Below are 57,012 nucleotides of genomic sequence, written 5' to 3'. Positions count from 1 at the left end.
AGTTGCTTTCCGTTCCGGCGCAGCTTTCCGCGGGGAAGGCTAAGAGCCGGCGCCAAAACGAAGGTTGGCGCCTGCGCCCATAAGCGAAGCGTTGGGCGGCAAAGTTCTTCCTGCGCCCTTAACGTAGTGGTGGACTGCACCTATTTGCAGGGTCTCTCCGCTCTTCTTTTCCACAGGGTCCGCGCCTCCACGACAAGCAATCGTGCAAATCATGTTCGATTCAATTGTTCCTTTATATAGTTCTGTGCGCTGGAGCCGGACGTGGACGACATGGGAATAATCATTGTCCACAGCGTGAAGTTTTATAATTTCCTAAGCCAAAATAAAAAGCGGGCCCTTGAAGGTCCCGCTCAACCGGATTACCGGCTGCCTTTGATATATGGTTTTCCGTTCGCTTTCGGACCGGTCGCTTTACCGATAAAGCCGGCAAGGGCGAGGATCGTGACTACATACGGAAGGGCATGGAGATAACCCGTCGGAATTTCCTTGATAAGCGGAATGCTCGGTCCGACGACCGCGAGTGCCTGCGCGAAGCCGAAGAAGATGGCAGCACCCATCGCGCCGATCGGATGCCACTTGCCGAAGATCATTGCGGCAAGGGCCATGAAGCCCTGACCGTTGATTGTCGCATGTCCGAAATCCCGCGTCATTGTCTGGGAATAAATTGCCCCGCCGATTCCGGCCAGCGCTCCCGAAATAATGACTGCGATGTAGCGGATCTTGTTGACGTTCACACCCATCGTGTCAGCCGCCATCGGGTGTTCCCCGACCGCGCGGAGACGAAGCCCGAACGGAGTCTTGTAAATCACATACCAGGTAATGATCGCAGCCACAACCGCCAGGATGCTCGAGCCGTAGATGCCCTTGAAAAACAGCGGTCCGATCACCGGGATGTCTGACAGAAACGGCATGTCAAAGTTCGGGATCGCTTTCTTGATGAAGTCGGTCTGCCCCTTTTCAAAAATCATCTTTGTCAGGAAAAGGGCGATGGCGAGTCCGAGCATGTTGATGGCGACACCCGAGACGACCTGGTCGGCCCGGAATGAAATCGATGCGACCGCATGCAGGATTGCAAAGATACCTGATACGATCATTGCCGCGATCAGCGCGATCCATGGGGTCCATGACCCGAACGTATCAAAGAAGAACAGATTAAACAGGATGCCGATAAAAGCGCCCATGACCATGAGGCCTTCAAGTGCGATGTTGACGACACCCGAACGTTCAGAAAAGACTCCGCCCAGAGCCGTGAAAATCAGTGGCGCTGCATAGGCGATGGACACCGGCACCATGAAATAAAGGATATCGAGGAAGCCCATGTCACTTCTCCTCCTTTTTCTTGGAGATCTTGGTCAGGAAGAGACGGATTGCGTAACCGCAAGCCACGAAGAAAATGACGAGTGCGATGACGATCTGGACAACCTCTTCCGGAATCTGGGCGGCGTTCGGCATATTGAGCGCGCCGTATTTCAGCGAACCGAACAGGACCGCTCCGAAGATGACGCCCAGAGGCGTATTCGCTCCAAGGAGCGCAACCGCGATTCCGTCAAAGCCGATGCCGGTGAATCCGCCGCGCGTATACATATTGCCGAAGGTTCCGAGACCTTCCATTGCGCCGGCGAGACCGGCGAACGCGCCCGAAATGACCATCGACAAAATGATGTTCTTGCCGATTTTCATACCTGCATATTCGGAAGCATTCTCGTTGAAGCCGACCGCCTTCAGTTCGAAACCGGTCGTTGTTTTTTCAAGGATGAACCACATGACGGCCACCATCAGCAACGCGACGATGATTCCGTAATGCAGCCGCGAGTAATCTGTCAGAGAGGAAAGGAACTCGGAACGCAGGGAAGCCGATTCCATGATCCTGTCGGTCTTGTCTCCTCCGCCTGACCATGTTTTTATAAGTGCGTTGACGACGTGCAGCGCGATGTAGTTCATCATGATCGTCACGATAACTTCGTGGATTTTCATCTTCGCTTTAAGAAGCCCCGGCAGGAATGCCCATAGCGCTCCTGCTGCAGCACCCGCCAGGATGGAGAGCGGCAGATGGATGAATTTCGGGAGGTCGAAGGCAGCACCCACATATACTGCTGCAAACCAGCCGACAATCAGCTGTCCCTCAACCCCGATATTGAAAAGGCCTGTGCGGAAAGCAAAGGCTACCGCAAGCCCGGCAAGAATATATGGTGTGATCTGGCGGATGGTCTCCCCGATGGCATACGAGTCACCGAAAATCCCTTGCCAAAGCGCGATATACCCCGCAACCGGATCATAGCCGCTGACCAGCATGACGATCGCTCCGACCAGCAGGCCGAGTATGACGGCGATGGCCGGCACGAGGAGATTGATCATTCTATTGGACATGATTGTTGACACCTTCTTCTGACTGCACGACAGCCGCTTCTTTCGAGTGACCGGCCATCAGCAGGCCAAGTTGCTGTTCATCCGTTTCCGATGGAAGCACAGTGTCAATAATCGACCCGTCATAAATGACCGCAATCCGGTCGGAAACGTTCATCACCTCATCCAGCTCGAACGAAATGAGGAGAACGGCCTTGCCGCTGTCCCTTTGCTCGATCAGCCTGCGGTGGATGAATTCTATAGCGCCCACATCAAGTCCACGGGTCGGCAATGCCGCAATCAGGAGATCGGGATTCCGCTCGACTTCACGGCCGATAATCGCTTTTTGCTGATTTCCGCCTGAAAGTGCGCGCGCCGGTTCGTGGGGTCCCTGAGTTCTGACGTCATATTGTGCAATGATTTCTTCAGCTTTTTTTTCAATCGCTGCGTAATCCATGATCCCTCCCTTGGAATACGGAGGCCGGTAATAAGTCTGGATCGCGATGTTGTGGCCGATCGGGAAATCAAGCACAAGTCCGTGCTTATGGCGGTCCTGAGGTATATGGCCGATGCCGCTCTTCGTAATTTCACGCGGTTTCCGGTTCGTGATGTCTTTACCGTTGATTATGATTTTGCCGGATTTGGATTTGCGCAGACCGGTAATCGCCTCGATCAGTTCGGACTGGCCGTTACCGTCAATTCCTGCGATGCCGACGATTTCACCCTTGCGGATGCTCAAGTTCAGGTTTTTGACCTTGGCAACTCCGCGTGCGTCCTCTACGGTAAGCCCGTTGATCTGCAGCACTTCATCAGTCGGGCTGGCCGGCCCTTTCTCGGTTTTGAATGTGACCTGTCGGCCGACCATCATCGATGCCAGTTGCTCGGGATCTGTCTGTGCAGTTTCAACCGTGCCGATTCCCTTACCCTTCCGGATGACTGTAACCCGGTCGGAGACGTCCATGATTTCCTGGAGCTTGTGAGTGATGAGAATGATCGATTTCCCTTCGGCGATCAGCTTTTTCATGATCCCGATAAGTTCGCTGATCTCTTGCGGGGTCAGTGAAGCTGTCGGCTCATCGAAGATCAGGATATCCGCTCCCCGGTATAGGGTCTTCAGGATTTCCACGCGTTGCTGCATACCGACGGAAATGTCCTCGATCTTGGCATTCGGATCGACATTAAGCCCGTATTGCCTGGAAAGTTCCGCGACTTTCTTGGAAGCGCTGGAAATGTTCACACTGCCGTTTTTTGTCGGTTCATTGCCGAGGATGATGTTTTCGGTGACCGTAAAATTTTCGACCAGCATAAAGTGCTGGTGGACCATGCCGATTCCGAGATTGTTCGCGACGTTCGGATCGGTGATGTCGACCTTTTTGCCGCGCACCCGGATTTCTCCTCCCTCCGGCTGGTAGAGGCCGAAGAGAACGTTCATAAGCGTGGATTTCCCGGCGCCATTCTCACCGAGAAGGGCATGGATCTCCCCTTTTTTGAGTTGCAGGGTGATATTATCATTAGCTACGAAATTGCCGAACTCCTTGCGGATGTTGAGCATTTCGATCACGTATTCCAATGGTTTCACTCCTTTGTCTTAAACCTGACTATCGCCTGTAAACTGATACAGGAAAGACTTCCTGAGCAGGAAATCTTTCATCTACCATTTACAAAATGGCCGTTACATAAGGAAACATGAAGGCCGGCAGACCCGGCCCCCATGTCCATTCCATCCATTCTTACTTAGGTTCTTTGCCTTCCGGGTATTCCTTGACTTCGATTTCGCCGGAAGCGATCTTTTCCTGGTACTCATCGATCTGAGCCATGACATCTTCAGGGATGTTGCCGCGGGAATCCGCGAGTGCGACACCGTCATCCGCGATGCCGTAAGTGATGACTTCGCCGCCAGGGAACTCGCCGTTCTTCGCTTTTTCGGAGATGTCCTTAACCGCCACGTCTACACGCTTCAGCATCGAAGTGAGTGTGACGTTCACGTCGCCGACTGCACCTTCGTCGTACTGGTCGGAGTCAACGCCGATGACCCATACGTTTGCATCAGGATCGTTCGACTTGCGTTCTTTCGCTTCGGAGAAGACACCGTTCCCCGTGCCGCCCGCAGCGTGGAAGATCACGTCAACGCCGCTGGAGTACATGCGGTTGGCCGTTGTCTTGCCGAGCTCGGCTTTATCGAATGCGCCAGTGTACTGGATATCGATTTCAATCGACGGGTCAACTGCCTCTACGCCCTGTACAAAACCGGACTCGAAGCGGTGGATAACTTCGTTCTCCATGCCGCCGACAAAGCCGACTTTCTTGCTTTCTGTCGTGAGTGCCGCTGCGACACCCGCGAGGAAGGAACCTTCATGCTCTTTGAAAAGGAGGCTGACCGTATTTGGCTGCTCGACAACCGCGTCGATGATCGCGAATTCAGTGTCTTTCTGCTGGGAAGCGATCTCATCAAGCGCATCCTGCATCATGAAGCCGACACCGAAAACAAGGTTGAAATCGCGTCGCGCCAATGCGTTCAGGTTCGGGATATAGTCTTCTTCACCGGCAGACTGGAGATAGTCGAAGCCGCCATCGCCCTTTTCGAGACCATTGTCTTCGCCGAACTCCTGAATCCCTTTCCATGCGGCCTGGTTGAACGACTTGTCATCAACGCCACCGACATCAGTGACCATCGCTACGGAAAACTCGGATGCGGACTCACCGCCGCCGGAGTTGTTGCCTTCGTTCGTTGTTTCTTCACCGTTGTCAGATCCGCATGCGCCGAGGAGCGTGCCTGCAGCCAAAAGAACCGACAGCGCAAGACCAAACTTGCGTTTTGCCATTTGTGGTACCCCCTAAATAATGTTGTGAATGTACTTTTTTTGATAGCAGGAAGGTTATCTGTTTTACATCCGTTTCCGCAAAACGTGGAAGTTGAATTTATCGCCCTTGAAATAATTGCGGGAGTGGAGAATGACGTCTTCCCCTTCCGCATAATGGGACTGCCGCAGCATAAGCAGCGCAGTCTCCGGTTCACATTCGAGGATCGGAGATGCCTCCTCGTCGTACCCGACCGGTTCAATCTGGGCCACAGCCTGTGTAATCCTCAGGTTCCCCGTCCGCTCGATTGCCTCGAAAATCGATTCGTCTTCCTGTTTCAGGAATTCCTCACCGACATAACGGGACGGAAAGATATCGATGCAGTAGACAACCGGCTCGCCGTCCGCCGTCCGGACCCGCTTGATTGTCATGATCCGCTCATCCGGGCCGCACCCGAAACGCTCCATATCTTCCTCCGTGGCAAGTTCCTCGGAAGAGCTGATGAAGTTCGTTCCCGGTGTCATGCCAACCTGGCGGATCATGTCAGATACGCTGGCCAGCTCTTCGATACCCGCAGTAAACAGCGGTCTCGGATTGACGAAAGTCCCGACTCCATGCCTTCGGACAATGTAGTGCTCTTCCTCCAGCAGGCGAAGCGCTTCGCGCAGTGTCGCCCTGGACACGCCCATGATCTTGGCGAGTTCAAACTCGGATGGAAGTTTTTCTTTCTCTTTGAAAACCCCCGACGCAATGTCCCGTTTGAGCTGCTCGATGACCTGAAGATACAAATGCCGGTGGTCCGTCTTTACCGTCATGACATCACCACCAAATTAAAGAGATCAGACATCTGATGTAAAACCTTCCTCCTAATCAGTCATACTATATCATTTTTGCTACCCTATTGAAATACCTATCTTTCTAAATATCTAGACGAATTCATACTTACGCCCCATACTTGTAATCATTCCGTCATGATTAAGCGCTTCCTTTTACAATCAAGCGTTTTCAATGTTTCAGAAGGGGTCCTCCTAATTAAAAACAAGGTCCATCACAATGGCGTGATGGACCTTGTTTTCTCTGCAAATTTGGGAATATCATGATTCATCCGGATGATCCTGGACAAGGACCTGCCGCGGTTTGCTGCCTTCATGCGGGCCGACCACTCCACGCATTTCCATCTGGTCGACAATCCGCGCGGCTCGTGAGTAGCCGATTCGGAATCTCCTCTGGAGCATTGAGACCGATGCCTGCTGCATGCTCCTCACAAGGTCGACCGCCTCATCGTACAATTCATCAGTTTCTTCATGCGGCGCAACTTCTTCCACTTCCGTCGGAATCATCGATTCTTCATACTGCGCTTTTTGCTGGCTAATGACGAAGTCGACGACTTCCTCGACTTCCTGATCGGATAGGAAGGCGCCCTGAATCCGGGTCGGCTTGGAGGCTCCTGCCGGAAGATACAGCATATCGCCGCGGCCAAGCAGTTTTTCCGCACCGCCTGAATCGAGGATGGTTCTGGAGTCAACGGCCGATGAAACTGCGAATGCAATCCGTGACGGGATGTTTGCCTTGATGATGCCCGTAATGACATCGACGCTCGGACGCTGAGTTGCAATGATCAGGTGGATGCCTGCGGCACGGGCCATCTGGGCAATCCGCGTGATGGAATCCTCGACATCACTTGATGCGACCATCATTAGGTCCGCAAGCTCATCGACAATGACGACAATGTAAGGGAGCCGCGGATGCTTTTCTTCGTTTTCCTCATTCCACTCATCGATATGGAGGTTATACCCCTCGATGTTTCTCGTGCCGGTATGGGAGAAGAGGTCATATCGCCGCTCCATTTCCGCCACGACCTTTTTTAGTGCCTGCGATGCCTTACGCGGGTCGGTGACGACAGGTGCAAGCAAATGCGGCACACCATTGTAAACGTTGAGCTCGACCATTTTCGGGTCAATCATCATCATCTTCACTTCATGCGGTTTCGCCCTCATGAGGATACTGATAATGATGCCGTTGATGCACACACTCTTCCCGCTGCCTGTTGCTCCGGCTACGAGCATATGGGGCATCTTGTTCAGCTCGGCCATGACAGCTTCGCCGGAAATATCCCGGCCCAGTGCGACCATGAGCTTGGAATCCGGCCGGTTATTGTTCCGTGCCTCGAGCACTTCACGAAGCGAGACCATGGCCACTTCGGTGTTCGGAACTTCAATGCCGACAGCGGACTTGCCCGGAATCGGCGCTTCGATCCGGATATCCCGGGCCGCAAGCGCCAGTGCAATATCATCTGCGAGGCTGACAATCCTGCTGACCTTCACACCGGTTGCAGGCATCACTTCGTACTTGGTGACGGCCGGGCCGAGATGGACCTCGGTGACACTCGCCTTTACACCGAAGCTGTGGAATGTCTTCTCCAGTTTTTCCGCATTGTGCTGAATCATATTGTACTCGCCGCTCTGGTCGTTTTCCGGAGGCGGATTCAGCAGGGAAACCGGAGGCAGGACGAAGTCTTCATTCACCGGCTGGACATCTCCGATATCGTGTATAACGGTGTCCCCTTCAGCCTGCGTCTCCTCCTCGCCATGTCCCCCGGTTGAAAGATCTTCTTCCTTTGGAGAGGGCTTTGCCCGTTCCGTGAATGAAGAGATGATCGGCTGCACGCGTACGGGTTCGGGTTCCGGATCAGAAGCGCCATAGACTTCTTGCTGGTGTCCGGCCTCCATCCCGTCTATGCCACGGGTTGCGGCTTCCTCATTTTCGGCTGAGCGCCTGGATCTTCTTTGTTTTTCCGGCTTTTCCCGCTTTTGCGGCTTTGGCCTGGCGGGCTTGCGTTCACGCGTGAACCACTCACGGATTGATTCCGCTGCTTCCGGCAGTTTCTCAGCAAGATAAGGCACAAGTGCCTTTCCTGTCAGCAGGATCAGGCCCATCGAGAGCATGATGATCCCTGCGATGGTGGCGCCGGCGGAATCAAAGAGAACATGGAACATAGCGAACAGGAAGCCTCCCACAATTCCGCCACCCAGTGAAACTGCGGGATCCGTGATGCCTCCGTCTGTGACGAGGATGATCCAGGTCTCCTTTAGCGCGGATGTGGTCTGCATGCGGCCGCTCTCATACCGTTCCGTGAAAAGCAGGACATGGCTGAAGAGCGTCAGGCTTCCAAGAATCAGCAGAAGCCCGCCGACGATGCGGTTGCGCAAGTCGGGAATTTCCCGCTTCACCATGAGCAGGAGCGCAAATATCAGGAAAAGGAACGGCAGTGCAGCATGCCAGTTCCCGAAAAGAAAACGGGATGCGCTTCCCAGCCCTCTCCCTACAAATCCGAGACTGAAAAATGTAATGATGGCAAGGCCGGTCATGACAAGTCCCGAGAGCTCATATCCGAGCGGATAGAGGCCGGATTTCTTCTTTTTGGCGGAAGTCCTTCTTTTTTTCTTTTTATTGCGTTTGGTCGCCATCTTTCTTCACCCCCATGGATGAAAACGGGATTTCCCGCCAGCGACGGCGAAGAAATCCCGTTTTGTTCTATCTCTGTTGCCGCGTATTAATACTCCATGATGATCGGAATGATCATCGGGCGGCGCTTGGTCTTCTGGTAGAGGTATGAATTGAGTGTATCGCGGATTTCCTGCTTGATGCTCGTCCATTCGAACGATTCTTTGTTGGAATACTTGCCGACAATCTTCTTCACGAGTTCACCGGCTTCGCCGATCAGCTCACGGGAGTCACGCACATAGACGAAGCCGCGGGAAAGGATTTCCGGACCTGCCGCAATCGTCTTCTTTTTGCGGTTGAGCGTAATGACGACGATGAAGATTCCGTCTTCGGACAGAAGCTTGCGGTCGCGCAGGACGATGTTGCCGATGTCCCCGACCCCGCTTCCGTCGATGAGCACATTCCCTGCGGTGACCCGGCCGGTCATTCTCATCTTGCCGTTTTTGTACTCCACAATGTCGCCCTTGTCCGCTATAAAGATGCGGGACTTTGGCATACCGGTCTGCTGCGCGAGTTTTGAGTGGGCCATGAGCATCCGGTACTCTCCCTGAATCGGGATAAAGAACTTCGGCTTCATCAGGTTAAGCATCAGCTTCAGGTCTTCCTGGCTTCCGTGACCGGATACATGCACCTTTCGGCTGGATGTCAGGACATCGGCCCCCGCCTTGGCAAGGTCGTTCATCGTGTTGTACATGCCGACTTCCATGCCGGGGGACGGTGTGAACGTGATGAGGACCGTATCGGTTTCCTTGATGCGGATATCCTTATGCTGTTTTCGGACGATGCGCTCAAGCGCATCCAAAGGTTCGCCCTGGTTGCCCGTCACGATGATGGCCACTTGGGAGTCGTCATACTTTGCGATTTCCTTCACCGTGATGACGAGGCCATCCGGGACATTCAGGTATCCAAGTTTCATGCCGACTTCAAAGTAGGTCTCGAGGGACTTTCCGATAACTGCGACCTTTCGCCCTGACTCGGCGGCACGGTCGAACACCTGCTGCATCCGGATGAAGTTCGAAGCATAAAGGGCAATCAGGATGCGGCCCTGTGCCTTATGGAATGTTTTGGACAACTGCTCTGCGACGACGGATTCCGGCGTCGTATGGCCCGGGCGCTCTGCTTCCGATGAATCGGACATCAGGATGAATACGCCTTCGTCCCCGATTGCGGCCATCTTGGAGATGTCAGGCCGGTACTTGCCTTTTGCCGACTGGTCGAATTTGAATTCCCCGGTATGGACAATGGCGCCCTCGCTCGTATGGAAGACAATGCCGAGGGCATCCGGAATGCTGTGCGTCGTATGGAAAAACGTCACATATGTCCGCCCGAAATTCATCCGGCTCCGGTTTGATACTTCAAAGAACTTGACGTTCTTGGGTGCAGGCTTGTCTTTCAGGTGCTCTTTTGCCAGCGCGATCGTCAGTTTCGAGCCGTATACGGGAGCCTGGACCTTGCTGAGCAAGTAGGCGATCGAGCCGATTGCATCTTCATGGCCGTGTGTCAGGAAAATCCCTTTCAGCCGATCTTTGTTTTCTTCGATGTAGGTCATATCCGGGATGACGATGTCGATGCCCAGCATATCCCCTTCCGGAAACATGAGGCCGCTGTCGACGATGAACAGTTCATCATCGATCTCCACGACATACATCGCCTTACCGATCTCCCCGACTCCTCCGAGGGGGATGACCCTGATGTTTTCGTTTTTTGTCTTGGTCAATGGTTCTCCTCCTAAATCATACCCGTTCCATATCCGCTAACCTCCATTATACGGGAGCCGTACAATCTAGACAAATTAAAAAAGTACTGAAATCGGGATTCGTTCCGGGCGTAACTGATTGGCGCACCGAGGAAAGGCGCTCCGGCTTTCCGGCATCGGCACCGACGGGGATGATGGGTACATCAACTCTGTACGTATGTTGATCTTTCATCAGGACTTGTTGATCTTCTCAACAATCTCATTGATCTTTCGCGCACTCTTGTTAATCTTTCAGAAAAAAAACGAACTGACAGGGCACATTTCCCTGTCAGTTCGCTTTTGGCAGATGCCTGTAGGACATGCGGCATATCACATCCCCGTCGCCGACCGGAAACCGGACATTGCCTGCCCGACAATCGTGGCCCCTTCTCCGTCCAGGGGCATGATCGGAAGCCGCACCGTACCGGGATCGAATCCGGCCAGTTTCAATGCATGCTTAACCGGAGACGGGCTAGGGCTGGAAAACAGGGCTTCTGATAAACGGCTTATTTCCGCATGGAGGCGTGCGGCCTCTTCATGATCACCGTTCCTGTAAGCACGGACCATCCGCTGCATCTCGGGTCCGGCCACATGCGAGGCGACTGAGACCACACCGTGCCCGCCGATTACCAGCACCGGAAGTGTCAGGCCGTCATCCCCGCTGTACAGGCGGAATCCCTCGTCCGTCCCCGAAATGATGCGGGTCATGGCGCCGAGATCTCCTCCCGCTTCCTTCACAGCCCGGATGTTCGGGACACCCGACAGGGCGATGACCGTCTCGGGTTCCAGTCGGGATGCGGTCCTGCCGGGCACATTATAAAGCATGACCGGAAGCTTCGTGCTTCCCGCCGCTTCAGTGAAATGCGCATGCATGCCCCGCTGGTCCGGCCGGTTATAGTACGGTGCCACCAACATGATGCCATCCGCTCCTGCGGACTCCGCCCTTTTCGTCATGGCTACGGTCGCGGCGGTGCTGTTGCTCCCGGTACCTGCGATGACAGGAATCCTGCCCCCGGCCGCCTCGACGGACAGCCTGATGACCCGCTCCTTCTCGTCGTCGCTCAGCGTGGGCGCTTCCCCTGTCGTCCCACAGACCACAATGGAGTCCGATCCATTCTGTATCAAAAAATCAACGAGGGCAATCAGGCGGCCCTCGTCAACATTTCCATCCTTATCGAACGGCGTGACCATCGCCGTCGCTATGCTGCCGAGTTCCATCGGCGTCTTCCCCTTTCAGCAACCCGTCCGCGATGAGTGCTTCAGCGATCTGGATCGAGTTGAGGGCAGCCCCTTTCAAAAGGTTATCCGCGACAACCCAGAAGTGGAAGGCGCCCGGGGTGTCGAGATCTCTGCGGAGGCGTCCGACAAATACATCGTCTTTTCCTTCTGCGAACAGTGGCATCGGGTACGCCTGGTTTTCCGGATCATCCATTACGGTGATTCCTTCCGCGGCATGCAGGGATTCCCGTATGCCTGCCGCATCAGCCGACGGATTGCCCGTCTCGAAGTACACAGATTCGGAGTGGCCGGTCACGACCGGGAGACGGACACATGTTGCCGCTACGGAAAGTTCAGGCATTCCCATGATCTTCTTTGTCTCATTGATCATTTTCCACTCTTCAAATGTATAGCCGTCCTCGCTGAAGACATCAATTTGCGGCACCGCGTTGAACGCGATCGGGTAATGTTTCTTATCACCCTTGACCGGCAGAAGCTCCGCCTCTGCTCCGGCCCTGTTGTACATATCCTCACTTTGTTTGCCCAGCTCGCCGATCGCGGCGGCTCCGGCACCGGATACCGCCTGATAAGTCGATACGATCACTTTCTTCAGGCCGTACTTTCTGCGGACCGGCTCCAGTGCCGCAACCATCTGGATGGTCGAGCAGTTCGGGTTGGCGATGAGGCCCCGGTGTTCCTTGAGCGCCTCACGGTTCACTTCCGGAACGACAAGCGGAGTGTCCGGATCCATGCGGAATGCGCTGGTATTGTCGATGACGACTGCTCCCCGGCGGACCGCTTCCGGCGCAAGCTGCTTGGATACGCTCCCGCCTGCACTGAAGAAGGCGATATCCACTCCGTCAAAGCGTTCCGGCACCGCTTCTTCCACAGTAAATTCCTTTCCTCCGAACTCCACTTTGCTTCCCGCAGAACGCGCAGAGGCAAGGAAGAGGATTTCATCGGCAGGGAAATTTCTTTCTTGTAGTTTTTTGGCGATTCCCTGGCCCACCGCACCTGTAGCTCCGACAATTGCAACACGATATCCCATGGTCAAACACTCCTCAGTTTCATGATCGAATGTTCAGTATTATAGCATGTTCTGAATGGGTTTTGGAGAAATACTCATGTTTAAGTATTTTCATGCTTAATGAGGAGAGGCTGAAGCTGCTCCCCCTTTATAGCGGCCTCGACTGTATCGACCATTTTGGTGAAGTCACTGATGAGGGAATTCGGTTTTTTCACGGGATCATCCTGGCCGAACGGGATAAAGTAAATGTTTTTCGTATTCACCAGTTTCATGATATTGGTCCCGTTCAGGCCGAGTGCATCGTTGGTGGAGATGCCGATGACGACCGGAGTGCCGTTTCTGAGAGTCGCCTTGGCTGCCATCAGTACCGGTGAGTCCGTGATGGCGTTTGCAAACCTTGAAATCGAGTTCCCTGTCATCGGTGCGATCACCATGCAGTCGACCGGTGTTTTCGGTCCGAACGGCTCCGCCTCAGCGATGGTGGTGATGATATCCGCCCCGGCTGCTTCACGGATTTTTTCCATCCATTCCTCGCCTGTCCCGAAACGGGTTGCGGCGGTCAGCACGGAGTTGGTGATGACCGGAACGACTGTCGCCCCCCTATCGGTGAACGCCTTGATCTTTGGAATCACATCTGCATAGGTGCAGTGGGATGCAGTGATTCCGAAACCGATTCTTTTGCCGTCGAGCATCCTGATTCTCCTTCCGCTAGCTGTCCATTCTGCACAGCGCTTCCGAGAGGACCCGGGCGGCCTCGTCCGGAAAAAACCGTCCCGGCAGCGCAGGCAGTAACCTATAGTATTCATGGACGGCTCCGGGCTTTAGGCACCCGGGGGCGGAAGCCAGATCATAGATTCGTGAGTAATGAAACGCCTTCGTAACATCCAGCCACTGGGCGGGGATGGTATTGACCAGTAATTCGCCTTGATCGGCAAGATCCATTCCGCCAAAGTCCGCTGTCCGAAAGCCTTCGGTCAGTGCTTCTGCTGTCTGTGCCGGCGAGCGGGCAAGCACGGAAACATCCGCTCCGATTGCGCGAAGCAGCCTGGCCGTGGTTTTGCCGACCCGGCCATAGCCGGCGACAGCCCACTTTCTGCCGGCAACCGGCCCCGCTCCCGAATGGTAGAAGCTAGCGAGGAAACCTTCTGCCGTCAGGCTGGCATTTTCCCAGATAAACCGCTCGTCTTCCAGATACAGCCTGGGAACCTTTCCCGCCAGCTTTGCCGCCTCTTGCCAGCCGGCATCGAGCCGGCCGGCAAACAGCCGGTCAGCTTCCTCCAGCGCGCCCCGGGCCGGACTTCCGTCAGGCGGATGGATCGGCAGAACAACACGCACCGGTTTTTCACTCAACATAAGCGTGTCGGTCTTGTCGTCCCAGCAGTCCCGCGGATCATGGAGCACCGTGAAGCCTTTTTGTTTCAGGGAGTCCGCCGCTTTGGCGAACCTTGCATCTGATCCGATGATCAGCCAATCCAGACGGGTCATTCAAATAGCCCCTCATGGATCGGACGGGTACGCCTAAATAAAATCCGGTCATCCCCGATCAGGACGATCTCCTCCCAAGGGATGTATTCCGCTTCTCCGGCCGATTTCCGGCCACCCTGCAGCCATCCGGAGCGGCGCTTTAGTTCAAAACCGTAGATCCGTCCGCTTTTTGGTTCAAATAACATCTCCGTATCGGCTAGAAGGCCATACCGGACGCCATCTTCCATCTGGATCAGCTCTTTTTCGGCCATTGTTGACAGCAGCATCTTCCACTCCCCTTTCTTCTAAACTATATGCGTCACCCGGGCGGAAGTTCCCGCCGGGAACCAGCTGCTGCAACAAATAAAACCGGAAGGCTGCTGCGGCCTTCCGGTCAGTTTTTAATTGGGTATGATGATCGACTCCGCTGGAGGACAGGAGAAAATGCGATCTGCAATGCGACGGATCTGCTTGGCATCCACATACCGGAACTCCTCCATGACTTCATCGATGTCTTTATGTTCACCTGTGAACAGCTCATTTTTCGCGTTCCGGCTCATACGTGCTGAAGGTGATTCGAGCCCGAGCAGAAGGCTGCCTTTCATCTGGCCCAATGCCCCTTCGATCTCGGTCTCCGTCACCCCCTCCGCGAGAAGGGCGCGTATCTCATTCTGGATGACCGCCCGGGTTTCCTCAAGACGGGAAGGCGACGTCCCTGCGTAAATTGTCACAGACCCCGAATCGGTGTGTGTTGAATGGTATGAGTAAACCGAATAGGCAAGGCCATGCTCTTCACGGATCCTCTGAAAGAGCCTCGAGCTCATGCTGCCGCCGAACAGGGCATTCAGGATGATCAGTCCGTAGATGTCGGGATCGTTTACATCCATTCCCGGATAGCCGAGGCAGATATGGGCCTGCTCGGTGTCTTTCCTTTTGCGGACCGAACCGGAAGCATACTCCGGACGCTCCACGGACAGGGGAGCCGATGGTCCTGCGGCAAACGAACCGAACAGTTCCTCGATCCGGCTGATCAGCTCTTCATCCACACAGCCCGCTGCAGAGACGACGATCCGTTCCGGACGGTATTCGCGTTTCATGAACGAGACGGTTTCCTCCCTCGTAAAGGCGCTCACCGTTTCCGGGTACCCCAGAATCGGTCGTCCCATCGGATGTCCGGGGTACATAGCGGCCTGCAGCTGCTCATGGACATCATCATCCGGCGTATCGGCGACCATGGCTATTTCTTCAAGAATGACGGACTTTTCTTTCCGCATCTCGGTTTCGTCAAAGGCCGAGTTGAAGAACATGTCCGCCAGTACATCGATCGCCTCCGGTGCATCTTCGGCGAGCACACTCACATAAAAGCAGGTCTCTTCCATGGCTGTGTAGGCATTGATCTCACCGCCCGTACGGTCAATTGCTTCCGCAATATCTTTGGCCGTTCGGCGGGCGGTACCCTTGAACAGCATATGTTCGATAAAGTGGGCCATGCCGGCTTCACCGGCGGATTCATTTCTTGCGCCGGTCTTTACCCAAATGCCGAGCGCTACCGAACGGACATGCGGCATCTGTTCCGTAACGATCCGCACGCCGTTCGGACATTTTCTGGTCTGGATCATCTTCTCCCCCCTTTATTTATATTTATGTTCCCGGATCCGGGCTTAAGCGCCGGCCGGTAAAAAGAGGGCCGGCCGACCGGCCGCCCTCTGGTGATGGTTATTCGGTTTTTCCGGATTCTTCGGAAGCTTCCTGTTCCTCTTTGAGAACCGCTTTGCGAGACAGGTTGACCCGGTTGTGGTTGTCGATTTCGACGACCTTCACCCGGACCACATCGCCGATTGACAGGACGTCTTCGACTTTGTTTGTCCGCTGTTCCTGGATCTCGGAAATGTGGAGCAGACCGTCTTTGCCCGGGAAAAGCTCTAGGAACGCGCCGAACTTTTCAATTCGCTTGACCTTGCCGTCGTAGTATTCGCCGACCTTTGCCTCACGGACGATGTTTTCAATCATCGATTTGGCCTTCTCATTCATATCCTGGTCGATCGAGGAAATGTAGATGGTGCCATCCTGCTCAGTATCGATCTTGACGCCGGTCTCATCGATGATCTTGTTGATCTGCTTGCCGCCCGGTCCGATCACATCACGGATCTTTTCAGGCTTGATCTGGATAACGATGATTTTAGGCGCATGGTCGGAAAGCTGCTTGCGCGGCTCGGAAATCGCAGAAATCATGTTTTTCATGATATGCATCCGGCCCGCCTTTGCCTGCTCCAGCGCTTCTTCGAGGATTTCGCGGGACAGTCCCTCGACTTTGATGTCCATCTGCAGGGCCGTGATTCCATTTTCCGTGCCGGCCACTTTAAAGTCCATATCACCGAGAGCGTCTTCCATACCCTGGATGTCGGAAAGGACCGTATAATTGTCGCCCTTTTTGACGAGTCCCATGGCAATTCCTGCAACAGGCGCCTTGATCGGCACGCCGGCATCCATCATCGCCATCGTTGAAGCACAGATGGACGCCTGTGAGGAAGACCCATTGGATTCCAGCACTTCGGAGACGAGGCGGACCGTGTACGGGAAATCATCCTCGGACGGCACAACCGGGGCGAGGGCGCGCTCGCCGAGAGCACCGTGGCCGATTTCCCTACGGCCAGGCGATCGGATCGGGCCTGTTTCCCCGACACTGAACTGCGGGAAGTTGTAATGGTGCATGAAACGCTTGGATTCTTCAATGCCCAGGCCATCAATAATCTGGACATCACCGAGCGCACCGAGAGTACAGATGCTGAGCACCTGCGTCTGCCCCCGGGTGAACAGCGCCGAACCGTGTGTCCGGCTCAGGATGCCGGCCTCGGAGGACAGCGGGCGGATTTCATCCGGTTTCCGTCCATCCGGGCGAATCTTTTCATCGGTGATCAGGCGGCGGACTTCATCCTTGACGAGTTTGTCCAGAATGGCACGGACCTGTCCAAGGTCTGTCTCTTCGTCCGATTCCGCATATGCTTCAACCACGGATGTTTTTACTTCCCTGATGGCTTCTTCGCGTGCATGCTTTTCTTTTGTCTGGATGGCATCGTGCAGACGGGCTTCCGCCTTTTCCCGAACTTCTTCCGTCAGGGACGGATCCAGTTCGAACAAGGCGATTTCCCTGTTCTCCTTGCCGGTTTCGCGAGCGATTTCTTCCTGGAACGCGACGAGGCGCTTGATTTCTTCATGGCCGAACATAATTGCTTCCAGCATGACAGATTCTTCTACTTCATCAGCACCGGCCTCCACCATATTGATGGCGTCCTTGGTTCCGGCGACAATCAGGTCGATGTCACTTTTCGCTTCCTGCTCTACAGTCGGGTTGATGATGAACTCACCATCAATGCGGCCAACCTGCACACCCGCTATCGGGCCGCCGAACGGAATGTCCGACACCATCAGGGCAAGAGAAGAGCCGAACATCGCGGCCATCTCGGATGAGCAGTCCTGGTCGACGGACATCACCATCGATATGACCTGCACTTCATTCCGGAAACCGTCAGGGAAAAGCGGACGGATCGGGCGGTCGATCAGCCGGCTGGTCAGGACAGCCTTCTCGGAAGGACGGCCTTCCCGCTTAATGAAGCCGCCCGGAATTTTCCCCACTGCATAAAGCCGCTCCTCATAGTTGACTGTAAGGGGGAAGAAATCCAGCGGCTTCGGCTCCTTGGATGCTGTCGCTGTCGATAGGACCGCAGTGTCCCCGTAACGGATGAGCACGCCTCCGTTCGCCTGTTTAGCGAATTTGCCCGTTTCGACAATGAGCTTTCTTCCAGCCCAGTCGAATTCGTAAGTTTTGTGATTCTCGTTCATTATGGGGCTCCTCTCTTCTGTGCATAACGCTATCCCGGGTGCCTGTCCGTCTGCATGCGCAGACGCTTGGAGCGTCGGCAGACCCGGACAGCCGTCAAACGTATGTACTCACTCCCCATAGTGTACCAAAATTCCCATAGTGATGCGAAAGGATTTGTGGGGAGCGGATTTATTATGCACCGGTTTTGTGCATTAAAAAAAAACGGGCCGAGGCCCGTTTTTCATATGTGCGGTCTTATCGGCGAAGGCCAAGCTTCGCGATGAGGTCACGATAACGCTGAACGTCGTTTTCACGAAGATACTTGAGCAGATTCCGGCGACGGCCGACCATTTTGTAAAGGCCGCGGCGGGAGTGGTGGTCTTTCTTGTGTGTGCGCAAGTGTTCGTTCAGGTTGTTGATCTCTTCCGTGAGGATAGCGATCTGGATATCAGCAGATCCTGTATCCGATTCGTGTGTGCGGAACTCCTGAATGAGTTCATTTTTACGCTCTTGTGTAATTGCCATCCTGTTCACCTCCAAATCATTTAATTGAAAATCCCCAATTCCCGAGCAAACGTTGGTGAGTCGATTGCCAAGCAATGGTTTGTGCAACTGCACGTAAATATCATACCACAGGGGCAGTGTCGATTCAACCGGGAAGATATTCGTCCAGGATTCTTTTTGCTTCCTGCTTGTCCAGCCCAATCTGTTTTTTCAGTTCATCTATCCCGCCGAACTTCCTTTCTTCACGGATCCGCCTGATCCAGCGAACGTGGACAAACTTTCCGTACAGGTCTCCATCAAAATCGAACAGATGGACTTCGACGGAAAGGAACGTTTCCTCAGGATCTTTAAAGGTGGGACGATAGCCTGCATTCAGGACACCTTCATAAATGGTTCCGTCTGCCTCAAATGTGACAGCATAGACGCCAGGAGCAGGAAGACATGCACCCGGTACGGGATCTACGTTGGCCGTCGGAAAACCGATCAGCCTGCCGCGCTTGTCGCCTTCAATGACCGTCCCATCCGTCATCAGCGGGCGTCCCAGAAGTTCCGCAGCCCCGGCAACATCTCCCTCACTGAGCAGTGAACGGATGCGGGTTGAACTGATCTTTTCTTCTTCTTCGGTCACTTTCCCGATAACAGAAACGCCGTAATCCCCCCGGGACAGCTTTTCCAGGTCATCGGGCGTGCCCTTCCCGAACCGGCCAAATGTGAAATCGTATCCGCTTGTAATATGGCGGACGCCAAGACCCCGGATGTAGCACTCGATGAACTGTTCAGGAGCCATGGATGCGAATTCTTTTGTAAAACTGATGATAAAGACCGTATCCACGCCCATCTCATCGAGCAGTTGCATCTTCTGGTCATAAGGCGTGATATAAGTGACTTCTTCCCGGTTACCGAGCACGGCTGACGGATGCGGGTCGAACGTCATAACAGCCGGCCGGAGGCCCTTATCACGGGCGACCTCAAGGGCATGGCCGATCACTTCCTGGTGCCCGCGGTGGATGCCGTCAAAAAAACCTGCAGCCACCGAGTATTCCCGGCCTTCCGTGTCCGGAATCTCGGGATATTCAATGCGATGGATGTTCACTTTGTTCACCTCTTGTCTGCCGCCGACCCGAACATCTTCTCGGGTTTCATCAGCCCTTCTTTTTCAGGATGGCGGCGGTATACGGCCACTGCCCGGGTTCCGTCCATAAAGACGACACGGACTTGTGCAGTGAGCAGCGGATGAGCGGGCAGTACCTGCCCGTTAAGGATCTTCGGAAGAAGAGTGCTGTCTGCCGGAACTGAAGGAAAATCCGACAGGGCCGACTCAATCGGGAGCAAGGCATCTTCCAGATCACCGCATTCCTTCTTCTGTTTCACTTCTTCCAGCGTCAGGCAGTCTTCAGCATTAAATGGTCCGGAAGCTGTCCGGACAAGCGAAGCCATATGAGCAGGATAGCCCAGCTTTTCCCCAATCTGCACGGAAAGTGTTCGGATATAGGTGCCTTTGCCGCAACGGATTCTAATGCGAAACTCCACTTCTTCACCTTCAAACACTTGTTCACCGGAAAGAAGTTCAATTTCCTTGATGCGCACTGTACGTGACGGACGTTCAACAGAAATCCCCTGGCGGGCGTATTCATACAGGCGTTTGCCATTCACCTTCACCGCAGAATACATTGGCGGGATTTGAATGATTTCACCGGTGAGGGAGCGGAGGACATCCACGATCTCCGAAGCTTCGAAGCGCTTCAGGCTCAGGTCCTCCTCGACGGTTGCGCCGGAGGCATCCTCGGTCTCCGTCGAGCGGCCGATGCTGATGACGGCCTCATAAGTCTTGCCCGAATCTGTCACATACTCGGCAGCCTTGGTTGCCCGGCCGAGGCAGATCGGGAGGACGCCCTCGACATCCGGATCAAGAGTACCCGTATGGCCGATGCGCTTCATCCCAAGGATTTTCCTTAGTCGGAAGACACAATCGTGTGACGTCATGCCTTTTTCCTTCCAGAGCGGGAGGATCCCTTCATACACGGCTTCCGCCTCCTTTCCTATGTAAGGAAAACAAGCCTGCAAGCCATGATGGCTGCAGGCTTATTCTCATTCTTCCGGCTTCGATTCGTTGACCTCCCGGAGAAGTGATTCGATCCGGTTGCCGTAGTCGACGGACTCATCGAATTCGAACAGGAGCTCCGGCGTCTTTCTCAGACGGATACGATTACCGATCTCAGAACGGATGAAGCCCTTGGCCTTTGTCAGACCTTTGAGCGTATCTTCCTTCTGGCGGTCGTCGCCAAGTACGGAAATGAATACCGTCGCCTGCTGAAGATCACCAGTTACTTCGACATCCGTCACCGTGACGAACCCGATTCTTGGATCCTTAAGTCTTCGGCTGATGATGTCGCCCATTTCTTTTTTCATCTGTTCCGCCACGCGGTTTGCCCTCATTGTCATCTGGAACACCTCGGCTTCCGCTATAAATGATACTTCTTGCTGCTGGTCATCTCCCAGCCCGAATGGGACATCAGGAAGTTCAGCACCCGATCGATCTCGCGTTCGGCCGTCACTCCCGAAGAAGAAACGGCCGCCATTGTGATTCCGGCACGCTGCCAAAGGTCCTGATGATCCGTCTCGGCGATGGAGATATTGTATTGTTGCCGGGTTCTTGTCAGCATGCGCTGCAAAATGGCCCGCTTTTCTTTAAGCGAATGTGTCTCATACAAGAAGAATTCACATTCCGCGGCAACAATCATTTCCGCTCGACTTCTTGCATGACAAACGCTTCAATGACATCGGCTTCTTGGATGTCGTTATAGTTTTTGATAGTCAGGCCACATTCATACCCGCGGGAGACTTCCTTGACGTCATCCTTGAAGCGCTTGAGTGTATCCAGTTCGCCTTCGAAGACGACGACCCCATCGCGGATCACGCGGACTCCGGAGTCACGTGTGATTTTGCCGTCAGTTACATAGCCGCCTGCGATTGTGCCGACTTTGGAAACCTTGAACGTTTCACGCACTTCCACCTGGCCGATGATCTTCTCCTCGAACTCGGGATCCAGCATCCCTTTCATCGCGGATTCAATTTCTTCGATCACCTTGTAGATGATGCGGTGGAGGCGGACATCGACACCTTCTGCTTCGGCGGCACGCTTTGCGTTGACGTCAGGTCGGACGTTGAATCCGATGACAATTGCGTTGGATGCCGCTGCCAGCGTGATATCGGATTCTGTGATTGCTCCGACACCGGTATGGATGATCTTGACGTTGACGCCTTCAACCTCAATCTTCATGAGGGATGCCGCAAGCGCTTCGACCGTACCCTGGACGTCCGCCTTGACGATCAGGTTGATATCTTTCATCTCGCCCTGCTTCATATGCTCAAAGAGGTTGTCGAGCGTGACGCGGTTCTTTTCGCCGCGCTGTTCCTGAAGGTCGTCCATCGCACGGGATTCACCGACCTGGCGTGCGCTTTTCTCGTCTGCGAAGACGACAAAACGGTCTCCTGCGAACGGAACATCGTTAAGGCCCGTAATTTCAACCGGTGCCGATGGAAGTGCTTCTTTCACACGGCGGCCAATATCGTTGACCATGGCACGCACTCGGCCAAACGTAGAACCGACTACGATCGGATCGCCGACTTTCAGCGTTCCTTCCTGTACAAGAAGGGTGGCTACAGCGCCGCGGCCTTTATCCAGCTGCGCCTCGATGACTGTTCCGCGCGCCATCTGGTTCGGATTAGCCTTCACTTCTTCCACTTCGGATACAAGAAGAACCATTTCAAGCAGCGTGTCAATGCCTTCACCTTTGAGCGCGGACACAGGAACAAAGATCGTGTCGCCGCCCCAGTCTTCCGGAACGAGGCCGTGTTCGGTCAGTTCCTGGATGACACGGTCGGGATTGGCTGTCGGTTTATCGATTTTGTTGACTGCCACGATGATTGGCACTTCTGCAGCCTTGGCGTGGTTGATCGCTTCGACTGTTTGCGGCATGACACCGTCATCCGCCGCTACAACGAGAATGGTAAGGTCAGTCACTTTCGCACCGCGGGCACGCATAGTCGTGAATGCGGCGTGGCCCGGCGTATCAAGGAATGTAATCTTCTTGCCATTCGCTTCGACCTGGTACGCGCCGATGTGCTGGGTAATGCCGCCTGCTTCACCCTCGGTCACTTTCGTGTTCCGGATGGAGTCCAAAAGCGTCGTTTTCCCGTGGTCGACGTGGCCCATGATCGTGACAACCGGAGGACGTTCTTCTTTGAGCTCTTCAGCGCCTTCTTCTTCGTCGAAGTAGGTCTCGAGGTCGGTACGGTCGATGCGGATTTCTTCTTCCACTTCCACGCCGTAGTCCGCACAGATCAGTTCGATTGCATCTTTATCCAGCTCTTGGTTGATCGTCGCCATAACGCCGAGCATAAAGAGCTTTTTAATGATTTCGGACGGTTCCCGGCCAAGCTTTTTCGCGAGTTCCGCTACACTCAGCGACTCGTAGAAAGTGATTTTCTCCGGTAGCGGTTTCGGTGTGCGAGGAGCCTGCTGTTGGCTGTAGTTTCTCTTTTTCCCTTGGTGCGTTCCGCGGATCTTGCGGCCGCCGCCCCGGCGATTGCCGCCTTGGCCTCCCGGTCGGTTATTGCCTCCCGGACGGTTGCTGTTGCCCTGGCCTGCTGGGCGATTGCCGCCGCCCTGGCCTGCCGGGCGGTTGCCGCCGCCCTGGCCTGCCGGGCGGTTGCCGCCACCCTGGCCTGCCGGGCGGTTGCTGTTGCCCTGGCCTGACGGACGGTTGCCGCCGCCTTGGCCTGCCGGACGGTTGCCGCTGCCCTGGCCTGCCGGACGGTTGCCGCCGCCCTGGCCTGCCGGGCGGTTGCCGCCGCCTTGGCCTGCCGGGCGGTTGCTGTTGCCTTGGCCTGCCGGACGGTTATTGCTGCCCTGGCCTGCCGGGCGGTTATTGCCTTGTCCGCTCTGACGGTTACCTTTGTTCTGGCCGCCTTGGCCTGCAGGGCGATTGCCGCCCTGGCCGAATTTCCTGTCCAGTTTGGCCGTTGTGTCGCTGTCAAGTACGGACATGTGGTTCTTGACATCCACCTTCAGTTTATCCAGTTCGTCAATAACCTCACGGCTCGACTTGTTTACCTTTTTCGCATATTCATGAACTCTAATTTTCGTCATTCAGTCAGTCCTCCTCTGGTTCCTCAAGCAGGCTGGACAGCTTTGTGGCAAAGCCGCTGTCCATTATCGCCAGTGTGACGCGCGCCTCCTTCCCGATTGCATGGCCCAGTTCGTATCTCGTTCCGAACTCATGCACTGGAATCCCGTAATAGGCGCTTTTATCATTGATCTTGCTTCGGGTGTTGTCCGAGGCATCCGCTGACAGGATGACCAGCTTGGCCTTTCCCGAACGGATCGCATCGACGGCAAGATCTTCACCTGTCACTATTTTGCGCGCGCGCGCCGCCAGCCCCAATAGGCTGTAAATCTTTTTTTCATTCATAGCAATTTTTCTCTCAGGATAAGGCGGAGTACCTCATCATAAATTCCTTCAGGAACTTTGACGCCCAGCTGGCTGTCCAGCGAATGCCTCTTTTTAGCCATTTCTACGGCTTTTTCCGATTTGGAGATATAAGTTCCCCGTCCCGACTTCTTGCCTGTCGGATCAACGGAAACTTCGCCTTCCTTCGTGCGGACGACGCGGATCATCTCCTTTTTCGGGAACATTTCGCCGGTCGCAGAGCATCTCCGGAGTGGGATTTTCTTGCCGTTCCCCATTGCTCCCATCCTTTCAAAGATCAGTCTTCTTCAGTTTCGCCATCATCAGCCTGCACGTCTTCATACAGGTCGATGTCTGCCACGTCCTGGCCGGATTCAGTGGCCGATTCCTCATTAGAGAAGTCGTCACCGGACCATTCTTCCTCTTGGTACTCCTCCGGTTCATCAACCACCGTACGCGGATAGATGCCGAGTTCGCGCGCATCCGCTTCGCTCTTGATGTCGATTTTCCAGCCGGTCAGCTTTGCTGCAAGCCGGGCATTCTGGCCTCGTTTGCCGATCGCGAGGGAAAGCTGATAATCAGGAACCACGACAGTCGTTGACTTTTCTTCTTCATTTACAAGCACGTCCAGCACTTTTGCAGGGCTGAGGGCATTTGCAACAAAGATTTCCGGATTATCGGACCATTCCACGATATCGATTTTCTCACCGGACAATTCGTCCACGATTGTCTGGACGCGGTTGCCCCGCGCGCCGACGCAAGCGCCGACCGGATCGACATCTTCATCGTGCGCAGAAACGGAGATTTTGGAGCGATCTCCTGCTTCTCTTGCAATTGACTTGATTTCTACGATGCCATCATAAATTTCGGGAACCTCCATCTCGAACAGACGGCGGAGAAGACCAGGGTGCGTACGGGATACGAAAACCTGCGGTCCCCGGGAAGCGCGTTCCACTTTCGTGATGTATACCTTGATGCGGTCATGCGGCCGGTAGGTTTCAGACGGAATCTGCTCATTCTGAGGCAGAACCGCTTCGACCTTGCCGAGGCTGACATAGATATTACGCGGGTCAAGCCTCTCAACGACGCCGTTTACGATGTCATCCTGCCGGTCGACATATTCGTCGAAGATCATACCGCGTTCTGCTTCGCGCACGCGTTGTGTGACAACCTGTTTCGCTGTCTGCGCTGCAATCCGCCCGAAGTTCCGAGGAGTCACTTCCTCTTCCAGCACGTCTCCGATCTCGTAGAGCGGGTTGACTTTGCGCGCCTCTTCAAGAGAAACCTGCAGGCGGTCATCCTCGATTTCTTCTACGACGTCTTTACGCGAGAAGACCTTCATCGTGCCAGCATCCATATTCAGGTCCACACGGACATTCTGCGCTTGGTTAAAATTGCGGCGATATGCGGTGACCAGGGCGGTTTCAATCGCCTCTACCAGCACATCCCTCGATATGCCCTTTTGTTTTTCAAGGGCGGTGAGCGCCTCTAGAAGATCGCTGCTCATCTGTATTTCACTCCTATCCCGACGTTATGCCGAAAAGTCGATGGCCAAACGCGCAAACGCAATTTTGTCCTTCGGAATCAGCACTTTCACTTTACGTGTTTTCACTTTCATTTCAATTTCCGCTCCCTCTTCCCCGTAGGAAAGGAGGTAGCCTTCAAACTCTTTCCTGCCATCAAGAGGTTCGTATGTCCGGATGTGGACATACTGTCCCACAGCACGTTCCATATCCTGCTCTTTTTTAAGCGGGCGCTCCGCCCCTGGGGAGGATACCTCCAGGAAATAGTTTTGCGGAATAGGGTCCGTCTCATCAAGTCTGACACTCAGCTGTTCACTTACAGCCGCACACTGCTCAATGTCAATGCCTCCTTCGGGTGTATCGATGAATACCCGCAGGAACCAGTCACGTCCCTCTTTAACAAATTCGATGTCGACAAGTTCCAGATCCTGCTCTTCAAGGATCGGCGTTACCAACGTTTCGACTTCCTGTGTGATTTTGCTCATAAAGGACCTCCTTGTTTACAGGGAATTTCCCCCGACAAACAGAAAAGAGCGGGGGATCCCACTCTTCTGTGCGCGACTATCCGAACTTGTTGAATCCAGTCTATCATAGCCGCACGGCTGTTGCAACAAATCAGAATAGCGAGAGCTGGTTGGCTTCGGGCATGCCTTCGAGGCAGCCGAGCTCATCCAGATAGTCAATGATGGCACGTGAAACGCGGCCTCTTTGCTGGAGGTCTTCCTTTGAAAGGAATTCTCCCGCTTCCCGTGCCTCGGCTATGGCACGCGCGACGTTGTTCCCTAATCCCGGCACCGCGTTAAACGGCGGGATCAGGGAATCTCCGTCTATGACAAACTCGGTTGCCTTGGATCGGTAAAGATCCACCTTTTCAAACTTATACCCGCGCTCGCACATTTCAAGCGCCAGTTCAAGTACGGTCAGCAAGCTCTTCTCTTTTGGAGATGCTTCCAGGCCCTTTGCTTCAATCTCGTCGATTCGGGCCCGTATGGTTGCAGAACCCTTGTTCATCGCGATCAGGTCAAAGTCGGAAGCGCGGACCGTGAAATATGCAGCGTAGTACAGAAGCGGCTTATGCACCTTGAACCAGGCGATGCGGACAGCCATCAGGACATATGCGGCAGCGTGTGCCTTCGGGAACATGTACTTGATCTTCTTGCAGGAGTCGATGTACCAGTCCGGCACTCCCTGCTTTTTCATCTCTGCCTCAAACTCCGGCGTAAGTCCACGGCCTTTCCGGACAAACTCCATGATCTTAAACGCGAGCGAAGGCTCAAGCCCCTTGTGCATCAGGTAGACCATGATGTCATCCCGGCAGCCGATCACTTCTGACAGGACGCAGGTCTTATTGTGGATGAGTTCCTGCGCATTGCCGAGCCACACGTCCGTCCCGTGGGAAAGTCCGGAAATCTGAACGAGCTCAGAAAATGTGGATGGCTTCGTGTCCTCAAGCATCTGGCGGACGAAACGGGTGCCGAACTCGGGAATGCCAAGTGTGCCGGTTTTGCAGCCGATCTGCTCTTCTGTGACCCCGAGTGATTCCGGGGTGCTGAAGATCTTCATGACTTCCGGATCATCGACCGGGATTTTTTTCGGATCCAGCCCGGACAAGTCCTGCAGCATCCGGATGACCGTCGGATCATCGTGACCGAGGATGTCCAGCTTCAGCAAATTGTCGTGGATCGAATGGAAGTCGAAGTGGGTGGTTTTCCAGGATGCATCTTGATCGTCCGCCGGGAATTGGACCGGACTGAAGTCAAAGATATCCATTGTGTCCGGGACGACGATAATGCCGCCGGGGTGCTGGCCCGTATTCCGTTTGACGCCGCTACACCCCTGTACCAGACGATCGATTTCCGCATTCCTTATCGTCAGGTCGTTGTCATTCATGTATCCGCGCACATAGCCGTAGGCTGTCTTTTCCGCAACCGTCCCGATCGTCCCGGCACGGTATACATAGTCTTCACCAAACAGCTCTTTTGTATAATTGTGTGCCCGCGGCTGATATTCACCGCTAAAGTTCAAGTCAATATCCGGTACTTTGTCCCCCTTAAAGCCGAGGAATGTTTCAAACGGAATATCATGGCCGTCCTTTGTCATTGCTGTACCGCAATCCGAGCAACTCTTTTCGGGAAGGTCGAAGCCGGAACCAATGGAGCCGTCCGTAATGAACTCAGACCTTTTACAGGACGGGCATACATAATGCGGCGGCAGCGGATTCACTTCGGTGATCTCCATCATGGTTGCCACAAGCGAAGAGCCGACAGACCCCCGGGAGCCGACAAGGTAGCCGTCATCCAGTGATTTTTTGACCAGCTTGTGGGAAATCAGGTAGATGACGCCGAACCCGTGTCCGATGATCGATTTAAGTTCCTTCTCCAGCCGTTCGGTGACGATTTCGGGCAATTCTTCACCATAGATGGAATGTGCCATCGTGTAGGTCAGATTACGGACTTCATCATCCGCCCCGTCGATCACAGGTGTATACAGCTCGTCCCTGATGACCTGGACATCACCGATCAGATCCGCGATTTTCTGGGGATTGTCAATGACGATCTGCTCGGCTTTTTCTTCGCCGAGGAACTCGAACTCCTTCAGCATTTCATCCGTTGTCCGGAAGTGGACGTCCGGAAGGCTATGCCGGTTGAGCGGATTCGCTCCGCCCTGGGAACCGACGAGGATCTTCCGATAGGCTGCCTGGTGTTCGTCAATATAGTGGACATTGCCCGTTGCAACAACCGGAATCCCGGTTTTTTTGCCGAGCTTCATCATTTTTCGGATGATGTCCTCCAGATTCCACTCGTCCCTCACAAGCTCCAGTTCAATCAGGTGCTTGTATACCGGTTTTGGGTGGACCTCCAGATAATCATAGAATTTGGCAATCTGCTCAACTTCATCGAGCGGCTTCTGCATAAGCCCCTCAAACACTTCACCTTTGTCGCAGCCGGAGCCGATCAGCAGTCCTTCCCGATGCCTCTGGAGAACCGATCGCGGAATCCGCGGCACCCGGTAGAATGTCTCGGTATGCGAATACGAAACAAGTTTGAACAGGTTTTTCAGTCCGACTGCGTCTTTGACCAGGATCGTGCAGTGTGACGGCCTGGCCCGCTTGTATGATTCGCCGCCTCCAATATGGAGGTTGAATTCGTTATGGCGCTTGATGCCGTACTCCTGTACCGCTTCCTTAAGGAGATGGACAAGCAGATGCCCGGTGGCTTCACAGTCATAGATTGCCCGGTGGTGCTGGGTGAGGTCGATGCCGAACTTTTTACAGAGCGTGTTAAGCCTGTGGTTTTTAAGCTCCGGATGAAGCAGCCTGGCAAGCTCCAGTGTATCAATGACAGGGTGCTCGCGCTCCTCCACACCCGCGAGCTTGTAGGCTTCGTAGAGAAAGCCCATGTCAAATGTTGCATTGTGGGCGACAAGGATGCCGTCACCTGCAAATTCCCGGAACCGGCGGGCCACATCTTCGATGGCAGGAGCGCCTCTCACCATGTCATCGGTGATGCCTGTGAGCTCGATTGTCGTGGCGGACAATGGATGACCCGGGTCGGAGAAGCTTTCGAATGTATCGATGACCTCCCCGCCCTTCACCTTCACCGCTGCGAGTTCGATGATCTTATCGTAGACCGCAGACAGGCCGGTCGTCTCCACGTCGAAAACGATGAATTCCGCATCGTCCAGGTTCCGGTCTACCTCGTCGTAGGCGATTGGAATCCCGTCATCGACCAAGTTCGCCTCAAGACCGAAAATCACTTTTATGCCGTGCTTTTTCCCGGCCGAGTAGGCATCCGGGAAAGCCTGGACATTGGAATGGTCAGTGATTGCAATTGCGGGGTGGCCCCATTTGGCAGCCTGGGCCACAAGCTCTCCGGCAGGTACCACAGCATCCATCTGGCTCATGTTGGAATGGGCATGCAGTTCGATGCGCTTCCGCTCTTCAGGAGCTTCGTCCTTCTTCACCCTTGGGGCAATTTCCATAATGTCGTTTGCCATCATGACTAGATCGCGGATGAAGGTGTCGTTCTGGATGGACCCCCTTGCACGGACCCATGCCCCCTTCTTGAGTGCGGTCATCATTTCCGCATCTTCCTTATCGCGGGAGAACATTTTGACAAGGATCGAATCTGTGTAGTCGGTCACTTTCACTGTCAGAAGGGAGCGGCCGCTCCGGAGTTCACGCACTTCCACGTCGAAGACGAAGCCTTCGATCGTGATCTTTCGTTCTTCATCCTGAATCAGGCGGATGCCCGTGATCGGCTCATCCGGCTTGATCGGCAGGCCAATTGAAAACGGTCCCTCCGGCCCTGCAGATTCCTTTTTGTTTTTCTCACGCTTTTTCATGTCTTCCAGTGCCCGGCTGGCGAGCGCTTCTTCTTCAAGTTTGCGCTGCTCGAAAAATGCGCGCCGCGCTTCTTCCGCCCCGCCGTCTTCTTCACCCAGAACAAAGTCGACTGACAGCCCGTTGAATCCGAACGAACCGTAAGACTCAGACAGCAGGCTGCTGTATTTGCCCTTCATCGTCTGCAGCTCGAGTTCATTGCCGCATTTCAGCATGAGGGTCTGGCCATTCCATACCGGGAGCTGTGATGCCAGACGCTCTCGCACGGGCGGGGACATGTCGGCAATCTCACCGACTGCAAGTTCGTAGTAATCACACACGCTTTGCTCATCGAATAGCGGGTTCTCCACCCGGATATCAAGCAGGATCCTTGCGATCGGGGAGAAAGTGGCATCGATCCGCTTTCTGAACTCCTTGAAGACCGCTGCAGGAAGGATTGCCGGCACGGTCACGCGAAATTTCCAAACACGTGATTTCGTATGGACATCAAGACGCTCCAGTGAGGCGCCTTCAAAATGGCGCACCACTGCATCTTCGGTCATGCCGATATGCTGAAGCAGAATATTAAATCTCATTTTCGGGTTTTGTTCCACTGGGTGGTCCTCCTTTCCCGCCGGAACCGAAAAAAGAAGGGAAGGGCCCAATCTGGGCCTTCCCGTTCTTCCGGTTCCGTCTTGTTCATCAGCCGAAGAACGAACGGAGCTTGTCCGTGAGCTCTTCTTTTTTCCATTCCGCTGTTTCACCAGTAGCGCGGAACTTCACTTCCACAATGCCTTCGGAGGCTTTTTTGCCGACAGTCAGCCGGATCGGGAGCCCGATCAGATCTGCATCTGCGAATTTGACGCCCGGGCGTTCTGCGCGGTCATCAAACAATACATTGTAGCGGTACGAAGACAGCAGGCCGTACATTTCTTCGGCAAGCTCCCGCTGGTCATCGTCTTTCATATTCACCGGGATCAGATGGATATCCGCCGGTGCAAGGTCCTTCGGCCACTTCAGCCCGTCTTCATCGTTGAACTGTTCAGCCATCGCTGACAGCAGACGTGAGACGCCGATGCCATAACAGCCCATAATGTACGGCTGCTGGCGGCCGTTGTTGTCGAGGAATGTGCCTTCCATCGGTTCGGAATAAGTCGTCCCCAGCTTGAAGATGTGCCCGACTTCGATGCCTTTGGCAAACCGGATTGTACCGTTGCCGTCCGGTGACGGGTCACCCTCCATGATGAAACGGAGATCTTCATATGAATCCACAGAGAAATCACGTTCAGGGTTGACGTTCCGGAAATGATGCCCGTCTTCATTCGCTCCGGTAACCGTGTTGCGCATGAATCGCACCGCATGGTCGGCGATGACTTTCAGGCCGGTCGGCAGCTTGACCGGACCCAGTGAGCCGATTTCAGTGCCGGTCGCCTCCTTCACCTGTTCAGGTGTCGCCATCTCGACGATTGTGGCATCCAAGGCATGCTTGACCTTGATGTCATTGATTTCGTGATCCCCACGGGATAGAACGACTACCGGCTCGTCATCAACAATGAAGACCAGAGTCTTGATGCAGTCTTCAGGACGGACACCAAGAAATCCGGAAACCTCTTCGATCGTGCGGACATCAGGTGTTTCAACTTTCTCGGCAGCCAGTTCTTCTCCTTCCGGTTCCGGATAGGCAATGTTCACTTCCGCCATTTCGATGTTAGCCGCAAAATCGGAGGAGTCACTGTAGGCGATCGTATCTTCACCGACTTCGGACAGCACCATGAACTCGTGCGTGTCTTTTCCGCCGATTGCCCCTGAATCGGCTATGACGGCACGGAAGTTCAGGCCGAGCCGTGTAAAGATATTTGTATATGCCTGTTTCATGTCTTCGTAGGTCTCATCCAGGCTTTCCTTGGAATCATGGAAAGAATAAGCATCTTTCATGATAAACTCCCTGCCCCGGAGAAGTCCGAAACGGGGACGCTTTTCATCACGGAATTTAGTCTGGATCTGATATAGGGTGAGCGGCAGTTTTTTATAAGATTTCACTTCGTCGCGCAAAAGCGAGGTGATAACCTCTTCGTGCGTCGGACCAAGTGTGAACTCTCGGCCATGGCGGTCATGGAGCCTCATGAGCTCAGGACCATAGGTGAACCAGCGGCCTGTTTCCTGCCACAGCTCAGCCTGCTGGAGGGAAGGCATCAGCACTTCCGAACCGCCGATTGCGTCCATTTCCTCCCTGACAACCGTTTCGATCTTAGTCAGCATTTTCTTGGCAAGTGGCAAGTATGAATAAACGCCGCTTGTGTTTTGCCGGATATAACCCGCGCGCAGCAGAAGCTGATGGGACCTGAGGTCCGCATCGGATGGCGTCTCGCGCAATGTTGGAATGAATGTTCTGCTTTGTCTCATTGGTATAGCACCCCGGATAGTCAATATTGTGGATCAGAAGAAAAATCGCTGGATATCGTTCCAGGTGACGACGATCATCAGGACCATCAGCAGCATGATACCGACAAAATGGACCATGCCTTCTTTCTGTTTGTCGATCGGTCGTCCCCTCAGCGCTTCAAAGCCGAAGAACAGAAGCCTGCCCCCATCAAGAGCCGGAAGCGGCAGCAAATTCATGATGCCAAGGTTGATCGACAGCACAGCCGCCCAGTTCATGAGATTAAAGATTCCGGCCTGTGCAACTGCGCCGGTCGCCTGGTAGATGCCGACCGGTCCTGAAAGCGCCTCAATCGTGAACTGGCCGGTCACCAGCATGCCGAGCAGCTGGAAAATCCGCTTAAACCAGAACCATGTTTGTTCGGCCCCGTAGGAGATGGTACCCAATGTGTTCTTTTCATACTGCGGTTCGTAGAGAACCCCGATCTGGCCTATTGTCTGGCCTTCGACATCGATGGATGCCGGAGTGACCGAGACTTCCTCCACGGTGCCCGCACGTTCCACACCAATCGTCAGCTCATCACCGGGACTGTCCTGAATAATAGCCGAGAAGCCATTCCAGGTTCCGACCTCGCGCCCGTCCACGGAAACGATCCGGTCCCCTTTTTCGATGCCCGCAGCGATGGCCGGACCGTCATCCGTCACATCTGCAATTATGGGATCGTCCTGTGGAATTCCCTGGATCAGTCCGAGAATGACAAAAATGAAAAATGCCAGGATGAAGTTGAAAAGCGGACCAGCGAGGATGGTAGCGGACCGTGCACCGAGCGACTTGGACTCAAACTGCCGGTCGTAGGGAGCAATTAGTGTATCCGCCCCCTTCTCCGAGATGATCGCTTTTCGAGATACCGGGTACCGGACCCTCCGCTCTTCCTCATCGTATCCATCAATGTACAGCTCTTTTTCCAGATCAGCCTTTTCAACTTCCATATATAGCATGTCCGGTGTCCTGTCATTCTGGTTCAGGACAATGCGTTCTGCGCGGCCTTCCCTGTCAAGCAGCAGCCCGATCCGGTGACCCGGCTGGAGTTCGACTTTGTCGAAGTCCTCCCCTGCCATCCGGACATATCCTCCAAGCGGAAGCAGCCGGACTGTGTATAGTGTTTCACCTTTATTGATGCCGATCAGTTTCGGCCCGAAGCCGATGGCAAACTCCCTGACCATGATGCCTGCCCGTTTGGCGAGCAGGAAGTGGCCCAGCTCATGGAAAAATACGAGAGAACCGAAAACGACGATAAATGCAAGGATTGTCTGCATGTGCACCCACCTTCAACCGGCTATCCGCCGGAATTCATATCGTCCTATTTTACCATATCGAGGACGGCTTTTCTTGTCTCCGTGTCTACTGCGAGCACGGTCTCCAGATCTGGTTCCGAGATGAGGTCATGCCATTCAAGCGCCCGTTCAACGAGGGGCTCAATTTCGGTGAAAGTAATTCGGCCTTCCATGAATAGGGCGACCGCGACTTCGTTTGCCGCATTCATGACAGTGGTAGCCGTCCCTCCTGCCCTGCCTGAGTCGAAGGCGATCCGGAGTGCCGGGAAGCGGTTCAGGTCAACTTCCTCAAAATGAAGCAAACCGATTTTCGCCAGATCCAGCCTTTCCGTTCCCTTCCTCGGAAGCCTGTCCGGATAAGTAAGCGCGTATTGGATCGGCACCCTCATATCCGGCGAGCCAAGCTGTGCGATTACGCTTGTATCCTCGAACTCGACCATGGAGTGGATGATGCTTTCCCTGTGGAGCAGCACATCGATCCGGTCATACGGCATTCCGAACAGATGATGCGCTTCGATCACTTCAAGCCCTTTGTTCATCATCGTGGCGGAATCGATCGTCAGCTTGCTCCCCATGGACCAGTTGGGATGGGCAAGTGCTTCCTCTACGGTAACGCCTTCAAGTTCAGCCCGTGTTTTGTCCCGGAAGCTGCCCCCTGAAGCTGTCAGGATCAGACGATCCACCCGCTTCGGATCCTCACCGTTCAGCGCCTGGAACAAAGCTGAATGTTCACTGTCGACAGGAAGCAGGCGGACACCATGCTTGTCCGCTTCCGCTGTCACGATCGAACCGGCAGCAACCAGTGTCTCCTTGTTCGCAATGGCGATATCCCGCCCGCTGCGGATGGCTTCAAGCGTCGGCTCAAGCCCGATACTGCCGATCACGGCGCCGACAACGATGTCCGCCTCCGTGCCTGCAGCCGCTTCGAGCAGGCCTTCCCTGCCGGAGCCGAACCGGATGCCGGGAAATTCCGCCCTGAGCGTTTCGGCATCCCCACTATCTGCGACGGAAACGAACTCCGGTTTCACCAGACCGAGGATTTCCCGGAGTTTGCTAAGGTTTCTGCCTGCCGAAAGCGCAGTGATTTCAAAGCGCCCCGGATCCGCCAGGACGATGTCGACAGTCTGTGTCCCGATGGAACCGGTGGCGCCCAATAAACTGATTTTCTTAACCATGATATGCTACTTCCTTTCCGTTCATCCGACAAAGTGAAGGAGATTCAGTACCGGCAGCACAAAAAGCAAACTGTCAAACCGGTCGAGAATTCCTCCGTGGCCCGGCAGGATATTACCGGAATCTTTCACGCCGTAATGCCGCTTTAGGGCCGATTCCACGAGGTCTCCAATTTGCCCGGTCACCGAAGCGACAACCGTCACTGCGATGAGAATGAGGTAAGAGCCTGTTACCGGCATGAACAACTGGAACAGGCAGGCCGCGATCACCGCAACCACGATTCCGCCGACAAACCCTTCAACAGTCTTGTTCGGTGAAATTTCGGGCCAGAGCTTACGTTTTCCGAAGCTGCGACCAGTGAAATAAGCACCTGTATCCGTCAGCCAAACGACGATGAGTGCATAAATGATGTATTCGATTCCAGCGTCACGCGTGACGATCAGATAATAGAAGCCGATTCCAAGGTAGAGCATCGCCAGCACAGTAAAGGCGGCATGCTCAAACGTGAACCGGTTTTTCACGACGACGGTGTAGATCAGCAGCAAAAGAACCGTCATGTAGACGACTTCAATTTTTGTATAGCCTGTATAATCTGTGATTGTCGCTGCCCATTCCGGCTTCAGCAAAAAGGTGAACAGGGCGAGCAAAGCGAGCAGTCCGGGGATCGAGAAAATGGAAATCTTCTTCATCCGGAGCAGTTCATACATCCCGACCGCTGCAAGCAGGAAGACCGCCAGCGTGAATGGCAGCCCTCCGATGATGACGAGCGGGATAAAGAGAAGGGCGGCCACCACGCCCGTAATGATTCGGGTCTTCAATCCGTGTCCTCCTTGTCAACGCCGCCATAACGGCGGCTCCTTGCCTGGTAAACGCCGATCGCCTCCTGCAGCCTGTCTTCATTGAAGTCCGGCCAGAGCGTATCGGTAAACCAGAACTCAGTATAAGCAAGCTGCCAGAGCATAAAATTGCTGAGCCGGACTTCACCGCTCGTGCGGATCAGAAGGTCCGGCTCCGGCAGTTCGGCAGTCATCAGCGCATCGGTGATCATCGACTCATCGATGTCTTCCGCTTTCACCCGTTTTTCTGCCACTGCTTTGGCAATAGTGCGGACGGCTTCAGTAATTTCGGCACGGCTGCCATAGTTCATCGCAAAGTTCAGGATCAGCCCATCGTTTCCAGCAGTCTCATCCATTGCCCTTGTGATTGCACGCCGGGTATGCGGAGGAAGATGTTCGTGATCCCCGATCATCCGCACACGGACATTCCGTTCAACAAGCTCCGGCAGATATGTTCCAAGAAACTCTTCCGGAAGCCTCATCAAAAACTCCACTTCGGGCTTCGGACGTTTCCAGTTCTCCGTGGAGAAGGCATATAGGGTGAGCACTTTAATGCCCAGACGATCCGCTTCCCTGGTGATCTTGCGGACGGTCTTCATCCCTTCGTGATGTCCCGCAATTCTCGGAAGCGACCTCTTTTTTGCCCACCGGCCGTTTCCGTCCATGATGATGGCGACATGCCCCGGAATGGCGGTTTCGTCCAGCAGCTGCCGGTCCGCGTTATCCGTCTTGGGTTCGCCGCCCTTCTTGCGGATCAATTTATCCAACATAATCAGATTTCCTCCACTCAACAGCAATTCGGAATCCATGCTTTTACTATCATAGCAGTTTTTCTGTAAGTAAAAAAGGCGTCCTTTGAGTTTAGGACGCCCTTCGGAGGTTTTGGTTCTTTCGTTATACCTCCATGATTTCATCTTCTTTTTCTTTTGCGATCTCATCGATCTGGCGAATATGATCGTCCGTCATCTTTTGGATGTCGTCGCTGTATCCGCGATGGTCGTCTTCAGTGATGTCACCGTTCTTTTCCAGCTTTTTGAGGGAGTCGTTGGCATCTCGGCGGATATTTCGGATGGAGACCTTGCCTTCTTCCGCTTCTTTTTTGACGACCTTGACCAGCTCTTTGCGTCGCTCCTCGGTCAGTGCCGGGACGGCAATCCGGATCACGTTGCCGTCGTTTGCCGGCGTAATTCCAAGGTCTGACTTAAGAATCGCCTTTTCAATATCGCCGATAACCGATTTGTCATACGGCTGGATGACGAGAAGACGTGCTTCAGGAACGGAAATTCCGGCCAATTGGTTTACCGGAGTCGGCGCACCATAATAGTCGACGGATATCCGGTCCAGAAGCGACGCGTTTGCACGGCCTGCACGAATCGAGGCCAGTTCGCGCCGAAGTGACTGGAGCGACTTTACCATGCGGTCTTTTGTTTCTTCAATCAGATTGTTCACCATTATGCATTCCTCCTGACAATCGTTCCGATATCTTCACCGAGGACGGCTTTTTTGATGTTCCCCTGTTCCATGATCGAGAATACAATGAGCGGGATGTCGTTATCCATGCAGAGCGAGGAAGCCGTCGAATCCATCACCTGAAGGCCGTCCTTGATGACATCCAGATAAGTGAGCTTCTCATACTTCACCGCGTTGGCATTGGTTTTCGGATCATCGTTGTAGACGCCATCGACGTTGTTCTTGGCCATGAGGATGACATCCGCCTCGATTTCCGCTGCGCGCAGAGCAGCCGTCGTGTCGGTCGAAAAATACGGGTTGCCCGTGCCTGCTGCAAAGATGACGACACGCTTTTTCTCCAGATGGCGGATCGCCCGTCTTCTTATGTACGGTTCAGCAACCTGCCGCATTTCGATGGACGTGGCCACCCTCGTCTCGATGCCCAGTTTTTCCAGGGCATCCTGCATCGCCAGCGAGTTCATGACTGTGGCGAGCATCCCCATATAGTCGGCAGTAGCCCGGTCCATACCCATTTCGCTTCCGACTTTGCCGCGCCAGATGTTTCCCCCGCCGACGACTACAGCCACTTCTACGCCGAGGTCGACAACATCCTTCACCTGTTCGGCGACAGATTTGATGATTGCCGGCGAGAGCCCGAAGCCCTGCTCACCGGCCAGTGCCTCCCCGCTTAACTTCAGGACGACTCTTTTATATTTCGGTACGCTCATGAGGTCTCCTCCATCATCTCTGTTTTTTATCGAAAAAGAGGGAACACCTGGTTCGTGTTCCCCTCCCAAATATGGTATTGGATCAGTTGCCTTTAACCTGGTTCATGACTTCGTCGGCAAAATTATCTTCACGCTTTTCAATGCCTTCGCCTACCGCAAAGCGGACGAACGACTTCAGCGTGCCGCCTGTCGACTTCACAAAGTCACGGACTTTCTGGTCCGAGTCCTTGACGAATGGCTGGTCAAGAATAACAACGTCTTCGAAGTACTTGCCGAGGCGGCCTTCAACCATCTTAGCCACGATGTTTTCAGGCTTGCCTTCGTTGAGTGCCTGTTCAGTAAGAACTTTGCGCTCGCGCTCGACTTCCTCTGCAGGAACTTCGTCACGGGAAACGTATTTCGGATTGATGGCAGCAACGTGCATCGCTACATCTTTTGCAGCGTCTGCGTCTGTTGTGCCTTCGATCAGAAGAAGAACACCGATGCGGCCGCCCATGTGGAGGTACGCGCCGAATGTGTCGTTGTCCGTCTTTTCAATGATCTCGAAGCGTCGGAGCGTGATTTTCTCACCGATCTTCGCAACTGCGTTGGAGATGTGGTCTTCAACTTTAAGACCATTGCCCATTTCAGATGCAAGCGCTTCTTCGATAGAAGCAGGCTCGTTTTTCAGAAGGTGGGCGCCAAGCTCGGAAACGAGATTCTGGAACGCTTCATTCTTTGCAACGAAGTCTGTTTCAGCGTTAACTTCGAAGATGACTGCTTTGTTTCCGTCTGTTTCAACGGATACTGTACCTTCAGCTGCGATGCGGTCCGCTTTCTTCGCTGCGCTTGCAAGACCTTTTTCACGAAGGAAGTCGACTGCTGCATCCATGTCGCCGTCAGTTTGAGTGAGAGCTTTTTTGCAGTCCATCATACCTGCGCCTGTTTTCTCACGAAGTTCTTTTACCATTTGTGCTGTTACTGCTGCCATTTGTCATTCCTCCCGGTCGATTCAATTTGTTTAGAAAAGGCGATAAGGACTGAAAGCCGCTTATCGCCTGAACATACAGTCTTACTCTGCTGCGACTTCTTCGCCTTGAGCTTCGACTTCCGTTTCTTCTTCGCCTTGTTTCGATTCGACGAGTGCATCCGCCATTTTGCTTGTCAGCAGGCGTACCGCGCGGATTGCGTCATCGTTTGCAGGGATGACGTAATCGATTTCGTCCGGATCGCAGTTCGTGTCGACGATGCCGACAATCGGGATGTTCAGCTTTTGAGCTTCTGCAACCGCAATGCGTTCTTTGCGTGGGTCAACGACGTACATAACGTCAGGAAGACCGTTCATGTCACGGATTCCGCCGAGGAACTTGACGAGGCGTTCGTGTTCTTTCTTGAGCTGGATGACTTCTTTCTTAGGAAGGACTTCGAAAGTGCCTTCTTCTTCCATGCGCTCGATTGCTTTCATGCGGTCAACGCGCTTCTGGATCGTACCGAAGTTCGTCAGAAGGCCGCCGAGCCAGCGTTGGTTGATGTAGTATTGGCCAGCGCGTTCCGCTTCTTCACGGATTGCATCCTGTGCCTGTTTTTTAGTTCCGACGAAGAGCACTTTGCCGCCTTCTGCACCAGTCTGGCGCATGAAGTCGTATGCTTCCTCGAGTTTCTTGACCGTCTTTTGAAGGTCGATGATGTAGATGCCGTTACGCTCCACGAAGATGTATTTCTTCATCTTAGGGTTCCAGCGGCGTGTTTGGTGACCGAAGTGGACACCCGCTTCAAGAAGCTGTTTCATTGTGATAACTGCCATTTTTGTTACCTCCGTTTGGTTTTTTGGTCCTCCGCATCCATCAACCGGCGGGCAGCCAGTAGGCACCAGCCCTTCCGTCAGGATACGTGTGTAATCGCACCATTGGTCACTATACCACGTGTTTATCCGATATGCAACACAAAACTCTCTTCAGGTTTAGTCTGCGGGTAGACGTTGGAATTGCTTCAAATTAGTTATGATATATAAAATCAACTAAAGAAAGCTCCCTATGAATAAAGGACGGTTGCTTTCCGTTCCAACACTCGCTTTCCGCGGGCATGGCCTTAGCCTCCTCGTCGCTGCACTCCTGCGGGGTCTTCGGCTCATGCTACTCCCGCAGGAGTCTCGTGCTTCCGCTCCAAGCAATCGCCTTATAAAATTTCTCCGGTCGATTCAACAGTTCATTTTATATAGCATTTATAACATTGAGAAGGGGATTTCCCCTACGAGCACTTGGCAGCCATCGCTTCGCTTTTGGACGCAGACGCCAATCTTCGTATTGGCATCGGCTCGTAGCCTTCCCCGGGGAAAGCGTCCGCCCGTGACGGAAAGCAACAACATTATAAATAAAGAACCGGAAGTCAGGCTCCCGGTTCTTTTCAGTCCGGCCATTCAATATGCCAGGCGGATTATTTGGATTTGAGTTCGTTGAGCTGGACAAGGAATTTGTCGTTCAGCACTTTGATGTACGTACCCTTCATGCCGAGGGAACGGGACTCGATGACGCCCGCGCTCTCCAGCTTGCGGAGTGCGTTGACGATGACAGAACGGGTGATGCCGACCCGGTCCGCGATCTTCGAAGCGACGAGAAGGCCTTCGGTGCCGTCGAGTTCTTCGAAAATGTGCTCGATCGCTTCAAGCTCGCTGTAGGAAAGGGAATTGATTGCCATTTGGACAACCGCTTTGCTGCGGGCTTCAGTTTCGATCTCTTCCGCTTTTTCACGGAGGATCTCCATCCCGACAACCGTTGCGCCATACTCGGCAAGCACGAGGTCTTCATCGGTGAACTTGTCTTTGACCCGTCCGAGAATAAGTGTGCCAAGGCGCTCACCGCCGCCGATGATCGGAACGATTGTTGTCAGGCCTTCTTCGAACAGGTCTTTGTTTTCGACCGGGAAGACCGTGTGCTCATCGTTGATATCGAGGTTGGGCGATGTTTCCGTCACATTGAAAAGATTTTTCGTGTAGTCTTCCGGAAAACGGCGCTCCTCAAGCATGTTCTGGATCCGCTCGTTCTGGATCTCCTGGTGAACAGCCGTGCCGAGCAGTTTGCCTTTACGGCTGACGATGAAGACGTTAGCACCGATCACCTTGGACAGGGTTTCGGACATTTCCTTGAAGTTAACCGGCTTGCCGGCAGACGCCTGGAGCATAGAGTTGATCTCCCGCGTGTTTTGTAATAGTGACATAACACAATTCCTCCTACTTGGATATATGGATTCAAGAATATTCTAAAGGTTTGTAATCGTTTTGGGAAACGATAAGGTTTACTTACAGTATAAATTGTGACAAATCTTTGTTCGTAGCGATCTTTTTGAGCTTTTCATCGACATATTCCGGCGTGATGCGGATGGACGCAGGTGAAATGTCGGATGCTTCGAAACTCAGGTCTTCTAAAAGCTTCTCCAAAACCGTGTGGAGCCTGCGTGCTCCGATGTTCTCGGTTTCCGCATTGACTTCCGCCGCAATCTCCGCGATACGCCCGATTGCTTCATCGGTAAAGTCGATCTCCACGCCTTCAGTGGAAAGGAGCAGCCGGTACTGATGAAGAAGGGAATTGTCCGGTTCTTTGAGAATGCGGACAAAATCCTCTCTAGTGAGTTTATCCAGTTCGACCCGGATCGGGAAACGTCCCTGCAGCTCAGGTATGATGTCCGACGGCTTGGAAACGTGGAAAGCCCCCGCGGCGATGAACAGCATGAAGTCCGTGCGGACAGGACCGTACTTCGTCGTGACAGTCGTACCCTCCACAATAGGAAGGATATCCCGCTGAACGCCTTCCCGCGATACATCGGCTGAAGAGGAGTTCCCCTGTTTCGATGCGATCTTATCAATTTCATCGATGAAGATGATTCCCTGCTGCTCCGCACGTTCGATCGCCACCTGAGCGATTTCATCACGGTCAACAAGTTTATCGGCTTCTTCCATGGCAAGTACTCTGCGGGCATCCTTCACACGCATCTCCCGCTTCTTCTTCTTTTTCGGCATCAGGTTCGAAAGTGCATCTTGCATATTCATTCCCATTTGCTCCATACCCGAACCTTGCATGCCGTCAAACAGCGACGGCATATTCTCGGTCACTTCTACCATCACTTTTTTGTCCTCAAGGCGGCCCGCCTTCAGCTCGGCGCGGATTTCGGAACGCTTCATACGGATCGACGCGTCCTCTTCCTCTTCTTCAGAGCGGTCCTGCATCTGTCCGAGCAGCATCTCCAGCGGATTCTGCCCGGATTTCTCTTTTTTCAGAGACGGGACGAGCAGCTTCACAAGACGTTCTTCGGCCAGCTTTTCGGCGCGATCCGCCACCTCTTCCATCCGCTCAATGCGGACAAGGCGGAATGACGCTTCCACAAGGTCACGTACCATCGACTCGACATCGCGTCCGACATAGCCGACTTCTGTAAACTTGGTCGCCTCCACTTTGAGGAAGGGTGCACCGGCAAGCTTGGCAATCCGGCGTGCGATCTCTGTCTTGCCGACACCGGTCGGACCGATCATGAGAATATTTTTCGGAATGATCTCATTGCGCTCTTCTTCCGGCAGACGGCTGCGGCGGTATCGGTTTCGCATGGCCACCGCAACAGCCCGCTTGGCTTCTTTCTGGCCGACGATGTACCGGTCAAGCTGTTCGGTCAGGAGTCTCGGTGTCATCTGCTCCAGCTTCATTCCCCGATCACCTCCAGGATGATTTGGTGGTTCGTGAACACGCAGATGTCAGCTGCGGTCTCAAGTGCCGCACGCGCGATCTGTTCGGCATCCATAGCGTCGGAAGCATGTTTTTTAAGGGCACGGCCGGCTGCCAAAGCATAGTTGCCGCCGGATCCGATTGCAAGGATGCCGTCATCAGGCTCAATCACTTCTCCTGTTCCGGAGACAAGCAGCATCGTATCTTTGTCCATGACGATCAGCATCGCCTCCAGCTTCTGGAGCATCTTATCGCTGCGCCATTCCTTCACGAGTTCGACTGCTGCGCGGGTCAGGTTCCCGTCATATTCGGCTAGTTTGCCTTCAAACAGTTCAAACAGTGTGAAGGCATCCGCGACGGTGCCCGCGAAACCGGCGACGACTTTCCCGCCGTACAGTCGACGGACCTTCTTCGCAGTATGCTTCATGACAACCTGGTTGCCGAGCGTCACCTGCCCGTCACCCGCCATTGCGGCCTTGCCGTTATGCCGGACTGCGAAAATCGTGGTTGCATGGATTTCCATTGCCTCTCCCCCTCAAGCTCTAGGATGTGCGTTCATATACGTCTTTCTCAGATGTTCTTTCGTCACATGCGTGTAGACCTGCGTCGATGACAGGCTGGCATGGCCGAGAAGTTCCTGGACGGACCGCATGTCCGCTCCGTTATTGAGCAAGTGTGTGGCAAACGTATGCCGGAGCATATGCGGATGGATCGATATGTGGAGTGCTGCCTTTTTGACCATTTCCCCAAGGATATGCCGGACTCCGCGGTCGGTGAGCGGAGTACCCCTCATATTGACGAACAGCCGGTCATGTTTGTTCCCTTTCATGATCGCCGGACGCGCCTCATCCAGATACCTGCCGAGCGCATCGGCGGCAAAGTGGCCGAACGGGATATACCGCTCACGGCGCCCCTTCCCCATGACCCTTACAATATCCAGTTCACGGTCAGCGTCGCCGACGGAAAGCCCCGTCAGTTCCGAAACACGCATTCCCGTGGCATAGAGCAGCTCCAGAAGCGCGGTGTCACGGATTTCTTTCGGAGAGATTCCTGCATTCGCCTCGAAAAGCTGCTCCATCTCTTCTTCATAGAAGAATTGGGGCAGCTTTTCTTCCTTCTTCGGATGATACAGTGATCGGAATGCCTGGTCATCGATACCGAACCGGGTGTTGGCAAACTTGAAAAACGATCGCAGAGAAGAGATCTTCCTTGAGATGGTCGCCCGCTCCAGTTCGCGCTCATAAAGTTGGGTCACGTAGAGGCGGGCTTCCGGATAGCGGATATCCTCTTCGGACCCGATTCCCTCGGATTCCAGAAACGCGAAGAATTCTTCAAGATCTTTCCGGTATCCCTCCACGGTCAGCGGAGAAAAGTTCCGCTCGAGGCGGATATAGGACCGGAACTCCTCTGCAGCCTGTTTTAGCCTGGCATTCATCCCGTCACCTCCGGAAATATACAAAAGCCTCTAAAGTATAAGGCTTTAGAGGCTTTTGTTCAATCAATGTGCAATTGTATTCTTGAAATTTCGAATTGTATCCAGCGCACGCCCGGACTGCTTCTCCGCGCGCTCCGCTTTTTTCCTGACCTTCTCTCCGAGAGAAGGGAAAAGACCGAAGTTGACGTTCATCGGCTGGAAGTTGGCCGGATCTGCTTCGCTGATATAGCGTGCCATGCTTCCGAGTGCCGTTTCCGCCGGGAAGACGACCGGGTCTTCACCGAGCGCGAGACGAGCGGCATTGACACCTGCAATAAGTCCGCTGCCTGCAGATTCCACATAGCCTTCGACCCCGGTCATCTGGCCGGCGAAGAACAGGTCCTTTTTGGCCTTCAGCTGGTATGTGCGCTCCAGCACACGCGGGGAGTTGATGAACATGTTCCTGTGAATGACACCATAACGGACAATCTCCGCATTCTCAAGTCCAGGAATGAGCCGGAGAACTTCTTTCTGGGGTCCCCACTTCATGTGATTCTGGAAGCCCACAATGTTATAGAGCGTAGCGGCAGCGTTGTCCTGACGGAGCTGGACGACTGCGTAAGGGGTCTTCCCTGTTTTCGGATCCTCCAGGCCAACCGGTTTCATCGGGCCGAACCGGAGTGTATCCCGGCCACGCCGCGCCATTTCTTCGACCGGCATGCAGCCTTCAAAATACTTTTCTTCTTCGAAGTCCCTGAGGGCGACTGTCTCGGCCGAGATGAGCGCCTCGTAGAAGCGGTAGTATTCCTCTTCAGTCATCGGACAGTTCAGATAGGCGGCTTCTCCCTTGTCATAACGTGACTTCAGGTAAACCTTGTCCATGTCTATGGAATCCTTCTCGATGATCGGCGCTGCCGCGTCGTAGAAGTACAGATCATATTCGCCAGTCAGGCTGCTGATCTGTTCGGCAAGGGAGGAAGAAGTGAGCGGACCGGTCGCGATGACCGTGATGCCCTCCGGAATCTCTGTCACTTCGCCGTTTACAACTTCCACGAGAGGGTGATTTTTGACGGTTTCCGTAACGCGCCCCGCAAAATCGTGGCGGTCGACCGCAAGGGCTCCGCCTGCAGGAACAGCGCTTGAATCCGCGGCCTGCATGATGACGGAGTCGAAGATCCGCATCTCTTCCTTGAGGACTCCCACAGCATTGGTGAGATTGTTGGCGCGGAGTGAGTTGGTGCAGACAAGTTCAGCAAACTGGCCGGTATGGTGCACCGGAGTCTGCCTTACGGGGCGCATTTCGTGCAGACGCACCCTGACGCCGCGGCTGGCGATCTGCCAGGCAGCCTCGCTGCCTGCAAGCCCCGCTCCGATTACGTTGACGACTGGTGTCATGTTGAATCGTGTCTCCTTTTACTGTTGCGGTTGTTCTTTATAATCGCATTCCACACATTGGATCTGCTTGCCCTTCTTGAGCTTTTTCTCGACCAGGAGGCTGCTGCATTTCGGACATGGCCGGGAAACCGGCTTGTCCCATGAGATGAAATCGCATTCCGGATACTGGTCGCAGCTGTAGAAGATCCGCTTCGTCTTGCTTTTGCGCTCGACGACTTCGCCCTTTTTACATTTCGGGCAGGTCACATCGATCTTCTTCAGGATCGGCTTCGTATTGCGGCAGTCAGGGAAGTTGGAGCAGGCCATGAATTTTCCGTAGCGGCCCATTTTGATGACCATCGGGGATCCGCATTTTTCGCAGTCCTCGCCGGCCGGCTCATCCTTGATGACGACTTTCTCCATCTCCTGCTCAGCTACTCTCAGCCGCTTCTCGAAATCTTTGTAGAACGAGTCGATGACCTGGACCCACTCGTTTTTCCCGTCTTCGACGCTGTCGAGGTCCTTCTCCATCTCTGCGGTGAACTCGACGTCAATGATTTCCGGGAAGAATTCACTGACGAGGGAATGAACAATCTCCCCTAGCTCCGTCGGAACGAATCGCTTGGCGTCCAGTGACACATAGCCCCGTTTCTGGATCGTATCCAGCGTCGGCGCGTACGTCGACGGCCTGCCGATTCCCAGCTCTTCCATCGTCTTCACAAGGCGCGCTTCCGAATAGCGCGGAGGCGGTTGTGTAAAGTGCTGCTTCGGGTCGATTTTAAGGCTCTTGACGATATCGCCTTTCTCAAGCGGAGGAAGCATCTTCTGCTTTACATCTTCCTTGTCATCCTCGCCCTCAACGTATACTTTCATGAACCCCTGGAATTTCACTTGGGATCCGGTGGCACGGAACACGACATCCCCTTGGCGGAGATCAGCCGTCACGGTATCCAGGACGGCCGGAGCCATCCTGCTCGCTATGAATCGCTCCCAGATAAGCTTGTAGAGCTTCATCTGATCATTTGTAAGGATCGCTTTTAGCGAGGCAGGTGTCCGGAGCACAGATGTCGGGCGGATCGCTTCATGTGCATCCTGGGCATTTTTCTGTTTGGAAGCACGCTCTCCCGGAGCCAAGTATTCCTGACCATAATCTGCAAGGATAAAATCTTCCGCTTCCTTTTTTGCGGTGTCCGATACCCGAGTTGAGTCGGTACGCATGTACGTGATGAGGCCGACGCTGCCTTCCTTGCCGACATTGATCCCTTCGTAGAGATTCTGGGCGATCATCATCGTTTTGCGCGCCCGGAAGTTCAGCTTGCGGGCAGCTTCCTGCTGGAGGGAGGAAGTCGTGAACGGAGGCGCAGGATTGCGCTTGCGCTCTTTTTTCTCCAGTTCGGCGACTTCGAAGTCACTGCCGTCCAGCTTGGCAAGAATCGCATCGACCGACCCTCGATCTGGAAGCTTGATCTTTTTCTTGCCGTCACCGTGAAATGCGGCCGTGAATTCCTTTTTCCCTTTTCCGAACAATCCGGTGATCGACCAGTACTCTTCCGGCTTGAAATTCCGGATTTCGTTTTCCCGGTCAATGATCATGCGGAGTGCAACGGATTGGACGCGTCCGGCAGATAGTCCCTTCTTTACTTTCTTCCAAAGAATAGGACTGATGTTGTAGCCGACCAGCCGGTCGAGGATGCGCCTTGCCTGCTGGGCATCGACTCGGTCTCGGTCGATCGGGCGCGGGTGTTTGAACGCCTCTTTGACGGCATCCTTGGTGATTTCATTGAACACTACACGGCATTCGGAGTTTTCATCGATGCCGAGGGAGTGAGCGAGGTGCCAGGCGATCGCTTCCCCTTCCCGGTCGGGGTCAGATGCGAGGAAGATTTTCTTGGCTTTTTTTGCTGCACTCTTCAGTTCCTGCAAAACCGGCCCTTTGCCGCGGATTGTAATGTATTTCGGTTCATAGTTGTTTTCGACATCGATGCCGGTCTGGCTTCGCGGGAGATCCCTGATGTGTCCGACAGATGCCTTTACTTTGTATTTCTTGCCTAAATATTTCTCAATCGTCTTTGCTTTCGCTGGTGACTCGACGATGACCAAATAATCTGGTGCCATTGATGTGCCTCCATTCGAGGTGAGCGACTCCTAAAGAAAGTCCTGATGGAAAATGTAAACTATCTTCTATATAATTGCAACCATTTTCAGCTTCTGCCGTTTCGTGCTTCAGGGAAAGGCAGCCATGCTTTTACTCCATATCCTGCGGCAGCCCGCCCAGAATTGTGTAGCCGTCCAGGGCTGGGGCTGCGCCCTCCAGGATTAGACGGTTTGGACCCGCGGAAAGCGGTGAATTGATCGGCCCGGGCACGGCGTGAACGTCCTTTCCGTGCTCGAGCGCATGATCGATTGTGCTCAATGTGCCGCTCGGCCGGGCAGCCTCAGTGACGATGACGATGCCGGAAAGGCCGCTGATAATGCGGTTGCGCATGGGAAACTGCCACTTCTGCGGACCTGCATACGGCGGGTATTCAGTTATAAGCAGATGGTCGCGTCCCATCACTTCATACAGTCCGCTGTTCTGCTTCGGATATCGATGGGATAGGCCGGTGCCGAGGACACCGATCGTTTTTCCGCCATGCCGGATGGCTGTCTCATGAGCCATTGCATCAGCTCCTTTTGCAAGGCCGCTGACGATGACATAATCATTGGCGACAAGAGGCGGAATAATCTTTTCCATGGCCTGGCGTGAATAGGCGGTCGCCTTCCTGGATCCGATGATGGCCGCCTTGTTGTCTGCGCGGAGCAGTGATGGATCTCCTGCGGCATATAGTACGGCAGGCGGGTCAATAAGCTGGGTGAGTGAATGGGGGTAAAGTTCGTGGGTATACAGGATGGGGGTGATCGAGCTTGCGGCATACACTTCCGTGTACGGGGGGTCCGCTCTGCGGCTCAGCTTTTTGTGGAGAAGCGCCGCCTTGTCCGTGTCAAGATCCAGCAGAAATGCAAGCTCGGCCGGCCGCATATCCGGAAGTGCCTGAAGGTCCGGGTCTGCAGCAAGCAGACGTCTGAACCTGTTCAGCGGTGCCGGAAATGTGTAATGCAGCGCAAGCAGACGGTCTTCGAACCGATCGATGATCACTACCTCCTGTCCCGGAAGCTTTCCGGAAATAGTAAAAGTGCGGCACTAATGTGCCGCACTTTCATTTTAGTGGGTTTTGCACTGTTCGTACAGACCTTTTTCCTTCAGGACACTGATCATCGTCTCACCGATGACCGATGGTGTCTCGGCAACCTTGATGCCTGCCGCTTCCATTGCTTTAATCTTCTCTGCAGCTGTTCCCTTGCCGCCGGAAATGATGGCGCCTGCGTGGCCCATGCGCTTTCCTGGAGGTGCGGTCTGGCCGCCGATAAAGCCGGTGACAGGTTTTTTCATGTTTGCCTTGACCCACTCGGCCGCTTCTTCCTCTGCAGTCCCGCCGATTTCACCGATCATGACAACCGCAAGGGTTTCAGGATCTTCATTGAATTCTTTGAGGACATCGATGAAGTTTGTTCCGTTGACCGGGTCTCCGCCGATACCGACAGCGGTCGTCTGGCCGACGCCTGCCTCGGAAAGCTGGTGGACCGCTTCATATGTCAGTGTCCCGGAACGGGAAACAACGCCGACATGGCCCTTTTTGTGGATATAGCCCGGCATGATGCCGATCTTGCATTCGTCCGCTGTAATGACACCCGGGCAGTTAGGCCCGACGAGACGGGTTTTCTTGCCTTCCATGTAACGGACAACTTTGACCATATCGAGTACCGGAATGTGTTCCGTGATGCAGATAGCCAGATCCAGCTCTGCATCGACCGCCTCGAGGATCGCGTCTGCTGCGAACGGAGCCGGCACATAGATGACGGAAACAGTTGCGCCTGTTTCCTTTACTGCGTCCTCGACTGTGTTGAAGACCGGTACGCCTTCCACTTCCGTGCCGCCTTTGCCCGGTGTTACGCCCGCCACGATTTTCGTGCCGTATTCAAGCATTTGTTTTGTATGGAAAAGGGCTGTTGAGCCCGTGATTCCCTGTACGAGTACTTTTGTATCCTTATCGACATAAATGCCCATCGTTTTCCCGCCTTTCTTAGCCTACGAGCTCGACAATTTTTTGTGCGCCGTCCGCCATGGAATCGGCAGCAGTAATGTTCAATCCGGATTCGTTCAGAAGCTTTTTGCCTGCATCCACGTTCGTACCTTCAAGACGGACGACCAGCGGCACTTCAAGTCCGAGCTGCTTCGTTGCCTGGATGACGCCTTCTGCGATGATGTCGCACTTCATGATGCCGCCGAAGATGTTGACGAAAATCCCTTTGACATTGGAGTCGGAAAGGATGATCTTGAATGCTTCGGTTACTTTTTCAGCAGTCGCGCCGCCCCCAACGTCAAGGAAGTTCGCGGGTTTGCCGCCGTAGAAGTTGATCGTGTCCATTGTGGACATAGCCAGGCCCGCACCGTTAACCATGCAGCCGATGTTGCCGTCGAGGGAAACATAGCTGAGGTCGTACTTGGACGCTTCGATTTCCTTCGGATCTTCTTCATCAAAATCACGGAGTTCAACGATATCCGCGTGACGGTAGAGCGCGTTCGAGTCGAAGTTGAACTTCGCATCGAGAGCTACGACCTGATCATCGCCTGTGACGACGAGCGGGTTGATTTCAAGGATGGATGCATCTTTGCTGATGAAAGCTTCATAGATGCCCAGGAACAGCTTCGCAGCTTTGTTGACGAGCTTCGAAGGAATGTTCATGTTGAATGCCATGCGGCGTGCCTGGAAGCCTGTAAGGCCGACAATAGGGTCGATGACTTCCTTGAAGATCTTTTCAGGTGTTTCTTCTGCCACTTCTTCGATGTCCATGCCGCCTTCTTCGGAGCCCATGAGGACGACACGGTCCGTCGCACGGTCAACGACGAGGCTGATGTAGTATTCTTTGAGGATGTCGGAGCCTTCTTCAATGTAAAGGCGCTTGACTTCTTTTCCTTCAGGGCCTGTCTGATGTGTCACCAGTACTTTGCCGAGAAGTTCTTTTGCGTATTCACGCACTTCGTCAACCGTCTTCGCGATCTTCACACCGCCTGCCTTGCCTCGGCCACCTGCGTGGATCTGAGCTTTTACGACATATACTTTGGTGTCGAGTTCCTTGGCCGCCTTGACAGCCTCTTCAGGGGAAAACGCTACGATTCCGTTTGGTACCGCGACGCCGTAGTCGCGAAGAATCTGCTTCCCTTGGTACTCATGGATATTCATCTTACATCCTCCAATCGAACTGCTGAATAGTTTCTTGCCATCCCCCATTGTAATCAACCGGTCACAGGTTGTCCATAATTGTCTTTTCTCGGACGGGAATTCCGCTGGTTCCGACATGGATTTCAGCCACCGGGGCGAAGGTCTGCCTGTGCTCCGGGCAAGGACCGTGTAACCTGAGCGCCTCCAGGTGTGCCGCGGTGCCATAGCCCGAATGGCGGTTGAAGCCGTACAAAGGAAACTTTTCGTGCAGCCTGTCCATATATGCATCCCGTTCAGTTTTGGCCAGGACCGATGCCGCTGCCACGCAGAGGCTGAGTGCATCAGCTTTCACGACAGAATGGCATGGTGCATCCGTATTAAGAGCCATTGCATCGGCGATGATCGCGTCCGGTCCCAAGGACAAGCCCTCAACCGACCTCTCCATCGAATCACGCGTGGCCCGGTAGATGTTCAGCCTGTCGATTTCCTCTGCAGGCTGGATGTGGACTGACCAGGCGACAGCATGTTTCCTGATTGCGGCGGCCAGGCATTCCCTCGCCTGCCGGCTCATCGCCTTTGAATCATCCAGGCCGGCGAGTTCCGGACAGGATGACGGAAGAATCACCGCAGCGGTCACCACCGGTCCCGCCAAAGGGCCCCTCCCCGCTTCATCGACGCCCGCGACCAGTGACTCCGGACTTTTCCTGAAGCCGTTGTCAAACTGCTCTTTTTCCAGGTGCCGCTCGAGTTCGAGCCGTTTTTTCTCCAGTTTCCTCTCATACGATGCAAGCAGTTTCTGGATGCCGGCCCGTCCATCCGACTGGAGTTCGCCGAACAGTGGGTCATCCTCTTTTGCCGTCTGCAGCCATGCTTTTACTTCATTGATAGTCATAGTGGTCATTTGGAATCAGGCCCTTTCCTTATATGTAGATTCCGGCAAGCTCTGGCCGGATAAGCCAAAAAGCTGTCCACTGCCATGCCGGGTATTCACGATGTCCCGACTCCGGGAATTTCAATAAAAAAGCAGGGGCTGTCCGAATAATGTATTTCCAGCATAAAAAGCAAACAGCAGCGGCTCTGGTCGCTTTCCGCGGGCGTTGCCGGCGCCAATGCGAAGTTTGGCGTCTGCGCTCAAAAGCGATAGCGTTGAGCGGCATTAGCCAGCCTCCTCGGACTCCGTCCTGCGGGGTCTTCGGCTAACGCTATTCCCGCAGGACAGAAAAGCCTCCTCGAACAAGCCTCGCACGAAGGAAATGCGAAGCATTTTCGAGGAGTCTCCCGACGCCACTGCTGTTTGCCATAGATACCAGAATCTAATTACTTATTGGACAGCCCCTGTTCACCGATCCTCTGAAAAATCGAATGTGAGCCTGCCGAACTGCAGGTCCCGGACGTCGCGGACGATCAGTTCGGACACACTATCATAGTCGATGGTACCGCCTTTTCCGTAGACCTTCCGACGTTCGCCGATCCGATCGAAGGCTCCAGGTATGTCGCCGTCGAGCGAACGGAAGCCAAAGCGGTCCTCAAGGCGGTCCGGATAATGTGCCTCGAGAAACTTGAGCGCATAGATCGCGAGCTCCTGCTGGGCCGTAATGGCATCCTTGATCGCCCCGGTCAGCGCCAATTTATAGCCGGCCTCGGGGTCTTCGAACTTCGGCCATAGGATCCCCGGCGTATCGAGCAGTTCCAGCTCCTTGCCAACCTTGATCCACTGCTGCGCCTTAGTGACGCCGGGTGTATTGCCGGTTCTGGCGATGTTCTTTTTGGCCAGGCGGTTGATGAGCGTCGACTTTCCGACATTCGGGATACCGACTATCATGGCCCGGATTGCTCTCGGGCGGATGCCCTTCGCCTTCATTCGGTCCCACTTCTCCTTCAGGATCTGCTGAGCAGCCTTTGTCACCTGCTGAAGTCCTTTGCCGTCGAGAGAGTTGATCGCCACCGCTTCGATCCCGTCTTCGCGGAACTTTTCCAGCCAGCGGGCGGTTTCCGCTTCATCGGCCATGTCTTTCTTGTTAAGGATGACGAGCCGGGGTTTCCGGCTGATGATGTCATCGATCATCGGGTTTCTGGAAGATTGCGGCAGTCGTGCATCGATCAGTTCAAAGACGATATCAACCATCTTCAGCTGCTCGGTGACTTCCCTCCGCGCCTTTGCCATATGTCCCGGGAACCACTGTATTGTCATAATTTTACCTCCGTCACTTGACGAACCCGATATCTTCCATCGGCCAGAAAATCAGATTTGTGCTGCCGATGATTTCATCGAACGGGATGACGCCGATATGGCGGGAGTCTTTGCTGAACCGCCGATTATCCCCCATAACGAATACATGGCCTTCTGGGACAGTTTCTCGCTGAATTTTATCCTCAAGCGTAAAGTCTTCGGTCAGCGTCCCGTCGGTGACAGCTTCCTTGTATTCACCGAGATAGGGCTCTTCAAAAGCCTCCCCGTTAATATAGAGCTGGTCGTCCCGGTACTCGATCTGGTCGCCCGGTAGCCCGATCACCCGCTTGATGTAATCTTTCTGTTCCGGTGCATGGAAGACAACGATGTCAAACCGCTCCGGCTCACCGATTGTGTAGCCGATTTTGTTGACGATCATCTTATCGCCGTCCTCGAGTGTCGGCATCATCGACTCCCCGTCCACCACAATAGGCGTAAAAAGGAAATACCGGATGATGGCAGCCAGCCCGAACGCGATGAGGAGGACTTTCGTCCATTCCCACAGTTCATTTTTCTTTTTTTCTTCTGTCATCCCGTTGGCCTCCCTGTTCAATCTCTTTCCATTATAGAGTGTATGACAAACGGAGGCAAAAAGAAAAGGAGCCGTCGGAACGGCTCCTTTCGATGTCGTTTATCGGATTTCTTTGATGCGGGCAGCTTTTCCGCGAAGGTTGCGGAGGTAGTACAGCTTCGCACGACGGACTTTACCGCGGCGAGTCACTTCAAGGTTCGCGATTTTAGGCGTGTGCACAGGGAACGTACGCTCAACTCCTACACCGTAGGAAATCTTGCGGACTGTGAATGTCTCGCTGATGCCGCCGCCGCGACGCTTGATGACAACCCCTTCGTATACCTGGATCCGCTCACGCGTACCCTCGACGACTTTTACGTGTACACGTACCGTGTCGCCCGGGCGGAAAGCCGGAAGGTCTGTACGAAGTTGTTCCTTCGTGATTTCTGCAATCAATTGTTGCATGTTTTTCCTCTCCTTACTACAGATGCTCTTGCAGTTAAAGCTGTTGCAGCGGAACATCGTAATCGAGCGCTTCACATGGAAGCACGGGTTAAATCATACCATAGGCACGGGGTTCAGGCAAGTCCCGGACTCACTCTTCTTTACTCCATCCGAGCTTCCTGAGTATTTCCTTCTGTGATGCGGTGAGCTCGGCTGCTCCGAGCAGATCCGGCCTCCGCTCAAGCGTACGCATGAGCGACTGTTCCTCGCGCCAGCGATCGATTTCCGCATGGTTGCCGGACAAAAGGACATCCGGCACTTTCATCCCGCGGAAGTCTGCAGGGCGCGTGTAATGAGGGTGCTCGAGAAAACCCGTAGAGAACGAATCAAGCGCGGGGGATTCTGCGTTGCCGAGAACTCCAGGCAGAAGTCGGACCACACTGTCGATGACGGTCATGGCCGCAAGCTCACCGCCGGTCAGGACAAAGTCCCCGATCGAGATTTCATCCGTGATAAGGTGTTCGCGAATGCGCTCGTCATAGCCTTCGTAATGACCGCACAGGAAGATAAGATCCTCTTCCTGCGCAAGTTCCTCGGCCTTTTTCTGGGTGAACCGTTCTCCCTGCGGGCACATGAGGATAATCCTCGGAGAGCGGCCTTCAGAAAGGTTTTCGACGGCGCGGAACAGGGGCTCCGGCTTCAGTACCATGCCGGCCCCTCCACCGTATGGATAGTCATCAACTTTATGATGCTTGTCCTTGGCGAAATCGCGGAAGTCCCGGACTGTGAGGCTGACAGCGCCGTTTTCCTGTGCCCGCTTTAGGATGGAGGCATTGAATACGCCGCTGAACATTTCCGGGAAGATGGAAAGGACCGAAATCTTCATCAGGACAGCAGTCCTTCGATCGGATCGATGACGATCCGCCCGTTTTCGGGATCGACTTCCAGGACGACATCCCCGATATATGGAATGTAGTGCATTTTCCCTTCAGCCGGTTTGACCGCCCAGACGTCATTTGCGCCTGTCTCCAGCACTTCTGTCACTTTTCCGATTTCCCGGCCTTCCTGGTCAACCACCGTACATCCGATGATTTCATGGTGATAGAACTCGCCTTCTTCCAGTTCTCCGAGGTTATCACCGGACACCTTCAGGATGCCGTCGCGATATTTTTCCACGTCATTGATGTTTGGGTGGCCTTCGAACGTGAGGAGATCGAAGTTCTTATGGACCCGGTGGGAGGCCACGGTCAGCATGACCGGATCTTTCGCTCCAGGCATGAAGAGGCCGAGACGCGCCCCCGTGGCATAGCGCTCTTCCGGGAAATCCGTACGGGACATGACGCGCACCTCGCCCCGGATGCCATGCGTATTGACGATTTTTCCGACATTGTACCAGTTCATCCATCGTCCTCCTTCATCTGTTTCGGGGTATGAAAAAGGAAGGAACCTGTTTCGTCCCTTCCTTAATCCATGATGTCGACGCGGACCCGTTTGCGGCCTGCGCTTTCAGCTGAGTTTACTACAGTGCGGATCGCGGTTGCGACCCGGCCCTGTTTGCCGATCACTTTCCCCATGTCTTCCGGGTGGACGGACAGCGAGCAGACTAATCTGCCCTGCCGTTCTTCCACGCCGATCCGGAGTTCATCCGGATGGTCAACGAGCGGTTTGACGATCGTTTCAATCAGCTTTTTCATCATGTCGCCTCCGTCAACTTATTTTGCGGCTTTGGCGTTATGGAATTTCTCCATGATGCCCTGCGTAGCGAGCAGGTTGCGCACTGTGTCAGACGGTTTCGCACCGTTCTGGAGCCATTTAAGTGCAAGCTCTTCGTTGATCTTGAGCTCAGCCGGCGTCGTGAGCGGGTTGTATGTGCCGATCGTTTCGATCTGACGGCCGTCACGAGGGGAACGGGAATCTGCTACTACGATACGATAGAAAGGCGTCTTTTTTGCGCCCATACGCTTAAGTCGAATTTTAACTGCCATGGTTAGCACCTCCGAATAGTTTCACACAAGATAGTATATTACCAAGTCATTATTGCTTTGTAAAGTGTTTTTTCTTAACACCTTAATTAAGGCTGATTTTCGCTCCTGGCCCTCGCTTACCGCGGGCGTTGCCTTAGCCTCCTCGAGCTGCGCTCTGCGGGGTCTTCGGCTAACGCTTTTCCCGCAGGTGTCTCGTGCCATACGCTTCAATCAGTTATAGCAAGTTTTCCAATGAATACTCAGGCTGGATTGCCGCCTGTCGCTACTTACTTGAACAGTGAATCAAGTCCGGGCATTTTCATTTTCCGTTTGCCTTTGCCCTGCTGCATGTTCGACATCTGTTTCATCATCTTCTTCATCTCATCGAACTGTTTGAGCAGGCGGTTCACTTCCTGGATGGATGTGCCGGAGCCGCGGGCGATGCGCTTTTTCCGACTGGAGTTGATGATTTCGGGCTTCGACTTTTCCGCAATTGTCATCGATTTGATAACCGCTTCAACACGGTCCATCTGCTTTTCGTCGACCTTCACATTGTCGATGCCCTTGATCTTGCCTGCGCCGGGAAGCATCTTGAGGATCTCGTCAAGAGGCCCCATCTTCTTCACCTGTTCCAGCTGTTCGAGGAAGTCATCAAATGTGAACGACTGGTCACGGAACTTCTGCTCCAGTTCCTTCGCCTTTTCTTCGTCGACATTGGTCTGTGCTTTCTCGATGAGCGACATGACGTCACCCATCCCGAGAATCCGGGAGGCCATGCGCTCAGGATGGAACGGTTCGAGCGCATCAAGCTTTTCGCCCATCCCGGCAAACTTGATCGGCTTGCCGGTAACGGAACGGATCGAGAGCGCCGCCCCGCCGCGGGTGTCGCCGTCGAGCTTCGTCAGGACGACTCCCGTTACGCCGACCTGCTGGTCAAACGTTTCCGCCACATTCGCGGCGACCTGGCCGGTCATCGCGTCAACGACAAGGTAGACTTCATCAGGCTTCACCGCATCATGGATATTGCGGAGTTCCTGCATGAGGTCTTCGTCGATCTGCAGACGGCCCGCTGTGTCGATGAAGACGACATCGTTATGATCTTCCTTCGCCTTGGCAACCGCCTGCTTTGCGATATCGACCGGGTCAGCCTCTGTGCCGAGTTGGAATACCGGCATGCCGAGCTGCTTGCCGATTGTCTCCAGCTGCTGGATTGCTGCAGGACGGTAAACGTCAGCTGCAGCAAGAAGCGGTTTCCGGTTGTATTTCTTGCGGATGAGGTTCGCCAGCTTGCCGGTTGTTGTCGTTTTCCCGGCACCCTGCAGGCCGACCATCATGATGACGGTCGGCGGTTTTTTCGCGAAAGTGATTGCTTCCGTCTCGCCGCCCATCAGCTCAGCCAGTTCGTCCCTTACAATTTTGACGACTTGCTGGCCGGGCGTGAGGCTTTGCATCACATCCGAACCTACGGCGCGCTCGCTCACCTTCTTGACGAATTCC

At 54.1% G+C, this 57,012-nt stretch carries 52 protein-coding genes (1 of these 52 cut by a window edge); all 52 read right to left on the bottom strand.

Features of this window, described 5'->3' with window-relative positions:
- Nucleotides 1-359: 359 nt before the first annotated feature.
- Entirely contained in the window at nt 360-1,319 is a 960-nt protein-coding gene (locus AC6CHQ_RS07090; protein ID WP_092048879.1) for an ABC transporter permease, read from the bottom strand.
- Between the two features lies 1 nt (nt 1,320).
- Entirely contained in the window at nt 1,321-2,367 is a 1,047-nt protein-coding gene (locus AC6CHQ_RS07085; protein ID WP_092048881.1) for an ABC transporter permease, read from the bottom strand.
- Nucleotides 2,357-3,913, bottom strand: coding sequence for an ABC transporter ATP-binding protein (locus tag AC6CHQ_RS07080; RefSeq protein ID WP_092048883.1), 1,557 nt, complete (start codon nt 3,911-3,913; stop codon nt 2,357-2,359). The genes AC6CHQ_RS07085 and AC6CHQ_RS07080 overlap by 11 nt, the downstream gene beginning before the upstream one ends.
- Nucleotides 3,914-4,073: 160 nt before the next feature.
- Nucleotides 4,074-5,165, bottom strand: a complete 1,092-nt coding sequence (locus AC6CHQ_RS07075; RefSeq protein ID WP_251239175.1) for a BMP family lipoprotein — start codon at nt 5,163-5,165, stop codon at nt 4,074-4,076.
- Nucleotides 5,166-5,228: 63 nt separating this feature from the next.
- The gene (locus AC6CHQ_RS07070; protein WP_092048887.1) at nt 5,229-5,957 is read right to left on the bottom strand and encodes a GntR family transcriptional regulator; all 729 of its coding nucleotides are present in this window, start codon (nt 5,955-5,957) and stop codon (nt 5,229-5,231) included.
- Between the two features lie 279 nt (nt 5,958-6,236).
- The gene (locus AC6CHQ_RS07065; RefSeq protein WP_092048889.1) at nt 6,237-8,609 is read right to left on the bottom strand and encodes a DNA translocase FtsK; all 2,373 of its coding nucleotides are present in this window, start codon (nt 8,607-8,609) and stop codon (nt 6,237-6,239) included.
- Nucleotides 8,610-8,695: 86 nt separating this feature from the next.
- A complete protein-coding gene (locus tag AC6CHQ_RS07060; RefSeq protein ID WP_092048891.1) occupies nt 8,696-10,363 on the bottom strand; it encodes a ribonuclease J in 1,668 nt (555 codons plus the stop codon).
- Between the two features lie 348 nt (nt 10,364-10,711).
- Nucleotides 10,712-11,599 (bottom strand): 4-hydroxy-tetrahydrodipicolinate synthase, encoded by an 888-nt coding sequence (dapA, locus tag AC6CHQ_RS07055; RefSeq protein WP_498081185.1) that lies wholly within the window; start codon nt 11,597-11,599, stop codon nt 10,712-10,714.
- A complete protein-coding gene (gene asd / locus AC6CHQ_RS07050; RefSeq protein ID WP_251239172.1) occupies nt 11,553-12,647 on the bottom strand; it encodes an aspartate-semialdehyde dehydrogenase in 1,095 nt (364 codons plus the stop codon). Before asd ends, dapA begins: the two co-directional genes overlap by 47 nt.
- Nucleotides 12,648-12,727: 80 nt before the next feature.
- A complete protein-coding gene (locus AC6CHQ_RS07045; RefSeq protein ID WP_251239171.1) occupies nt 12,728-13,318 on the bottom strand; it encodes a dipicolinate synthase subunit B in 591 nt (196 codons plus the stop codon).
- Nucleotides 13,319-13,334: 16 nt separating this feature from the next.
- Nucleotides 13,335-14,111: an NAD(P)-dependent oxidoreductase gene (locus AC6CHQ_RS07040; RefSeq protein ID WP_498081184.1), complete on the bottom strand. Its 777-nt coding sequence runs from the start codon at nt 14,109-14,111 to the stop codon at nt 13,335-13,337.
- Complete coding sequence (locus AC6CHQ_RS07035; protein WP_251239169.1) at nt 14,108-14,377, bottom strand: PRC-barrel domain-containing protein; 270 nt, start codon at nt 14,375-14,377, stop codon at nt 14,108-14,110. Before AC6CHQ_RS07035 ends, AC6CHQ_RS07040 begins: the two co-directional genes overlap by 4 nt.
- Before the next feature lie 114 nt (nt 14,378-14,491).
- On the bottom strand, nt 14,492-15,709 hold the full coding sequence (locus AC6CHQ_RS07030; RefSeq protein WP_498081183.1) for a M16 family metallopeptidase: 1,218 nt from the start codon (nt 15,707-15,709) through the stop codon (nt 14,492-14,494).
- Nucleotides 15,710-15,806: 97 nt separating this feature from the next.
- A complete protein-coding gene (pnp, locus tag AC6CHQ_RS07025; protein ID WP_251239167.1) occupies nt 15,807-17,930 on the bottom strand; it encodes a polyribonucleotide nucleotidyltransferase in 2,124 nt (707 codons plus the stop codon).
- A gap of 235 nt (nt 17,931-18,165) precedes the next feature.
- Nucleotides 18,166-18,435 carry a 30S ribosomal protein S15 gene (rpsO, locus tag AC6CHQ_RS07020; RefSeq protein ID WP_092048914.1) on the bottom strand — a complete coding sequence of 90 codons (270 nt, stop codon included), beginning with the start codon at nt 18,433-18,435 and terminating at the stop codon, nt 18,166-18,168.
- Between the two features lie 124 nt (nt 18,436-18,559).
- A complete protein-coding gene (locus tag AC6CHQ_RS07015) occupies nt 18,560-19,507 on the bottom strand; it encodes a bifunctional riboflavin kinase/FAD synthetase (protein WP_092048916.1) in 948 nt (315 codons plus the stop codon).
- Between the two features lie 5 nt (nt 19,508-19,512).
- Complete coding sequence (truB, locus tag AC6CHQ_RS07010; RefSeq protein ID WP_092048918.1) at nt 19,513-20,436, bottom strand: tRNA pseudouridine(55) synthase TruB; 924 nt, start codon at nt 20,434-20,436, stop codon at nt 19,513-19,515.
- A 66-nt stretch (nt 20,437-20,502) separates the two neighbouring features.
- Nucleotides 20,503-20,856, bottom strand: coding sequence for a 30S ribosome-binding factor RbfA (gene rbfA / locus AC6CHQ_RS07005; RefSeq protein ID WP_092050678.1), 354 nt, complete (start codon nt 20,854-20,856; stop codon nt 20,503-20,505).
- Nucleotides 20,857-20,876: 20 nt separating this feature from the next.
- Nucleotides 20,877-21,155 carry a DUF503 domain-containing protein gene (locus AC6CHQ_RS07000; RefSeq protein WP_092048920.1) on the bottom strand — a complete coding sequence of 93 codons (279 nt, stop codon included), beginning with the start codon at nt 21,153-21,155 and terminating at the stop codon, nt 20,877-20,879.
- Nucleotides 21,152-23,566: a translation initiation factor IF-2 gene (gene infB / locus AC6CHQ_RS06995; RefSeq protein ID WP_498081182.1), complete on the bottom strand. Its 2,415-nt coding sequence runs from the start codon at nt 23,564-23,566 to the stop codon at nt 21,152-21,154. Before infB ends, AC6CHQ_RS07000 begins: the two co-directional genes overlap by 4 nt.
- A gap of 4 nt (nt 23,567-23,570) precedes the next feature.
- Nucleotides 23,571-23,888: a YlxQ family RNA-binding protein gene (locus AC6CHQ_RS06990; RefSeq protein ID WP_092048925.1), complete on the bottom strand. Its 318-nt coding sequence runs from the start codon at nt 23,886-23,888 to the stop codon at nt 23,571-23,573.
- On the bottom strand, nt 23,885-24,163 hold the full coding sequence (gene rnpM, locus AC6CHQ_RS06985; RefSeq protein WP_092048928.1) for an RNase P modulator RnpM: 279 nt from the start codon (nt 24,161-24,163) through the stop codon (nt 23,885-23,887). The genes AC6CHQ_RS06990 and rnpM overlap by 4 nt, the downstream gene beginning before the upstream one ends.
- Nucleotides 24,164-24,183: 20 nt before the next feature.
- The gene (gene nusA, locus AC6CHQ_RS06980; protein WP_092048930.1) at nt 24,184-25,392 is read right to left on the bottom strand and encodes a transcription termination factor NusA; all 1,209 of its coding nucleotides are present in this window, start codon (nt 25,390-25,392) and stop codon (nt 24,184-24,186) included.
- A 24-nt stretch (nt 25,393-25,416) separates the two neighbouring features.
- Complete coding sequence (gene rimP, locus AC6CHQ_RS06975; RefSeq protein WP_092048931.1) at nt 25,417-25,893, bottom strand: ribosome maturation factor RimP; 477 nt, start codon at nt 25,891-25,893, stop codon at nt 25,417-25,419.
- Between the two features lie 130 nt (nt 25,894-26,023).
- Entirely contained in the window at nt 26,024-30,325 is a 4,302-nt protein-coding gene (locus AC6CHQ_RS06970) for a PolC-type DNA polymerase III (protein ID WP_251239186.1), read from the bottom strand.
- A gap of 106 nt (nt 30,326-30,431) precedes the next feature.
- Nucleotides 30,432-32,132 (bottom strand): proline--tRNA ligase, encoded by a 1,701-nt coding sequence (locus tag AC6CHQ_RS06965; RefSeq protein WP_498081181.1) that lies wholly within the window; start codon nt 32,130-32,132, stop codon nt 30,432-30,434.
- 33 nt (nt 32,133-32,165) lie between these two features.
- The gene (rseP, locus tag AC6CHQ_RS06960; protein WP_251239165.1) at nt 32,166-33,425 is read right to left on the bottom strand and encodes an RIP metalloprotease RseP; all 1,260 of its coding nucleotides are present in this window, start codon (nt 33,423-33,425) and stop codon (nt 32,166-32,168) included.
- A 44-nt stretch (nt 33,426-33,469) separates the two neighbouring features.
- Complete coding sequence (locus AC6CHQ_RS06955) at nt 33,470-34,618, bottom strand: 1-deoxy-D-xylulose-5-phosphate reductoisomerase (RefSeq protein ID WP_251239164.1); 1,149 nt, start codon at nt 34,616-34,618, stop codon at nt 33,470-33,472.
- A gap of 21 nt (nt 34,619-34,639) precedes the next feature.
- The gene (locus tag AC6CHQ_RS06950) at nt 34,640-35,434 is read right to left on the bottom strand and encodes a phosphatidate cytidylyltransferase (protein ID WP_092048941.1); all 795 of its coding nucleotides are present in this window, start codon (nt 35,432-35,434) and stop codon (nt 34,640-34,642) included.
- Nucleotides 35,431-36,222: an undecaprenyl pyrophosphate synthase gene (uppS, locus tag AC6CHQ_RS06945; protein ID WP_251239163.1), complete on the bottom strand. Its 792-nt coding sequence runs from the start codon at nt 36,220-36,222 to the stop codon at nt 35,431-35,433. Before uppS ends, AC6CHQ_RS06950 begins: the two co-directional genes overlap by 4 nt.
- A 124-nt stretch (nt 36,223-36,346) precedes the next feature.
- Nucleotides 36,347-36,904, bottom strand: coding sequence for a ribosome recycling factor (gene frr, locus AC6CHQ_RS06940; protein WP_251239162.1), 558 nt, complete (start codon nt 36,902-36,904; stop codon nt 36,347-36,349).
- Entirely contained in the window at nt 36,904-37,629 is a 726-nt protein-coding gene (pyrH, locus tag AC6CHQ_RS06935; protein ID WP_092048947.1) for a UMP kinase, read from the bottom strand. Before pyrH ends, frr begins: the two co-directional genes overlap by 1 nt.
- Nucleotides 37,630-37,711: 82 nt before the next feature.
- Nucleotides 37,712-38,599 carry a translation elongation factor Ts gene (tsf, locus tag AC6CHQ_RS06930; protein ID WP_092048949.1) on the bottom strand — a complete coding sequence of 296 codons (888 nt, stop codon included), beginning with the start codon at nt 38,597-38,599 and terminating at the stop codon, nt 37,712-37,714.
- A gap of 81 nt (nt 38,600-38,680) precedes the next feature.
- A complete protein-coding gene (gene rpsB, locus AC6CHQ_RS06925) occupies nt 38,681-39,412 on the bottom strand; it encodes a 30S ribosomal protein S2 (RefSeq protein ID WP_008297193.1) in 732 nt (243 codons plus the stop codon).
- A 629-nt stretch (nt 39,413-40,041) separates the two neighbouring features.
- Complete coding sequence (gene codY, locus AC6CHQ_RS06920; protein WP_092048955.1) at nt 40,042-40,821, bottom strand: GTP-sensing pleiotropic transcriptional regulator CodY; 780 nt, start codon at nt 40,819-40,821, stop codon at nt 40,042-40,044.
- An 82-nt stretch (nt 40,822-40,903) separates the two neighbouring features.
- A complete protein-coding gene (gene hslU / locus AC6CHQ_RS06915; protein ID WP_251239161.1) occupies nt 40,904-42,298 on the bottom strand; it encodes an ATP-dependent protease ATPase subunit HslU in 1,395 nt (464 codons plus the stop codon).
- Entirely contained in the window at nt 42,295-42,840 is a 546-nt protein-coding gene (gene hslV / locus AC6CHQ_RS06910; RefSeq protein ID WP_251239160.1) for an ATP-dependent protease subunit HslV, read from the bottom strand. Before hslV ends, hslU begins: the two co-directional genes overlap by 4 nt.
- A 12-nt stretch (nt 42,841-42,852) precedes the next feature.
- On the bottom strand, nt 42,853-43,752 hold the full coding sequence (gene xerC, locus AC6CHQ_RS06905) for a tyrosine recombinase XerC (RefSeq protein ID WP_251239159.1): 900 nt from the start codon (nt 43,750-43,752) through the stop codon (nt 42,853-42,855).
- A gap of 63 nt (nt 43,753-43,815) precedes the next feature.
- On the bottom strand, nt 43,816-45,126 hold the full coding sequence (trmFO, locus tag AC6CHQ_RS06900) for an FADH(2)-oxidizing methylenetetrahydrofolate--tRNA-(uracil(54)-C(5))-methyltransferase TrmFO (protein ID WP_498081180.1): 1,311 nt from the start codon (nt 45,124-45,126) through the stop codon (nt 43,816-43,818).
- 18 nt (nt 45,127-45,144) lie between these two features.
- Entirely contained in the window at nt 45,145-47,220 is a 2,076-nt protein-coding gene (gene topA / locus AC6CHQ_RS06895) for a type I DNA topoisomerase (RefSeq protein ID WP_092048966.1), read from the bottom strand.
- A 130-nt stretch (nt 47,221-47,350) separates the two neighbouring features.
- Nucleotides 47,351-48,241 carry a DNA-processing protein DprA gene (dprA, locus tag AC6CHQ_RS06890; protein ID WP_349773649.1) on the bottom strand — a complete coding sequence of 297 codons (891 nt, stop codon included), beginning with the start codon at nt 48,239-48,241 and terminating at the stop codon, nt 47,351-47,353.
- A 66-nt stretch (nt 48,242-48,307) separates the two neighbouring features.
- On the bottom strand, nt 48,308-49,210 hold the full coding sequence (gene sucD, locus AC6CHQ_RS06885; RefSeq protein WP_092048968.1) for a succinate--CoA ligase subunit alpha: 903 nt from the start codon (nt 49,208-49,210) through the stop codon (nt 48,308-48,310).
- A 16-nt stretch (nt 49,211-49,226) separates the two neighbouring features.
- A complete protein-coding gene (gene sucC / locus AC6CHQ_RS06880) occupies nt 49,227-50,387 on the bottom strand; it encodes an ADP-forming succinate--CoA ligase subunit beta (protein WP_092048970.1) in 1,161 nt (386 codons plus the stop codon).
- A 61-nt stretch (nt 50,388-50,448) separates the two neighbouring features.
- Nucleotides 50,449-51,267, bottom strand: a complete 819-nt coding sequence (rnhB, locus tag AC6CHQ_RS06875) for a ribonuclease HII (protein ID WP_092048972.1) — start codon at nt 51,265-51,267, stop codon at nt 50,449-50,451.
- Nucleotides 51,268-51,705: 438 nt separating this feature from the next.
- On the bottom strand, nt 51,706-52,557 hold the full coding sequence (gene ylqF, locus AC6CHQ_RS06870) for a ribosome biogenesis GTPase YlqF (RefSeq protein ID WP_092048974.1): 852 nt from the start codon (nt 52,555-52,557) through the stop codon (nt 51,706-51,708).
- Nucleotides 52,558-52,570: 13 nt separating this feature from the next.
- On the bottom strand, nt 52,571-53,128 hold the full coding sequence (gene lepB / locus AC6CHQ_RS06865) for a signal peptidase I (RefSeq protein ID WP_092048976.1): 558 nt from the start codon (nt 53,126-53,128) through the stop codon (nt 52,571-52,573).
- A gap of 99 nt (nt 53,129-53,227) precedes the next feature.
- A complete protein-coding gene (gene rplS / locus AC6CHQ_RS06860; RefSeq protein ID WP_092048978.1) occupies nt 53,228-53,572 on the bottom strand; it encodes a 50S ribosomal protein L19 in 345 nt (114 codons plus the stop codon).
- Nucleotides 53,573-53,702: 130 nt separating this feature from the next.
- Complete coding sequence (trmD, locus tag AC6CHQ_RS06855; protein ID WP_251239157.1) at nt 53,703-54,437, bottom strand: tRNA (guanosine(37)-N1)-methyltransferase TrmD; 735 nt, start codon at nt 54,435-54,437, stop codon at nt 53,703-53,705.
- Nucleotides 54,437-54,952, bottom strand: coding sequence for a ribosome maturation factor RimM (rimM, locus tag AC6CHQ_RS06850; protein ID WP_092048982.1), 516 nt, complete (start codon nt 54,950-54,952; stop codon nt 54,437-54,439). Before rimM ends, trmD begins: the two co-directional genes overlap by 1 nt.
- Before the next feature lie 62 nt (nt 54,953-55,014).
- A complete protein-coding gene (locus AC6CHQ_RS06845; protein ID WP_092048984.1) occupies nt 55,015-55,245 on the bottom strand; it encodes a KH domain-containing protein in 231 nt (76 codons plus the stop codon).
- 18 nt (nt 55,246-55,263) lie between these two features.
- Nucleotides 55,264-55,536: a 30S ribosomal protein S16 gene (gene rpsP / locus AC6CHQ_RS06840; protein ID WP_092048986.1), complete on the bottom strand. Its 273-nt coding sequence runs from the start codon at nt 55,534-55,536 to the stop codon at nt 55,264-55,266.
- Nucleotides 55,537-55,802: 266 nt separating this feature from the next.
- On the bottom strand, nt 55,803-57,012 hold the 3' portion of the coding sequence (gene ffh / locus AC6CHQ_RS06835; protein WP_251239156.1) for a signal recognition particle protein. 149 nt of this gene lie beyond the right edge of the window; the window shows 1,210 of its 1,359 coding nt (coding positions 150-1,359); its start codon lies beyond the right edge, outside the window; it ends in the stop codon at nt 55,803-55,805.

It is taken from the genome of Bhargavaea sp. GQ12, from assembly GCF_059758705.1.
This window is presented reverse-complemented; position numbering and strand designations above follow the sequence as displayed.

Bases quoted from the DNA above. Each gene is read 5' to 3' on its own strand.
- AC6CHQ_RS07090 (WP_092048879.1), bottom strand. From the start codon at position 1,319: ATGGGCTTCCTCGATATCCTTTATTTCATGGTGCCGGTGTCCATCGCC.
- AC6CHQ_RS07085 (WP_092048881.1), bottom strand. From the start codon at position 2,367: ATGTCCAATAGAATGATCAATCTCCTCGTGCCGGCCATCGCCGTCATA.
- AC6CHQ_RS07075 (WP_251239175.1), bottom strand. From the start codon at position 5,165: ATGGCAAAACGCAAGTTTGGTCTTGCGCTGTCGGTTCTTTTGGCTGCA.
- AC6CHQ_RS07070 (WP_092048887.1), bottom strand. From the start codon at position 5,957: ATGACGGTAAAGACGGACCACCGGCATTTGTATCTTCAGGTCATCGAG.
- AC6CHQ_RS07065 (WP_092048889.1), bottom strand. From the start codon at position 8,609: ATGGCGACCAAACGCAATAAAAAGAAAAAAAGAAGGACTTCCGCCAAA.
- dapA (WP_498081185.1), bottom strand. From the start codon at position 11,599: ATGGAACTCGGCAGCATAGCGACGGCGATGGTCACGCCGTTCGATAAG.
- asd (WP_251239172.1), bottom strand. From the start codon at position 12,647: ATGGGATATCGTGTTGCAATTGTCGGAGCTACAGGTGCGGTGGGCCAG.
- AC6CHQ_RS07045 (WP_251239171.1), bottom strand. From the start codon at position 13,318: ATGCTCGACGGCAAAAGAATCGGTTTCGGAATCACTGCATCCCACTGC.
- AC6CHQ_RS07040 (WP_498081184.1), bottom strand. From the start codon at position 14,111: ATGACCCGTCTGGATTGGCTGATCATCGGATCAGATGCAAGGTTCGCC.
- AC6CHQ_RS07035 (WP_251239169.1), bottom strand. From the start codon at position 14,377: ATGCTGCTGTCAACAATGGCCGAAAAAGAGCTGATCCAGATGGAAGAT.
- AC6CHQ_RS07030 (WP_498081183.1), bottom strand. From the start codon at position 15,709: ATGATCCAGACCAGAAAATGTCCGAACGGCGTGCGGATCGTTACGGAA.
- pnp (WP_251239167.1), bottom strand. From the start codon at position 17,930: ATGAACGAGAATCACAAAACTTACGAATTCGACTGGGCTGGAAGAAAG.
- rpsO (WP_092048914.1), bottom strand. From the start codon at position 18,435: ATGGCAATTACACAAGAGCGTAAAAATGAACTCATTCAGGAGTTCCGC.
- rbfA (WP_092050678.1), bottom strand. From the start codon at position 20,856: ATGACAATGAGGGCAAACCGCGTGGCGGAACAGATGAAAAAAGAAATG.
- AC6CHQ_RS07000 (WP_092048920.1), bottom strand. From the start codon at position 21,155: ATGATTGTTGCCGCGGAATGTGAATTCTTCTTGTATGAGACACATTCG.
- infB (WP_498081182.1), bottom strand. From the start codon at position 23,566: ATGACGAAAATTAGAGTTCATGAATATGCGAAAAAGGTAAACAAGTCG.
- AC6CHQ_RS06990 (WP_092048925.1), bottom strand. From the start codon at position 23,888: ATGAATGAAAAAAAGATTTACAGCCTATTGGGGCTGGCGGCGCGCGCG.
- rnpM (WP_092048928.1), bottom strand. From the start codon at position 24,163: ATGGGGAACGGCAAGAAAATCCCACTCCGGAGATGCTCTGCGACCGGC.
- nusA (WP_092048930.1), bottom strand. From the start codon at position 25,392: ATGAGCAGCGATCTTCTAGAGGCGCTCACCGCCCTTGAAAAACAAAAG.
- rimP (WP_092048931.1), bottom strand. From the start codon at position 25,893: ATGAGCAAAATCACACAGGAAGTCGAAACGTTGGTAACGCCGATCCTT.
- AC6CHQ_RS06970 (WP_251239186.1), bottom strand. From the start codon at position 30,325: ATGAGATTTAATATTCTGCTTCAGCATATCGGCATGACCGAAGATGCA.
- AC6CHQ_RS06965 (WP_498081181.1), bottom strand. From the start codon at position 32,132: ATGAGACAAAGCAGAACATTCATTCCAACATTGCGCGAGACGCCATCC.
- rseP (WP_251239165.1), bottom strand. From the start codon at position 33,425: ATGCAGACAATCCTTGCATTTATCGTCGTTTTCGGTTCTCTCGTATTT.
- AC6CHQ_RS06955 (WP_251239164.1), bottom strand. From the start codon at position 34,618: ATGGTTAAGAAAATCAGTTTATTGGGCGCCACCGGTTCCATCGGGACA.
- uppS (WP_251239163.1), bottom strand. From the start codon at position 36,222: ATGTTGGATAAATTGATCCGCAAGAAGGGCGGCGAACCCAAGACGGAT.
- frr (WP_251239162.1), bottom strand. From the start codon at position 36,904: ATGGTGAACAATCTGATTGAAGAAACAAAAGACCGCATGGTAAAGTCG.
- pyrH (WP_092048947.1), bottom strand. From the start codon at position 37,629: ATGAGCGTACCGAAATATAAAAGAGTCGTCCTGAAGTTAAGCGGGGAG.
- tsf (WP_092048949.1), bottom strand. From the start codon at position 38,599: ATGGCAGCAGTAACAGCACAAATGGTAAAAGAACTTCGTGAGAAAACA.
- rpsB (WP_008297193.1), bottom strand. From the start codon at position 39,412: ATGGCAGTTATCACAATGAAACAGCTTCTTGAAGCGGGTGTCCACTTC.
- codY (WP_092048955.1), bottom strand. From the start codon at position 40,821: ATGTCACTATTACAAAACACGCGGGAGATCAACTCTATGCTCCAGGCG.
- hslU (WP_251239161.1), bottom strand. From the start codon at position 42,298: ATGAAGCTGGAGCAGATGACACCGAGACTCCTGACCGAACAGCTTGAC.
- hslV (WP_251239160.1), bottom strand. From the start codon at position 42,840: ATGGAAATCCATGCAACCACGATTTTCGCAGTCCGGCATAACGGCAAG.
- xerC (WP_251239159.1), bottom strand. From the start codon at position 43,752: ATGAATGCCAGGCTAAAACAGGCTGCAGAGGAGTTCCGGTCCTATATC.
- trmFO (WP_498081180.1), bottom strand. From the start codon at position 45,126: ATGACACCAGTCGTCAACGTAATCGGAGCGGGGCTTGCAGGCAGCGAG.
- topA (WP_092048966.1), bottom strand. From the start codon at position 47,220: ATGGCACCAGATTATTTGGTCATCGTCGAGTCACCAGCGAAAGCAAAG.
- sucD (WP_092048968.1), bottom strand. From the start codon at position 49,210: ATGGGCATTTATGTCGATAAGGATACAAAAGTACTCGTACAGGGAATC.
- sucC (WP_092048970.1), bottom strand. From the start codon at position 50,387: ATGAATATCCATGAGTACCAAGGGAAGCAGATTCTTCGCGACTACGGC.
- rnhB (WP_092048972.1), bottom strand. From the start codon at position 51,267: ATGACCACTATGACTATCAATGAAGTAAAAGCATGGCTGCAGACGGCA.
- ylqF (WP_092048974.1), bottom strand. From the start codon at position 52,557: ATGACAATACAGTGGTTCCCGGGACATATGGCAAAGGCGCGGAGGGAA.
- lepB (WP_092048976.1), bottom strand. From the start codon at position 53,128: ATGACAGAAGAAAAAAAGAAAAATGAACTGTGGGAATGGACGAAAGTC.
- rplS (WP_092048978.1), bottom strand. From the start codon at position 53,572: ATGCAACAATTGATTGCAGAAATCACGAAGGAACAACTTCGTACAGAC.
- trmD (WP_251239157.1), bottom strand. From the start codon at position 54,437: ATGAAGATTTCGGTCCTTTCCATCTTCCCGGAAATGTTCAGCGGCGTA.
- rimM (WP_092048982.1), bottom strand. From the start codon at position 54,952: ATGAACTGGTACAATGTCGGAAAAATCGTCAATACGCATGGCATCCGG.
- AC6CHQ_RS06845 (WP_092048984.1), bottom strand. From the start codon at position 55,245: ATGAAAAAGCTGATTGAAACGATCGTCAAACCGCTCGTTGACCATCCG.
- rpsP (WP_092048986.1), bottom strand. From the start codon at position 55,536: ATGGCAGTTAAAATTCGACTTAAGCGTATGGGCGCAAAAAAGACGCCT.